Here is a 57,671-nt window from a genome sequence, read left to right on the forward strand (position 1 = left end):
CGGTTGACGGTGTCGTTGGAGGTGGTCGGGTCGATGCCGTCGTTGATCGCCGCCACGCTCTCCCACGGCGAGGTGTACGACGCCGACGGCGTGGCACTCCCGGCCACGTTCGTCGCGGTGCCGCCGCCGCCCACGCTGAGCTGGAAGGTCCTGGTCACCGGGGTGCTGAGCCGGTCATAGTCCCTGAGCTGGACGGTGAAGCCGTACGTGCCCGCCGCGGCCGGCGTGCCGGTGATCGCGCCGGTGAAGCGGTCGAGGCTCAGCCCGGCCGGCAGCGAGCCGCCGACGACCTGCCAGTCGTAGAAGGGCACGCCGCCCTTGGCCGCGAGCGTCTGCTGGTAGGGGGTGCCGGGCGTGGCCTGGGGGAGCGAGGTGGTGACGATGGACGGGGGCAGGAACGGGGTGAGGTTGCGGTTGAGCTTCCAGCCCGCGTTCTCGGCCACCAGCAGGGCCAGCTTGGTCAGCATCCACCTGCGGGTGGGGAACAGGTGGTTCCAGCCGCCGCTCTGGCCGCTGAGCCGGTCCCAGTACGGCTGATCGCCCGGGATGTGGTAGCTGCTGTCCAGCGGCACGGTGCGGCCCTGGTAGGCGACCACGTCCGGGTCGTTGCCGCCGCCCGCCACGTAGGAGCGCATCCCGGCCCAGTCGCTGTGGAAGGCGACGGCGTGACCGTACTCGTGCATGACCAGGCCGTGGACGTCGAGCACCGAGCCCGCGATCTCCGTCTTGTACCAGTCCTCGTCGGCCAGCGAGGTGAAGAGCCGCTTGCCGGCCTCGTCGTACTCGAAGATCATCGAGGTGGATCGGTGCAGCGGGCCGGCGACCTGCTGGCCGCCCCGCGTGCTGTAGCGGCCGTTGGCGGCGGGGTAGCCGGTCGAGTACGGGGTCTGGATGCCGCGGAAGAACACGTACATGCCGGTGTAGGCGGCGTTGTTGGTCACCGTGATGGTGTTCTGCCAGTCGTTGCCCGGCAGGTGGTTGCTCTCGGCGCCGGCGGCCACCGTGTCGAACGGCTGCGTCTCGAAGAACCTGAACCAGTCCTTGACCGCCTCCTCGGCCGCCGTCCTGAAGGCGGTGTCGGAGAAGTAGCCGGTGATGGTGTCGTAGCGGTAGTCGAAGGCGACCGGCAGGCTGGGCTGCACCGCGACCTTCTCGTCCTGCTGCACCCTGATCGGCATGGACTGCTGGTACGTCGCCCCGCCCGCGTCCCTGATCGACAGCCGCAGCGTGTAACTTTCATCGGCGCCGGGGCCGCGCTTGGAGTGGATCGCGAGGCGGAACGCCTTCTGCTCGGCGGCGCTCGCGAACGTGAGGGTCTTGGTCGCGCCCGTGGCCGTGAGCTGGCTCGGCAGGTCCATCATGAGCCTCGACGTGCCCTCGGCCTTGAGGTCGACGGTGACGGGATAGCGCACCTCGGGCGGCGGCTTGACGGTGAGCTCGACGTAGGGATTGGCCAGGTAGCCCTGCCAGTCCACCAGCTTGACCCCGTAGTCGTTGACGGTTCTGCCGAACAGGTCCACGACCTGTGCGACGGGGGCGGCGGCGTGCGCGGCCTGCGGCACGCCGGTGAGTAAGGAGATCAGTAAGAGGCCCGCGACCGCGAGTCGCCTGGCGCATCCTTGGTCCATCCGGACTCCTCGAAGGATGGGAATAGGTTTTCCCCGGCGCACGGTAAGGTGTTACACAGCACTGGTCAACCCTTCCTGGTGGACTCCCGCACCACCAGGCTCGCCGGCACGATCGTCACCCCGCCGCCGGCCGGAGCGCCCGCGATGGCGTCCAGCAGGTGCCGCGCCGCCAGCCGGCCGATCTCCCCGAGGTTCATGTCCACGGTGGTCAGCGGCGGCCGGCAGCCCAGCGCCATCGGCTCCCAGTTGTCGAACCCGACCAGCGCCACGTCCTCGGGCACCCGCCGGCCCCGCGCGCGCAGCGTCTCGGCGACCCCCCGGGCGATCTGGTCGCTCCCGCAGAAGACGGCGTCCACGTCGGGCGCCGCGTGCAGCAGCACGTCGGCCCCCTGGCGGCCCCACTCCTCGCTCCACTCCCCGAACAGCACCTCGCCCGCGACCTCCAGGCCGGCGCCGGCGAGGCCGGCGCGCAGCCCGGCCGCCCGCCGGCGCGCGGCCTCGAACCGCCGCGGCCCCGTGACGTGCCCGACCCGGGTGCGGCCGGTGGCCAGCAGGTGGCGGGCGGCCAGCGCGCCGCCGCCCTCGTCGTCGGGGATGATCGACACGTCGGACTCGTCGGTGGAGCGCGTCATCGCGTACACGACGGGAACGGGCAGGTCGCGGCCGATGCCGGGACGCGGCTCGGTGCGCCGCCCGGTCACGATGACGCCCTCCACGCGCCTGGCCAGCAGCCGTTCGACGTAGTGGCGCTCCCTGATCGGGTCGTCGCGGGTGTCGCACATGAACACCGAGATCTGCCCCGCGCCGAGCGCGTCCTCCGCGCCCAGCATCACCGGGATGCTGAAGCGCCCGAAGCTGTCGCCGGTGACCAGGCCCACGGTGTAGGTGCGGCCGGCCAGCAGGCCCTGGGCGAGCGGGTTGGGCCGGAAGCCCAGCCGCCCGGCGGCGGCCAGCACCCGGTCGCGGGTCTCGTCGCGCATCCGGCCGCGGCCGTTGAGCGCCTTGGACGCGGTGCCGATCGACACGTCGGCGGCCGCCGCGACATCCCTGATCGTGACGGTTCGCGGTGTCCCATCGGGCGGGCCGGCCAACCGATTCCCCTTTCGCGATCACACCCTGGCGCGCACCAGAACGCTCTTGACCAGTGGTGTATCACACCCTACATTCCCGGTGAGAAAACCTTTTCTCACCCCGGTGAGGAGCTTGATGGAACAGATCCTCGGCCCCGCGAGTCCGTCCGGCCGGGCGGTGCTGCGGCCGATCGGCATCCACGACGTCGTCATCTCCGGTGGGCCGCTCGCGCGGTGGCAGCGGACCAACCACGAGGCGAGCATCCCCCTGGGCCTGGAGCAGATGGAACGCTCGGGCGCGCTGCCCAACCTACGGCGCGCGGCGGGCGAGGGCGAAGGTCCCTTCCAGGGCTACCGGTTCCAGGATTCCGATCTCTACAAGCAGCTTGAGGCGATCGCGTGGGAGCACGCCCGCGCTCCTGAACCCGGGTACGCGCACTTCGTCGACCAGGCGGCCGGCGTGCTGGCCCAGGCGCAGCGGGCCGACGGCTACCTCAACTCCCACTACCAGGTGGTGAAACCGGACAAGATCTACACCGAGCTGGAGTACAGCCACGAGATGTACTGCGCGGGTCACCTGTTCCAGGCCGCCGTGGCCGCCGCCCGCGCCGGCATCGGGGACGGGCTGCTCGCCGTCGCCCGCCGCCTGGCCGGCCACCTCGTCGAGGTCTTCCTGACCGGCGGGAACGACGGCATCGACGGCCACGCCGAGGTCGAGACCGCGCTGGTCGAGCTCTACCGGCTGACCGGCGAGCGCGCCTACCTGGACCTGGCCGGCAAACTGATCGACAACCGCGGCAAGGGCCTGATCGCCGACAGCGGCATGGGCCCGCTGTACGCCCAGGACCATCTGCCGGTACGCGAGGCCGCCACCCCGGTCGGGCACGCCGTGCGCCAGCTCTACCTGGAGTCCGGTGTCGTGGACGTCTACCTGGAGACCGGCGACGACTCGCTGCTGGAGTGCTCGGTGCGCCGGTGGGAGGACATGGTCGCCGCCAAGACGTACATCACCGGCGGGCTCGGCTCCCGCCACGACGGCGAGGCGTTCGGCGAGCGGTACGAGCTGCCGCCCGACCGCGCCTACAGCGAGAGCTGCGCGGCCATCGCGAGCATCCACTGGAACTGGCGGCTGCTGCTGGCCACCGGGCACGGCCGGTACGCGGATCTGATCGAGCGCACGCTCTACAACGCCTTCGCCGCCGCCACCTCGCTCGACGGCCTGCGCTTCTTCTACGTCAATCCGCTCCAGCGCCGGGACGACCTGGTCGAGGACGCCTATCTCGGGCGGCGCAGGGAGTGGTTCGCGTGCGCCTGCTGCCCGCCCAACATCATGCGCCTGGTCGCCTCCCTCGGCGCCTACCTCGCCACCACGACCGAGGACGGGGTCCAGCTGCACCAGTACGCCCCCGGCACCATCGAGGCGGGCGGCGTCCGGCTGCGCGTCGCCACCGGGTACCCGTGGGACGGCCTGATCCGCGTAACCGTCGAGGAGGAATGGGAAGGGGAGCTCGCGCTCCGCATCCCCTCCTGGAGCCGGGCCACCTTCGTGGACGACCGCCCAGCCCGTGCCGCCGAAGACGGATATTTCCGCATCCGTCGCCGCTGGCGGGCCGGCGACACCGTCGACCTCCGCCTCGACCTGGCCCCCCGGCTCACCCGCCCCCACCGCCGGATCGACGCGGTCAGAGGCTGCGCGGCGGTCGAGCGCGGCCCCCTCGTGTACTGCTTCGAGCAGGCCGACCAGGCCGAAGGCGTCGCGGTGGACGACCTCGCCCTCATCCCGGGGGCCCCGCTGCGCGCGCTCCCCGGCGACGACCTCGGCGGCACCGTGCTGATCGAGACGGAGGCCGCCGTCGTGGACCAGTCGCGCGACGGCCTGCCGTACACCACCCACCCCTTGGCGACCAGCACCCGCGTGACCGCCACGGCCGTCCCGTACTTCCAGTGGGACAACCGTGACGGCGGCGCGATGCGGGTCTGGATCCCCCTCGCGTAAGGAACCCCGATGAGAAGACGCGATGTGTTGAGGCTGGGCGGGCTCGCCGCCCTCGGCGCCACGGCGGCGGCCTGCGGCGGCTCCGGCGACGCCGGGGGCGGCGCGGAGCTGCAGTTCATGTTCTGGGGCTCGACGTTCGAGAAGGCGGCCGTCGAGCGCATGCTGAAGCAGTACGAGCGCCGGCACGCGGGGGTGAAGGTCAAGCCGCTCTACACGCCCGACGAGTACGACGTGAAACTGAACACGCTCGTGGCCGGCGGCCGCCTCCCGGACCTGGGCTACGTGCCGATGTCGATGTCGTTCCGGCTGGGAGAGCAGGGCAAGCTGGTCAACCTGTTCCCGTACCTCAAGAAGTACCCCCAGCTGGCCGGCTACCTGCCGGACGCCTACCTGTGGACCGGCCAGGACAACCTGCACGGCATCGCGACGGCCAACGAGTCCATGTTGTTGTGGTTCAGCAAATCCATGGTCGCCGCGGCGGGGGTCGCGCCGCCCGCCGCCGCCGCGTCCGCCTGGACCTGGGACCAGCTCGTCGAGAACGCCTACAAGCTCACCGTCGACCAGAACGGCAAGCGGCCCGACGAGTCCGGCTTCGACCCCAAGCGGGTCAAGCAGTTCGGCGTCTCCATCAGCTTCACCTACGGCGCGGCCTGGTACGGGTTCCTGCGCGGCAACGGCGGCGACTTCGCCGACGAGTCGGGCACGACGTGCCGGCTGGACGCCCCCGAGGCGATCGAGGTGTTCCAGAACCTGCAGGACCTCGTCTACAAGCATCGGGTGGCGCCGGGCCCCGGCCAGCTCGCGGCCACCGGCGACGAGGTGCCCGGCACCAACATCCTGCTCAAGACCAAGCGGGTGGCGATGGTGGTGGACGGGCACTGGAGCCTGCTCGACATGAACGAGAGCAAGGCCGACTACGGCATGGGCGTGCTGCCCAGATACCAGGAGCCGCGCACCGCCAGCCAGGTGGCCGGCGCCTCGGCGGTGTTCGCGGGGACCAAGCACGAGCAGGAGGCGGTGGAACTGATCGCCTTCCACAACGACCCCCGCTACGTCGATCTGTTCACCAAGGGCCTGTGGATGCCGCAGGAGCGGAAGTACTACGAGGACCAGGCGGCCATCGACTCCTGGACCAAGAACGAGCTGCATCCGCCGGAGTTCAGGACGGCGGTCGTGGACTACGCCCGCGAGCACGGCGTTCCCGACCTGCGCAACCGCGTCAAGAACATGTCCGCCATCAGCAGCGACGTCCTCACCCCCGCCCTGCAGGAGCTCGAAAGCGGCAAACGCCCGGCCGCGGAGATCATGAAGGCCGCCGCACCGAAGATCACCGGCATGCTCCGGGGCTGGCAGCACACCCAGGAGCTCTGATGCGCCGTCTTGAGACGCGCTGGGGCGTGCTGATGGCGCTACCGGCCATCCTCGGGTTCCTGATCTTCACGATCGGCCCGATGGCGGCCTCGGCGTTCCTCAGCCTGACCGACTGGACGATCGGCGCGAGCCCGTCCTACGTGGGCCTCGGCAACTACACCACGATGGTCCAGGACGAGTTGTTCTGGAAGTCGCTGAGCACCACCACGTACTACACGCTCGGCGCGGTCCCGCTGGTGCTCATCGTCAGCTTCGCCGTGGCCATGCTGCTCAACCAGAAGGTCCGCGGCCTCGCGCTCTGGCGGACGATCTTCTACCTGCCGACGCTCGTCCCGGCCATCGCGAACGTCGTGCTCTGGATCTGGATCTTCAACCCCGACTTCGGCCTGCTCAACTCGCTGCTGCGGCAGGGCGGTCTGGACGGCTCGCAGTGGATCTACGCCGAGTCCAGCGCCGTGCCGTCCCTCATCATCATGAGCACCTGGGGATTCGGCAACACCATGGTGATCTTCCTGGCCGGGCTGCAGGGGGTGCCGCGGCATCTGTACGAGGCGGTCTCGATCGACGGCGGCGGCCCGTGGCGGCGCTTCTGGCACGTGACGCTGCCGATGATGACGCCGACCATCTTCTACAACCTGGTCGTCGGCGTGGTCGGCACCTTCCAGGTGTTCAACCAGGCGTACGTGATGACCGAGGGCGGCCCCAACCACGCCACGCTCTTCTACGTCTACTACCTGTTCCGCCAGGCGTTCACCGAGAGCCAGATGGGTTACGCCAGCGCGCTCGCCTGGACCCTCTTCATGATCATCATGGTGGTGACGTTCCTGCTGTTCAGGAACGCCCGCCGCTGGGTCTACTACGAGATGGCGGGTGCCCGTTGACCGCCGTGGCGCGCCGCCCCCGCCGGCGCGGCCGGGTGTTGTTGTACCTCGCGCTCGCGGCCGGCGCGATCCCGACCCTGCTGCCTTTCGTCTGGCTGGTGCGCAGCGCGCTCATGCAGGACGCCCAGATGTTCGTCGCGCCGCCGCAGTGGCTCCCCTCGCCCTTCCAGTGGTCGAACTTCAGCGAGGCGCTGACCACCCAGCCCTTCGGCCGCTACTTCGTCAACACGCTGGTCATCGCCGTCATCAGCGTCGTCGGCACCGTGCTGACCTGCTCGGTGGCGGCCTTCAGCTTCTCCAGGCTGCGCTGGCGCGGGCGCGACGTCGTCTTCGCCCTGCTGCTCAGCGGCGTGATGCTGCCGTACGCCGTGACGCTCATCCCGACGTTCGTGACGTGGCAGGGGCTGGGCGCGCTGGACACGATCGCGCCGCTCACCGTGCCGAGCTGGTTCGCCGGGGCCGGCGGGGGAGTGTTCAACATCTTCCTGCTCCGGCAGTTCTTCCTGACGATCCCGTTCGAGCTGGACGAGGCCGCCTACATCGACGGCGCCTCGCCGTGGCGGGTGTTCTGGACGATCGTGCTGCCCCTGTCGAAGCCGGCGATCATCGTGGTGACCATCTTCACCTTCATCGGCACCTGGAACGACTTCCTCGGGCCGCTGCTCTACCTGCAGAACGAGGAGAACTACACGCTGTCGCTCGGGCTGGCGTCGTTCCAGAGCATGTACCTGACGCAGTGGGGCTACCTCATGGCGGCGTCGGCGGCCGTGATCGCGCCCATCATCGCCCTCTTCTTCTTCCTGCAGCGCTACTTCATCGAAGGAGTGACGCTCACCGGGATCAAGAACTAGCGGCCCTTCCGCGATCTACGCCATCCTGTCGTCACGCCCAGCGACGGGAAGGTGCTCCCCTGGTGACCGACGAACACCGCGACGAGGTCTTCGACCGCCTCCTGACCCGCGCGCTCGCCGAGCCGGAACTGCTCGCCGGTCTGAAAGAGCCCGGCGCGCCCGCCGCCGGCGACCTGCGCGAAGCCGCGACCGCCCGGCGCCGGCTCATCGCCGCCCAGGTGCGCGGCGCCGAGGAGGCGTACGAGCGGGCGGCTCTGGAGCACCGTGGCGAGCAGCGCAAACGCCGGCGGCGCAGGAGGGTGGGCCTGGTGTCCGCCGCCGTGGCGGCGCTGCTGCTCCTGACGGCGTCCGCCGCCTGGGGCTGGGACAGGGAGCTGCAGGACGCCGCCGCCGGTCACCGCGCCGTCTCCGCCGGCGGGGTCGCGCTCAAGAGCCTGCTCTTCGTGCCGGGGCTCGTTCTCGCGGCCACGCTCGTGGGGCTCCTCCTGTGGTGGTCGTGCCATCTCCTGTGGCCCGCCACGCGAGTGAAGGAGACCCGTGCCCACAAGCGCCGGCTCGACGCGACCATCCTTTCGTCCGCGGCGACGGTGGTGCTGCTCGTGGCCACCAGCATCAGCGCCGGCGCCTGGAGACTCACCCGCGAGCGCCTCGGGCCCGAGGCGAGCCTCGGCTGGCAGACGCCGCTCGCCGTGGGGTCGGGCGTCGTCCTCGTGGCGGCAATCGTCCTGATCCTCAACTGGTTCGCCGACGTCCCCGTCAAGGGGCGCGCGGACCGGACGGACCAGGACCGGCTCCACCGGCTGGCGGACGACTGGCACACCGCCCTGTACGAGAGCCTGCTCGGCTTCCTGCGCACCACGCTCAGCGAGCGGATGAGCGAGCAGACGGCCCGCCGGTACGCCACCACGCTCAGCCTCGGCCCCGCCCCCGGCCTGCGCCGCGTCCGGGCGCTGGACTGGCACGTGCCCACCCCGGCCGAGGACCGGCTTTTCATGATCAGCGATGGCATGGACGGCGGCAGCATCGCCCTGGCCGGGCCGCGCGGGGTCGGCAAGACGGAGCTGCTCAAGTCGTTCTGCACGACCGGGGACGGAACCGCGCCGGTCAGGCTCTCCGTCGAGCTCACGGCGCCGGTCAGCTACGACCGCCGCGAGTTCATGCTGCACCTGTTCGCCCGGCTCTGCGAGCGCGTGGCCACGGCCGGGCTGAAGTCCTCCGCCGAGGCCGGCCGGCACCTGCAGCACATCCGTTTCCTGCGCACCACGTCGGGCGAGGTGAGCGCGGGCGGGGGATGGGCCGGCTGGAGCCTGTCGGTCAAGCGGGGGACGAGCCAGGCCCGTCAGCCGCTGTCCTACCCGGAGATCGTGCAGGCGCTCACCGACTTCCTGGCCGTGGTCGGCAAGGAGCTCGCGGCGGGGCGGACCGGCCGGCGGCTGGTGGTCGCCATCGACGAGCTCGACCGCATCATGCCGGTGACCAGCGCCCGCGACTTCCTCAACGAGCTCAAGGCGGTGTTCGACGTGCCGCACTGCCTGTTCGTGTTGTCGGTCTCCGACGAGGCGCTGAAGGAGGCGGATCTGGCCGCCACCGGACGCAGGGACGCCTTCGACTCCGCCATCGACGAGGTCATCCGGGTCGAGCCGCTCGACTACCGTACGGCGGTGAGACTGCTCGGCAGCCGCGTCATCGGCCTGCCGGAGCCCTTCGCGGCGCTGTTCTACTGCCTGTCGGGCGGCATGCCCCGGGAGCTGCTCCGCACCGCCAGGGCCGCCGTGGCCCTCGTCACCCCCGAGGGGTCGCGCCCGCCCGCCGAGACGACCGCCGAGGGGTCGCGTCCGCTCGCTGAGATCACCGCCGCGCTGGTGGAGCGGGAGCTGGCCAGGATCGCCAACAGCGCAGGGAACGGCGCCTCGGCCGCCTCGGAGCTGCTGCAGTTCTTCCGGGCGGACCTGGTCGCCGAGCAGGGCGGCCTGCGGCGGCTCGGCGACCGGATCGCCGGGCACGCCGCGCTGCTGCCCGACGGGGACCGGCTGGGGCTGACGCTGGCCAACCGCGCCTACCATCTGGACACGGTGTCGGAGATCTTCTCGGCCGCCCTGTCGAAGGAGCACATCGACAGGGCCGCGCGGCCGGGGACGCCAGGATCGTTCCCCGTGCTCGCGCGGGCCCAGCACGAGATCGGCAGTGCCGACACGCTCGCCCGGTCCACCCTTCAGGAGATCAGGCAAGCCTGGGGACTGAGCGCCCTGCCCGGCGTCTGACGGTCAGCGGGCGCGCCTGTTCTACCACTGGACGGGCGTGTGGGCGTTCTGCGGCGGCTCGCCGACGCCGCCGGGCGGCGGCGCGGCCCACAGGACCGCGTTGGCGAGCACGCGCCGGACGCCGGGATGGTGGTAGACGGGATAGTTCTGGTCGCCGGGGCTGAAGTAGAAGATCCGGCCGAGCCCCCTGCGGTAACAGCAGCCGCTGCGGAACACCTCGCCGCCGCTGAAGTTGCTGACGAAGACGAGCTCGTCGGGGTCGGGGACGCCGAACGGCTCGCCGTACGTCTCGTGGCGGTCGATCACCAGCGGGCGCGGCACGCCCAGCGCGATGGGGTGAGCGGGCGAGACCGTCCAGAGCAGCTCCCGCTCGCCCGCGTCGCGCCAGTTCAGGGTGCAGGTGGTGCCCATCAGGGCGCGGAAGATCTTGGAGTAGTGGCCCGAGTGCAGCACCACCAGGCCCATGCCGCCCAGCACCCGCCGCCGTACCCGCTCCACGATCTTGTCATCCACCTCCTCGTGCGCCATGTGACCCCACCACGTCAGCACGTCGGTCCCGGCCAGCGCCGCGTCCGTGAGGCCGTGCTCGGGGTCGTCCAGCACGGCGGTGCGCGTGGTCACGCGCTCGCCGAGCAGCTCGGTCAGCCCGGCCGCGATGGCGCCGTGGATGCCGTGGGGGTAGCGGCGGCGCGTCTCCTCCTCGCGCGGCTCGTGGTAGTGCTCGCTCCAGACAGTGACGTTGACCGCCATCCGCGTCCTCTCCGTCGTGACTCGACGCATCGGTTCCTGCCCAGAGAGCGGCGGGGTGGAACCGCCACGGCCGCCGATCAGGCGTGGACCGGCTCGTCCCAGTCGACGCGGTGCTCGTAGATCCACCGGCTCGGGTCGTGGCCGGTCCTGGCGGCGTACTTCAGCCCCAGGCTCATGACCAGGTCGCGCGGCACCCGCGCGACCGGGCCCAGCGCCTTCCAGCCGCCGGTGCGCTCGCCCTGCGCGACGACGCGCTCGACCCGGTCGCGCCGCGACCGTTCGTAGGCGGTGAACGCCTGGCCGGGGGCAGGGCTGTCGCGCAGGCACTTGGCCAGGACGACGGCGTCCTCCAGGGCCATGGCCGCGCCCTGCCCGATCGACGGGGCGGTGGCGTGCGCCGCGTCGCCGATGACGATCATCCGGTCGCGGTGCCAGAGCGGCACGGTGGGGACGTCGTAGGTGTTCCAGCCGGGGGAGATCTCGGCGGTGGCCGCGATGATGCCGAGCATGGGGCCCTCGTCGCGCCGGAACAGCTCGTTCAGCCGGGCCCGCCACTCCGCCTGCGTGATCGCGCCCGCCTCGGCGGGGGCCGGCTGGGCGGGGTTGGCCGCCCACCACACCTCGCCGTCCGGGCTCACGGTGTAGGCGAAGAAACAGCGCTTGCCGAAGACGGCGTGCATCGAGCCGGGCGCGGCGCCGGTCGAGACGCCGCGCGCGTATCCGCCGACGCTGACCAGACCGGCGTAGCGCGCGGCGGGCGCGGCCGGATCGATGATCTCGCGGACCCGTGAGCGCAGGCCGTCGGCGCCGATCAGCAGGTCCGCCTCCGCCGTGCCGCCGTCGGCGAACGTGGCCCGCACCGTGCCGCCGGTGCTCGTGGCGCCGGTGAGCCGCTTGCCGTAGGAGACGCGGACGTCCTGCTCACGCAGGAACCGGTAGAGGTCGGCGCGCTTGACGGTCCTGCTCACCACGCCGTTCAGGCCGTAGGAGAGCTCGCCGAGCCGTCTGCCCGAGCCGCTCGTGATCGTGATGCCGGGGGTTTCGAAACCGAGGCCGCCGACCTCCAGATCCAGCGCGCCCAAGGCGTCGAGCGCGTTCACCGCCAGGGTGAGGAAGGAGCCCGCCTCGTCGGCCGTCCGGTCGTACGCCTCGCAGACCACCGCGTCGATGCCCGCCTTCCGCAGGGCGACGGCGGTCGCCATGCCCGCGATTCCGCCGCCCGCGATCAGTGCTGTGTATGTCATACACCAAGTGTATGACATACACGAGGGTGAGTGTATGCCATACACTCAGCACGATGACCGAGAATCTTTGGGAGCGGCTGGGCCGGCCCGAGCCGGAGGCCAGGACGGGGCTGAGCCTCGGCCGCATCGCGCGGGCGGCGGTGGAGCTGGCCGACGCGGGCGGCCTGGAGGCGGTCTCCATGGCCCGGGTCGCCGAGCGGCTGGGCTTCACCACCATGTCGCTCTACCGCCATGTCAAGAACAAGAACGAGCTGCTGCTGCTCATGCTCGACTCGGTCGCCGCCGTGCCGGCCGGGCTCGACGAGCCCGCCGGCGACTGGCGGGCCGGCCTGCGGCGCTGGTGCCGGGCGCAGTGGGAGATGCTGCGCGCGCACGCCTGGATCGTGCACCTGCCCGTCACCGGGCCGCCCATCACGCCCAACCAGCTCGCCTGGTCCGACCGCGCCTTCGCCGCGCTGGGCGGCACCGGGCTCAGCGAGCGCGACAAAGCGGGCGTGGTCCTGCTGATCGCCACGTACCTGCAGAGCGTCGCCCGGCTGAGCTCCGACCTCGGCGCCGCCGCCTCGGGCGAGTCGATCGCCGCCTACAGCGCGCTGCTCGGCTCCGTCGTCGACGCCCGGCGCCTGCCCGCGCTGCGCGCGGCCGTCGACGCGGGCGCGTTCGACTACCCGCAGGACCTGCCGCAGGAGGAGCGGAGCTTCGACTACGAGTTCGGCCTGGCCCGGATCCTCGACGGGGTGGCCGCCCTGATCGCCTCTGGTGAGCGATCATGAGGGCTCACGTCAGGACGTCCAGCGCGCGGTCGACGTCCTCGGCCGTCGTATAGACGTGGAAGCTGGCGCGCACCCGGCCCGCGCGCACGGCCGCGCGGATCCCGGCCGCCGCCAGCCGCTCGCCCGGGGCGTCCACGGAGACGATCGCGCTGTCGGAGGGCTCCAGCCCCAGGCCGGTCCTGAAGCGGTTGGCCAGGGTGACGTCATGGTCGCGGACCCGCTCGATGCCGAGCTCGTTGAGCAGTTCGAGCGCGGGGGCCGCGCCGACGTAGGAGAACCAGGCCGGTGACAGGTCGAACGCGCGGGCATCGGCCGCCAGGCGCAACGGCGGGCCGTAGAAGGAGCCGCCCTCGTCGGCGCCGCCGTACCAGTTGGCGGCCAGCGGGCGCATCCGCTCGCGCAGCCGCGGCGACAGATAGCCGAACGCGGCTCCGCGCGGCGCCATCAGCCATTTGTACGCGGCGCAGGCCAGGGCGTCGATGCCCGCCACGTCCACCGGCAGCCACCCGCACGCCTGCGACGCGTCGGCGAAGACCAGCACGTCATGCGCCCTGGCGGCCGCCAGGATGTCGCGCAGCGGAGCGACCTCGCCCGTGGCCGACTGCACGAGGCTGAAGGCCACGGCGGCGGTGCCCGGGGTGATGGCGTCGGCCAGGCGGCCGGCCGGCACGGTGACGACGTCGGCGGCCACGGCCCAGGGGAACAGGTTGCTGGTGAACTCGATCTCCGGCACCACGACGCGCGCCTTCGGGGGCAGCGCCGTGGCGACGGTGGACATGATCTGGGAGACGGTGGAGCTCACGGTCACGTCGGCGACGTGGGCGCCGACCATCCGGGCGAACGCGGCCCGCGACCTGCCCACGGAGGAGTCCCAGGGCGCCCAGTCGCTGCTGCCGTGCCGCCACTGGGTCAGGACGGACTGCAGCTCTTCGAAGGCCCGGCGGGGCGGAAGGCCGTAGGAGGCGGTGTTGAGCCAGCCGGGGTCGGCGTCCCAGAGCTTGCCCGCCGTGACGATGTCCATGAGAGCAGCCTAGAACGCGCGTCGCGGGGTGTTCCTGGTGATTTCGTGCGGCCCGGCTCGTCGTGGTCGCCGGCGGATACACGCCGATATGGGCCAGGTCTTTGCATGGCCATGCATTGGCGTGTATATACTTCTACTGTGTCCAAGGTACTCACCTCCCTGCCTGTCGGTGAACGTGTCGGGATCGCCTTCTCCGGAGGCCTCGACACGTCGGTAGCGGTCGCGTGGATGCGCGAGAAAGGTGCAGTGCCCTGCACCTACACCGCCGACATCGGCCAGTACGACGAGCCCGACATCGCCTCGGTGCCCGGCCGCGCCACCGCGTACGGCGCGGAGGTCGCCCGGCTGGTCGACTGCCGTGCCGCCCTCGTCGAAGAGGGCCTCGCGGCGCTGGCCTGCGGCGCGTTCCACATCCGCTCCGGCGGGCGCGCCTACTTCAACACCACCCCGCTCGGGCGGGCCGTCACGGGCACCCTGCTGGTGCGCGCGATGATCGAGGACGACGTGCAGATCTGGGGCGACGGCTCCACCTTCAAGGGCAACGACATCGAGCGGTTCTACCGCTACGGCCTGCTCGCCAACCCCTTCCTGCGCATCTACAAGCCGTGGCTGGACGCCGACTTCGTCACCGAGCTCGGCGGCCGCACCGAGATGTCGGAGTGGCTGCTCGCCCGCGCCCTGCCCTACCGCGACAGCACGGCGAAGGCCTACTCCACCGACGCCAACATCTGGGGCGCGACCCACGAGGCCAAGTCGCTGGAGCACCTCGACACGGGCATCGAGACCGTCGACCCGATCATGGGCGTGCGGTTCTGGGATCCGCGCATCGAGATCCCCGCCGAGGACGTCACGATCGGCTTCGAGCAGGGGCGACCGGTCACGATCAACGGCAAGGAGTTCCCCTCCGCCGTCGACCTGGTGCTGGAGGCCAACGCCATCGGCGGCCGGCACGGCCTGGGCATGTCCGACCAGATCGAGAACCGCGTCATCGAGGCCAAGAGCCGGGGCATCTACGAGGCGCCGGGCATGGCGCTGCTGCACGCGGCGTACGAGCGGCTGGTCAACGCGATCCACAACGAGGACACCCTGGCCACCTACCACAGCCAGGGGCGGCGGCTCGGCCGGCTGATGTACGAAGGCCGCTGGCTGGACCCGCAGTCCCTGATGCTGCGCGAGTCGCTGCAGCGCTGGGTCGGGATGGCGGTCACCGGCGAGGTGACGCTGCGGCTGCGGCGCGGTGAGGACTACTCCATCCTGGACACCTCGGGACCCGCGTTCAGCTACCACCCGGACAAGCTCTCCATGGAGCGCACCGAGGACTCCGCCTTCGGGCCGGTCGACCGCATCGGCCAGCTCACCATGCGCAACCTCGACATCGCCGACTCGCGGGCCAAGCTGGAGCAGTACGCCGGGCTCGGCCTGGTCGGCAGCCAGCACTCCACCCTGGTCATCGCCGCCCAGACGCCCGCGACCGAGCTGATCGGCGCGATGCCCGAGGGCGGGGCCGAGGCGATCGCCTCGCGCGGCGAGGTCGCCGACGCGGAAGAGCTCCTCGACCACGCCGCGCTGGACTCCGGCACCGACTGACGTGCGCGCCGATCGGCCGCGCGGGCACCGACTGACGCGCCCGCCGATCGGCCGCGCGGGCATCGACGACTGACGTGCGCGCCGATCGGTGGGCGCCGGCTCCCGCTGCTTATGGGCGGTGCGGGGGAGCCGGCTGCTCCTCCGGCTCCGCGGCACCGCGCCTGACCTTCGAGCCAAGCCAGTGCGAGAACGACGCCATGTGCTCGGCCGTCTTGTCGAGCCGGTAGTAGAGCCGGGGCGGCAGGTGCGCGAGCACCGGCGAGTGCCGCAGGCCGAGCATCGCGACCATCTGCTGCGGCGGGAGGCCGATGTAGCGATTGATGTTCTCATACCACTGTGCGCTGTAGCGGGCCGCCTTCTGGGGTGCCCGGATCGCGGCTCGCCGCCCCCGGTCGTAGCCGGCGAGGGCGGCGTCGAGGGGAACGCCCTGGTGCAGCTCGTGCACCAAGTGGCCGGCGTCGCCCAGGGCGAGGGCGGTGCCCGCGCCGATGGAGTAGTGGGTGGTGTGCGCGGCGTCCCCGAGCAGGACGAGGTTGCCGCGGTACCACGTCCGGTTGGTCAGGGTGCGGAAGTTCAGCCATCGGGCGCTGCCGTCGGTGTGCGCCCGCCCGATCAGCGGGTGGCCGTCCAGGATGTCGGCGAAGAGCTTCTCCAGAATGATCAGGCTGTCGGCCTCGCCGGCCCGGTGGAGCTCCAGCCCCTGCCAGGTCTCGGGGGAGCACTCGACGACACAGGTGCTGTGGTCGTCGCTGTACCGGTAGCCGTAGCACCAGATCCAGCCGTGCGGGGTCTCCACGAAGGCGAAGGTGAAGGCGTCGAAGACCTTGGTGGTGCCGAGCCAGGTGTAGACGTTCTTCCCGACCTTGAACTCGGAGCCGAAGTGGTCGGCGTGGCGCTCGCGCAACACACTGTTGACGCCGTCGCCCGCGACGACGAGGTCCGCGTCGGCCAGCTCCTCCTCGCCGGCGATCTCGTGCTCGAACTCGATGCGCACGCCGAGGGCGCGGGCATGCTCGGTCAGAAGGGCGAGCAGCTCGTGCCGGCCGATGCCGAAGCCCTCGTCCCCGTTCTCCACCGTGACCGTCGTGCGGTCGTGGATGTAGGTGACCCAACTGTCCCAGCGGACCGAGCTCTCGCTGATGGCCCGCCCGGACTCGGGGTCGGCGCTGAGCAGGTTCTCCAGCAGTTCGTCCCAGTACGTCACCCCCCAGCCGTACGTCGACCCGGCCGGGTTGCGTTCGTAGACGGTGATGTCATGGGACGGGTCCACCCGCTTCATCAGGATCGAGAAGTACAGGCTGGCGGGTCCGCCGCCGACACAGGCGACCTTCACAAGAGCTCCCTTAGTCACTCAACGTCATTAAGTCGTAGCATAAAGTAGCTTGAGTGCTCTGCCCGGCATGGTCGAGGCGCTTGGCGTGCCGGTTCGCGCCCTTACCTGTCCGCGCCGCACCTGTCCGGCCGCGGTCGTGCTCCTGTCCGAGGTCGGCCAGGAAGCGGATCGATTCCGGACGAGTTCGTCCGCGCCCCTGTTGGACAGCTCGGCCGCCCGGCTTCGCTGGTTCGCGGCGGCATCCGGCCGCACCGAGCCAGCAGGGGAGACGTCGTGCACGCATCGAGCGGGAAGTGGGCCACGACCACCTTCGCGGCCAGCATCCTCAGCCTGACTCAGTCCGTCCGGGCGCTTGATGGCCGGGTGCGGGCGCAGGCCGCTGCCAGTGGTGCGGGTGGTGCGGGCGCCAGAGATCGAGCCCGCTGGGGAGCGGCCCGTCTGCGCGCCGCCCGCTTGCACGCAGTACGCCTGCGAGCAGTACGCCTGCGAGCAGTACGCCTGCGAGCAGTACGTCTGCGCGCAGCACGATTTCGGTCACCGCGACCACGGCGATCACGGCGACCGCCGCGGCGACGGCGACGGCGACCGACTACGGCGACCACAGCGACCGCCTGAGCCGTCCGGCGCGGAAAGGCGGGCACTGGCCTGCCATTTTCCGGACACGGAAAGTCATCGTTCATACACTGTCCGGCAGGAGCGCGTCGGGACAGGACCGAACGGGCCCGGTCAGGAAGGGCAGGGTCTGCGGCACGGTGAACGATGACCCCGAAGGCGGCGACCATCGCCGGGCAGTCAGCCAGTCGTCCGGCCCCGGGCCGGAGTCGGTGACCTGCCACGAGGATCTGGTGCGGCTGCTGGCTGAGCGGTTCGCGCGGGCCGACACGTCGCTGCGCCGGTTGCAGGCGTGGGCGGAGAAGTCGGGCGGCGCCCGGTTGCCGCGCGCCACCTGCGCGGACATGCTGGCCGGCCGGCGTTTCCCCAGGAAAGAGGTGATGATGGCGTTCCTGCGGGCGTGCCGGGTGCCCGACCAGCAGCTACCGGCATGGGAACGGGCGTGGGAGAGGGTGCGCCTCGCCCGGATGCCCGGCCTGGCGGGCCAGGGCCGCCGGCAACGGCCCGTCGGAGGCGACGAGCCTGGAGGTGCCGAGCCACCCGGTGGCGTCGGGCCTGCCGGTGGTGCGGAACCCGGTGCCCCCGGACCCAGCGGTGCTGGACCTGGTGATAACGGGTCTGTCGGCGTCGGACCTGATGGTGCCGGACCTGATGGTGCCGGGTCTGGTGGTGCCGGGTCTGGTGGTACCGGGTCTGGTGGTACCGGGTCTGGTGGTCATGGGCCTGGTGGTGCCGGGTCTGGTGGTGTCAGGTCTGGCGGTCGTTGGCCTGGCGGTCGTAGGTCTGGTGGTGTCGGGTCTGGCGGTCGCAGGTCTGGTGGTCGTGGGCTTGGTGGTCGCGGGTCCGGTGGTGTCGAGTCCGCTCGCGGCACCCGCCGTCACGGTCGCCCCGCTCGTTTCGGCCGTCGCGCCATCGTGCTGGTGGCCACCGCGGTCACCGTGGTCGCAGGAGCGGTCGTCGCCGCCGTGTGGGGCCTGTCACTCGCAGGCGCGTCCAAGGCCCCCGGCCGCATCGTCGTCGACGACGGCCGCGCGTTCGGCGCGGGCGGGTCGAGCCGGTTCACCGTGGCCGTGCATCCCGCCAACACCGGGGTCCGGCTGATCCGCCGCCTCGACGCCGGCATCGGCCTGCAACAGGCCGCGATCACCGTGAACGGCACTCCCGCCGGGACGTGGCAGCCGCTGCCCGGCGAGGGCGTCTACCGGTGGAAGGACCAGAGCGTCGACCTTCCGCCCGCCCTGACCGAGGGCTGGCGCTCGCTCACCGTCGTCAACACGTTCGTCTCCTCGACCAACGACTTCAACGAGTTCCGCTACGACGTCCAGCATCAGGTCGACGGCGTCTGGTCGACCGCCGACACGGTCGACGTCGGCCCCCTGCACACCGCGAGCGAGATCGCGCACGACTACCGCCTCAGCGGCCATCAGACCTTCGCGGGCACCCAGAGATTCGCGTACCCGCCGCCGGAGGGGCGCTGATCCGGCGCGAGGCCGGGGCCGCGCCCCCCGGCCTCCGGGGAGCGGCTCGTCCTACTGAACGGGGACCTGCAGGTCACGGAAGTTCGCGATCTTGACCTTCAGCGTGGTGGCCGTCTCGGGCAGGTCGAACAGGGTGTAGAACTCCCGCTCCTGACCCGGGCCGAACTTCTCGGTGGTCAGGCGCACGCCGGACACGTCCGTGCAGGCACAGTAGGTGTCGACACCGCCGTTGCCGTCCTCCGCCTGGAGGCGGGCGGGCAGGTAGCGGCGGCGCGCGGCCACGTCGGTCAGCGTGACGTTGGAAGCGGCCTGCTGCTCGAACGACATCCAGTCCTTCGCCAGGTGCAGCTCGTTGAACCAGGCTTCGCCGTCACCCTCGTTCGTGATCCGGTAGGTGAGCAGGCCCAGTCCGCCGGGAAGGCGCCGCAGGCCGGTCACCTCCATGCCGATCGGCTGGCCGTCCGCCTTCCCCGTGCCCGTCAGTCCGGTCGCGCCGGGGGCGTCGGTGGTGGCGGGCACGGCGGTCGGAGCCGGCTTGGCCTTCGCGAACGTCACCGTGACACGGCGGTTGCGCCGCTTGCCCTCGTCGGTGTCGTTGCTGTAGAGCGGGCGGTGCGAGCCGTACCCCTTGGCCTGGAATGCCACCCCAGAACGGCTGACCAGCGCCGACAGCGCCTTGTCCACGGCCTGGGCGCGGCGGGTGGACAGCGGGTCGTTGATGGCGTCGGTGCCGGAGGAGTCCGCGTGGCCCTCGACCTTGACCGCGTCGCCGGGCGAGGCGTCGATCAGCTTGGCGGTACGCGACAGGACCGTCTGGGCCTTGGGGGTGAGAGTGGCCTTGTCCACCGCGAACAGCACGTCGGAGGAGAGGTTGACCTGCAGGTCCTTGCCGTCGTCCGCGATCTCGTCCGATCGGTCCAGCGACTCCGAGGGGGCGACCAGGCGGCGCGTGACGGTGGTGACCGGCTCGGCGTCCGGATCGGGCACGTTCATGCCGGGCGGGACGACGGGCGGCTCGTCGCTGATCGGCACGCCGAGCATCGGCGGCCCCACCGGGGTGACCACCGTGGTGGTCGCCGGGTTGCCCGAGGGGGCGGGCAGGACCGCGTACAGGCTGATCGACTCTCCGGCTTCGATGAAGTAGCCGAGGTCGTCGCGGTCCTGGTCGCTGCACAGGCAGGGGAAGTCGGCCGGCTTGTACGGCAGGATCCAGGAACGCGCCTGCTCGTCGAGCACGCCGATGCCGGAGGCCCAGCGGATCTCGCCGAGCGGGCGGGTGCCGTCGCCCATTTCGCCGGTCCACGGCAGATGCTCGCCGGTTCCCGTGTGGGTGAGCCTGACCTGGACGATCAGATGCTTGCCTTTGACCCGGTTCAGCCCGACGACCTCCACCTTGAGGCTGCTGGTCATCGTGCTGCGCGTCTCCGCCAGCGCCGGTCGGGTGTCCTGGCCCGGCGGGCTCGCCGAACCTGACGCGGTGGCCGTGGACGGCGGAGCGCTCGGCGCGGGCTCGCTCGCTGACGGTGCGGCCGGCGCGGCCTGCTGCGGCAGGCCGCAGGCTGAGGTCAGGAGCAAAGCGGTCAAAGAGGCTGTGATCCGGTATTTCACCTGGAAGATACTGCCTTACTCCGGCAGCCCTCCGCACCCTCCGGCTGCGGCAGGGTGGCGCAGACCGGATGGCAGACCGGATGGCAGGGTGGGCGGTGGGGAAGGCCTTAGGTCGCGTAAACGGGCGCGAGGTCGATGAAGATGCGGTAGTCCGTGATCAGCCCGTCCTCGCGGCTGCGCCAGATCGAGACGGCGGCGACGCTGACGTCCTTGCCGTCCAGCCGCCGGTAGGTCACCTCGGTCTCGGCGATGGTGTCGGCGCCGGTCTCCCAGCTTCTGACGATCCGGTGCCGCAGACCGCCGATGGTGGCGAAGAAGGCCCCCAGCCCGGCCGCGATGGCCTCGCGTCCCACCATCGGCTCGGCGTTGCCGAACACCATCGTGGCGTCCTCGGCCAGCAGGCGCGCGATCGCGCCGGGCTCGAAGGAGTCGACCACCTGGAAAACGTGCCGTGCCCCATCGTCGGACATGCCGATCACTCCTCACGTGGCGGGGTCGCTGGTGGGGACGTTACGGGAGGCAGCGCCAGGCGCAACTAGCAGAAAGGTGGGCATCCCGTCGCGCGCGGCCGTCCCCGATCGCCTGCCTGGCGCCGACGCGCGCCGGTTCACTTGGCTCGACCTACCGCCTGACACAAAGTGGGTGATTGCGCGAGAATACGTAACGACCCTCGTGTGACGTACAGATCGAAGCCCGATCAGACATCCAAGGTGCCGCCTGCGGGCGGCTCCGTCCTGACGGCACAGGGAGGAACCGCGCATGGACGTGGTGTCAGTCGATGTGAGTCATGACGGAACGTTACGGGTGGTGCTGCGCGGCGAGATCGACTTCACCAACTCGGTCGGAGTGCACGAGACGATCCGGGCCGCCATGGCCGAGCATCGTCCCAAGGTGGTGCGCATGGACCTGGTCGGGGTCACGTTCATGGACTCGACCGGCATCGGCGTGCTGGTGAACGCGATGCGCCTGGCCGCGGCGGGAGAGGCGGACTTCCGCGTGGAGAACCCCACCGGCCGGGTACGGGACCAGTTGCGGACGACCGGGCTGCTGGCGGCCTTCGGGCTGGCCTGAATGGCGGCCCCGGCCGAGGCCGGCTGATGGACCCGCCACGGGACTATCTCGACCGGCTGGCCGACCTCGACGCCAGAATCGAGCAGGCCCGCTCCGCGCCGGACGTCGTGATCGGGCGGGCGAGCGGGCTGCTGGCCGGGCGGACGGGATGCCGGATCGGCGAGGCGCACGCCTACCTGCTGCGGTCGGCGGCCGAGCAGCGGCGCGCGGTGCACGAGCTGGCCGCGGACGTGGTGGCGACGCTGGAGGGCCAGGCGACCCGCGAGGCCGTGGCCGACCTGGTTCTGCGGCCCGCCTTCCCCCTGGCAGCGGAAGAGGCCCGCACCGGCTCCCCGCCGGCGGACGCCTGGGTGCGGACCGTGCAGCAGATCCTCGACGCGCTGCCGGACCGTCACATGCTCCTCATTCCGCAGTACGACGCGAGCGGCCGGATCGAGGACTACACGTTCGCCGCGGCCAGCCGGGGGGCCGTGGACCTGTCGGGGCGGCACGGCGCGCAGATCCTGGGACGGCGGGCCAGCGAGGTCTACCCCACCATCGTGGGCGGCCCGGTATGGGAGGCGTGGGGTCAGACGGCCGGCGACGGCCGGCCGCGCGAGGTGGGGCCCATGGCCTACGTCAGCCCGGCGGAGCGGGCGCCGGCGGAGGTGATGCTCACCGTCAGGGTTCGGCCGGTGGGCTCCGGGTTGCTCAACAGCTGGGTCCGCCACGACGAGGAGACCCGGCTGGCCGAGCGCATCGCCCACACCGAACGGCTGGGCAACCTCGGCTGGGGTGAGTGGGATCTGGTCACCGGGCAGATCCACTGGTCCGACGAGCTGTATCGCATCTACGAACGCGATCCGGCCGAGGGTCCGCTGCCCAGGGAGCAGAGCGAAGCGCTCACCCTGCCGGAGGACGTGCCGTTGCGCCGGCAGGCGGCCGAGGACTTCGGGCGGGGCCGGCCCGTGGACGTGACGTACCGCATCCGCGTGGCCGGCCGGGTCAAGCACATCCACACCGTCGCCGACGCGGTACGTGACGGCGGCGGCCAGCCGATCAAGGTCTACGGCATCATCCAGGACATCACCGCCAGCGAGACCAGCCGCATCAGGCTCATCGAGATCGAACGGCAGTTGCTCGAACACCAGCGGAGCCTGGCGGCCGAGCACGACCTGACCGTCCAGCTCCAGCAGATCGTGCTGCCCGTGCCGAGGGAGCCGATCGACCTGCCGGGGCTGCGCGTCGCGGTGCGCTACCTGCCCGCCGAACACGCCGGCCGGGTCGGCGGCGACTGGTTCCACGCCGCCCCCGCCGGTGACGGCAGCGTCATGCTGGCCGTGGGGGACGTGGCCGGACACGGTCTGCAGGCCGCCGCCGTCATGGCGCAACTCCGGCACGCCCTGGCCGCGATGTCCGTCACCACCACCAACGATCCCCGGCGGTTGCTCGGCCATCTCAACCGGCTGCTGTTCACCGGCGAGGCCGCCGGCGCCGGCGCCGTGAACCGGGTGCCGGTGACGGCGACCGCGGTGGTGGCCCGCTACGAGCCGGCCACCGGCACGCTCGTCTGGGCGCAGGCGGGGCATCCGGCGCCGCTCCTGGCCCACGGCGGCGACACCGTCGAGCTGGAACGCCCGGACGGCCCCCTCCTCGGGGCGTTCCCGGCCGCCGTCTACACCACCGCCACCACCACGTTGCGGCCCGGCGACCTGCTGCTGTTCTACACCGACGGGCTCGTCGAGCACCGCCGGCACAGCCTCGACGAAGGACTCGCGCCCGTGCTGGCCACCCTCAACCGCATCACCGCCGAGCACACGCCCCAGCCCCTGGCCGACCTGCTGGCCCAGCTCCGCCAGGCCAACCCCGACGACGACACCTGCATCCTGGCCGTCCGCCCGCTGGCCGCCACCGAGCCGGCGGGCCGCGGTGGCTGAGTCCCCGCGCCCCGGCGTCCCCGGGCCCGAGCGCGCCGGCCCGCCGCCGGACGAGCCCGCCGAAGTGCTCCTGCTGTGCGCTTTCGACCTGTCCACGCTGGTCGCGCTCAGACACGAGGTGCAGCACGTCTGCCAGCTGCAGGGCCTGACCGACCTGGCCCTCTACCGTTTCGTGGTCGCGGTCAACGAGGTCACCACCAACGCGGTGCGCCACGGCGGGGGCAGCGGCCGCCTCCAGCTCTGGCGGGCCGGCGGGCGGCTCTACTGCCGCGTCGCCGACCGTGGCTCCGGCATCTCGATGCAGGCCGGCCAGGAACTCGCGCCCCCCGACAAGCCCGACGGCCGCGGCCTGTGGCTGGCCCGGCACAACACCGGCCGCTTCACCCTGCACACCGGCGCCGGCGGCACCACCATCACCCTGATGGCGACCTGAGCCGGACGTGGCCCCGGCCGGTCGGGAGAAGGTCCGCGTGGCCGGGCGCCGGTCAGGAGCAGGCCGTGTGGCCGGGGGACGCCCAGGTCATCCCCGGCATGCTAGGTTCCGATCCGGACGATCTGCTTCCGGAATGCGGGGACTGTGGTGACCACTCAGGCGAGCCCGACCGCGCGGGCGCTGCTGGCCCTTGAGCTCGTTCAGGGCAGCCCGGGCATCACCGCGGACCGGCTGGCCGGCAAGCTGGGCGTCTCGGAGCGGGCCGCCCGGCGCTACGTCGGCATCCTGCGCGAGGCCGGCATCCCGATCGAGTCGGTACGCGGCCCCTACGGCGGCTACCGTGTCGGCCGCGGCCTGCGGCTCCCGCCGCTGGTGTTCAGCGCCGCCGAGGCGCTGGGCCTGGTCATGGCCGTGCTCGACGGGCACCACGACGCCGGCGATCCCACCGATCCGGTCGGCGGCGCGCTCGGCAAGATCATGCGCGCGCTGCCCGAGCCGGTGGCCGCCCAGGCCGAGGCCGTCCGCCGGGCCACGGCGCCGGTCCCCGACCGCGCCGCCGCCCGGCCCGACCCGCAGACCACGACCCTCCTCGTCGAGGCCTGCACGGCCGGCCGGCGGGTGCGGCTCGGCTACCGGTCCGAGGCCGGGGCCGGGGCCGAGCGGGTCATCGAGGTCGAACCGTGGGCGGTCGTCGTCCGGCACGGCCGGTGGTACCTGCTGTGCCGGTCCGTCAGCGCGGACGCCCGGCGGGCGTACCGGATCGACCGGATGCGCGGCGTGGAGGTGCTCGACGCCGTCTTCGTCCCGCCCGCCGACCTCGATCCGGTGGCCCTGCTGGAGGAGCATCTCGCCGTCGGATGGGAGTACGACGTCGAGGTCGTCATCGACGCTCCCGCCGACGCCGTGGCGCGCTGCCTGCCCCGGGCCATCGGACGGCTCGAACCGCTCGACGCCGCCACCTGCCGCCTGGTCGGCAGCACCAGCAACCCGGTGTGGTACGCCGAGCAGCTCGCGACCATTCCGGCGGCGTACCGGATCGTGGGCTGCCCGGCGGTCCGGCAGGCCGCGCGCGCCCTCGGGCGGCGCCTGCTGGCCGCGGGCGGGGGAGCGTGAAGCGCCCTCGGGCGACGTCTGCCGGCCGCGGGCGGGGGAACGTGAAGCGCCTCTCCGTGCGAGGACCGGGCTCCCGATGCCGGGTGGTGCCTAGATCGGTCGGTGCCCGCAGGCCCTTCCTCTGAGACCTCCGGCGGAGTATGAACAAGTTGACCAACCGCCTGAGCAGGTCGTGTCGGAGGTGACGGCAGATGCGCCGTCGGAGCCTGATCCTTTCCGCCCTGGCGCTGTCCGCGGCGCTGCTGACCGCCCCCGGCGCGGACGCGGCGGCAGGTGACCGCCCGCGCGACGACGAGCCGCTGCCCGGCTACACGATCGACAACCCGCCGCTGGAGCCGGTGGTCGTCGGCGGGCGGCCGAGCCGGGTCCTGCAGGGCGTGCACGGTCACGCGGCGTTCGACATCGAGGTGCCGCCCCGCTGGAACGGCTCCCTGGTGATGTGGGCCCACGGGTACCGCGGCGACACCCGGGTGCTCACCGTGGACCCGCCCGCCTACGGCCTGCGCGAGCGGCTGCTCGGCCAGGGTTACGCCTGGGCGGCGTCGTCGTACTCCGGCAATGACTATGACGTGCGGGCCGGCGTGCGCGGCACCCGCGACCTCGCCGATCACTTCAGGCGCGTGGTCGGCGTGCCGCGGCGCACCTTCCTGGCGGGCGTGTCCATGGGCGGTCACGTCACGGCCCGCTCGATCGAGGAGTACCCGGGTTACTACGACGCCGCGCTGCCGATGTGCGGGGTGGTCGGCGACCACGAGCTGTTCGACTTCTTCCTCGACTTCCACCTCGTCGCCCAGGATCTGGCGGATGTGCCCGCCTACCCGTTCCCGGCGGACTACGCCACCTCGGCCGTTCCGGAGATCCAGGCGCGGCTGGGACTGACCGGCTCCCCGAACGAGCTCGGGGAGCAGTTCCGCGCCATCGTCGTCAACCTCAGCGGCGGCGAGCGGCCCGGGGCGCAGGCCGCCTTCGCGTACTGGAAGGACTTCCTGTTCGGCCTGGCGGGACCGGCCGGGGACGGCACCCTGGCGCAGGAGCCGGGCCGGGTGGCGACGAACCTCGGCACCGACTACCGCCCGGACGTGCCCGTGAACGTCGACGCGAGCGTGCGGCGGGTCGCCCCCGAGGACCCGGCCGCGCGCAGGACCTCGCGGCTGACCGCCGTGCCCGCCGTCTCCGGCCGGATCGACGTGCCCGTGCTCTCGCTGCACGACCTGGGCGACGCCTTCGTGCCGTTCTCCATGGAGCAGTACTACCGGGCCGACGTGTCGCGTCACGGGCGCGGCGGGCTGCTGGTGCAGCGGGCGATCAGGGCGGTGGGGCACTGCGAGTTCAGCGCCGCCGAGGTCGGGGCCGCCTGGGACGACCTGGTCCGATGGGAGCGCGGCGGCCCGCGGCCCGCCGGGGACGACGTCATGGACGCCGCCACGGTGGCGGACCCGGACTACGGGTGCCGGTTCTCCGACCCGGCCGCCTGGCCGACCGGCACCCGCTCGTTGTTCGCGGCCTGTCCCGCCTCGTGACCGTCAGCGTTTCTCCGGCGCCACCCAGATCCCGCGCTCGTGCATCAGCTCGATCTGCCGGTCGATGATCTCGGCCCGGTACTCGGCGTGGTTGTACGGCTTGCGCTCCAGGTAGAGGTTCTTCGGATAGATGGGTTTGTCGTAGATGACGCGGTACTGCTCGGTCTTCAGGTCCTTGATCCAGTTGTCCCACTGGGCGGTGGACCGGAAGTGGCGCAGGGCGCCGACGTCGATGGTGCCCGCCACCCAGGAGGAGCCGCCGCTGTAGTCGTGCCGGCCGACGATCTGCCCCTTGTAGTCGACGATCATCGACTGGCCGCCGAAGGCGTCGATCGGATGCTCGGACTCCGCGTCCAGGTAGTAGGTGCCGAGGTTGCAGGCGATGAGGTAGGCGTTGTTGTCCAGGGCCCGGGCGCGATTCTGGATCTCGTACAGGCCGTTGCCGCTGTGCGGGTGCGGGTAGGGGCCCCGGTAGATGATCTCGGCGCCGTTCATCGCCAGGCCGCGGGCGTTCTCCGGATAGGAGGCCTCGTTGGCCATCAGGATGCCGATGCGGCCGATCGCGGTGTCGGCGACGGGGTAGAAGGAGTCGAGCGTCTCACCGTACAGCTCCACCCACCGGTCCCACACGTCGTGCGGCGTGACCGAGTGCTCGACGGGCAGCAGCGGCACCGTCTTGTAGTGCTTGAGCACGATCTCGCCGCCGGGGTCGATGACGAAGCCGATGTTGAAGAAGCGCCCGGGGAACTCGGGGTGGCGGGCCTTGGCCTGGCCGATGAGGAAGGCGTCCCACTGGACCGCCAGCTCCGCGAGCCTGGCCGTCTCGGGGCCGGGGACGTCGATGGCGCAGGTGGCCGCGAAGTCCTCGTGGTCGAGGTCGAGGACCTCGTCGTTGAAGCCCTGCAGCGCGCCCTCGGGCAGGGCGATCAGCCTGACCGGCAGGTCGAGGCTGGACAACCAGGACGCGGCCTTGATCAGATGCCCGATGTGGTCGATGTTGTGGTGGATGTCCGCGCGGGAGCGAATGCCGCGCATGGTCGGGACGAGCCCGATGGCCTGGTAGGGGTCGATCGTCATGAGGGTTCTCCGGGGAGGATCATGGAGGAGACGTCGATCTTCTCCTTGAGGTAGCCGAAGCTGAGCATGAGGTCGGCCACGCGCTGCACGCGCGCGGGGTCGGTCGATTCGGAGAAGCCGCCGAGCCGCATGAGGCCGGCCGTGGCTTTGTCGATCTTGGTGTACTTGAGCAGGGCGGCATCGACCTCGGCCGAGTCGGAGATGGCCAGTCGCGTGGCCTTGAGCAGGCCGCGCCGGAAGGCGGCGACCGTCTTGGGGTTGTCCTTGGCGAACTGCTCGGTGGTCAGGTAGCCGGAGATCGGGAAGTCGGCGGCGGGCCCGGTGAACACCTCCGACAACTCGCCGGCCCCGCTCTTGGCGGCGGCCTGGTGGAACGGCTCGGGCATGAAGGCGGCGTCCACGAGGCCGGAGTCGAGCGCGCCGGCCATCTGGGCGAACGGCTGCTCGATGAACTTGACGTCGGCGGGCGTCAGTCCGTGCGTCTTGAGCAGGACGCTCGTGGACAGGGTCGCGACGTTGTTGAGGGTGTTGACGCCGATCTTCTTGCCCCTGAGGCCGCCGATCGTGGTGATGGGCGAGCCCTTCTTGGTCATCAGCAGGAAGTTGCCGGGCTTGGCGACGTAGGCCTCAGCGAGGATCTTGAGCTTGGCCGCGCCGGTGGCGGCGAGCACCGCCGAGACGTAATTGCTGTGCAGGACGTCCAGGTTGCCGCTGAGCAGGTCGGGCATGGCGGCGGCGCCGCCCTGGATCAGCTCGATCTCGACCGTGAGGCCCTCGGCGCGGAAGAAGCCCTTGTCGATCCCGATCTGGATGGGGGCGACCTCGGGAAGGGGCAGCATGCCGATCGTGAGGGCGGGCTTCTCCAGGCCACCCGCCGGGGCGGCCGGTGGATCGCCACCGCCGCATCCTGTGGCGATCATCGCGGTGATCATCAGGAAGAGCAGGGAACCGTGCACCCGGCGTCGTGATCCGAACATGAACGCTCCAAATGACTAAATGTGAAAAATGGCGAAAAGGCGGTTAATGCTCCTTTCTTGGTTATTTAGGGGCTATGTCGTCTGCCGTGCCGCGCTGTGCCAGATCAGGGCCCTGCGTTCCAGCGTCAGGAATGCCTGGTTGAGCAGATAGCCCAGGACGCCCAGCACGATGACCGCCCCCCACACGCCCGGCAGGTCGAACGCGCGCTGCGCGGCACGTAACTGGAAACCGATGCCCTCGGTGCTGAAGAACTCCGCGATCACCATGAGGATCAGCGCGAGCGACAGGCTCAGGCGCAGCCCGGCGAAGATCTTCGGCGCGGCCGAGGGCAGGATGACGCCGAACACCCGCCGGCTCCGGGAGACCTTGAAGACGGTGGCCGTCTCCAGGTGCAGGGCGTCGACGTTGCGCGCCCCGTCGGCCGCGTTGAACAACACCGGCCAGACGATCCCGAACGCGATCGTCACCACCTGCATCCGCGTGCCGGTGGAGAACAGCGCCAGGAACATCGGCAGCAGCGCGGGCGGCGGCAGCGCCCGGCCGAACTGGATGACCGGGTCGAGAAACCTGAACAGCAGCGGTGACCGGCCGAGCGCGATCCCGGCCGTGATCCCCAGGACCCCGGCCAGCGCCCAGCCCGCCAGCAGCCGGCCCAGGCTCTGCGGGAAGTTGCCCAGGGCGGTGTCGTTGAGCCACAACACGGCGGGGGAGCCGTCGAACCAGAGCTCGCGCATCCGGGCCACGATCACCGAGGGCGGCGGGAAGTACGCGTGCTCCATCGACCGGGTGACGAGCTCCCAGCCGAGCAGCACGACGGGCACCACCCAGAGCCGCAGCAGCCCGGCGGCGAGCCTGCCGATCACCCGGCCTCCGCCCTAGCCACGTGCCAGCGGAAGATCCGGCGCTCACCCCACGCGAACAGGCCGTTGATGAGCAGCCCCAGCGCGCCGGCCCAGACGGTGGCGGCGATGGTCAGGGTGAGGCCGTCCGGGCTGCTCTCGGCGAGGATGATGAAGCGCCCGATCCCGCTCATGCCGCCCGCCAGCAGCTCGGTGCTGATCGCCAGGATGAGCCCGATCGTCGCGGCCACCCGGACGCCGGTGGCGATGAACGGGGCCGCGCTGGGCAGGCTGACCCGCCACAGCACCGCCGGCGGGCCGAACCCGAAGCTTCGCAGCGTCTCCTTGGCCAGCGGATCGACGTCCCGCAGACCGTAGATGGTGTTGATCAGGATCGGCCACGCCGAGGCGTAGACGATCATCGCGACCTTCATCTCCAGCCGGTCGCTGAAGACGAAGGCGGCCAGCGGGATGAGCGCCACCGACGGGATGGGCCGCAGGAACTCGATCACCGGCCGCAGCGCCCGCTCGATCGGGGGCACGCCGCCGAGCAGCAGCCCCGCCGGTACGGCGACGGCCACCGTGACCAGCAGGCCGAGCGCCCAGCCGCCGAACGTGGCCGCGACGTCGGTCAGGAAGGCGGTGTCGGTGGCGAGCCCGGCGGCGTGCACCACGATCGTGGAGGCGAGCGGGAACTGGGCGGTGGACACGAGGCCGAGCCGGCCGGCCGCCTCGGCCAGGCAGAGCAGGCCGGCGACGCCGAGCGTGCCGCAGAGGATCGGGCTGTCGAGAGGCCGGTGGGGGATCAGGCGCACGGGGACGTCCCGATGCTCGACGGAGAAGGCGACATTGAGCTCTCCACGTCATGCATACGACAAAAGGCCCTATAAGGTCGGACGGCGGGATAATAGGCGAACTTGTGTCACGCGAACCACGCGAAAACAGTCCAACAATCTCGTTGATGAAGTGTCAACTCATTATTGGGCGGGCTGCCGTGAACACGGCGATCGTTCGCGGGCGGCCATAAATCACCTGACTTTTTGTCCTGAAAAGCCATAATGGGATTCTTATGAAGCCTTTTGCTCTTTCGCCAGACGGCCTCGTCCGCGAGGTGGAGCCGCTGTCTTTCGGCGAGCGCTGCCGCCGCCTGGCCGGGCACGCGCGGCGACTCGCGGGACGGCCCGAGCTGCCCGCCCTCCTCGACGGGCTGGCCGCACGCGGGCAGTACGAACGCCTGCTCGGCGTGCGACTGGCCGTGCTGGCGAGGGAGATCGCGCACCTCACGCGGGCGATGACCGACCCGGACCCGGACGTTTGCCGGTATGCCATCAGCCATGCCGTCGAGCTCGGCGTCGCTGACGACGCCGTCCTGGAGATCGTCAGGACCGCTCCCGTCGTCCAGCGGATGGCCGTCTACGGGGCCGTCAGGCGTGGCCGCCGGCGTGACCTGGCCGAGCGGCTGATCGACGAGGTCCGACGGCTGTGGGGCGACCGCGAGGCCGCCGGCCTGCTCGCGTCCTGCTCGGCGGGGGTGGTGGCGGACCGGCTGGCCGACCTCGCGCACGCGGTGCCGAACTGGGGCGCCCTGGCCAGGCGGCATCCGCTCACCGTGCTCGACCACGCCGAGCCGGCGCTCGCCGAGCTGCCCCGCCACCTGCGGGAGACCTGGTGGCTCACCGTCGGCCCCGGCGTCGAGGCCGCCGCCGAGCACGCTCCCGAGCGGGTGATCGCCCTGCTGGAGCGCTACTGGAGCCCCCGCGGCCGGCGGTGCGTGGGCCGGCTCCTGGACGCCGACCGGGAGCGCACGCTGGCTCTCTACCTGGTCCCCGGACGGCAGGTGCACCTCGCGAGGCTGCTCGAGCCGCGCTCCGTGCGGCGGCGGCTGGCCACGCTGACCGACGCCCGGCTGGCCGAGCTGGTCCGGGCGGTGTGCGACGACGACAGCACGGTGATCGGCCTCCTGCGCGCGCTGGCGCCCGGCCGCAGGGACGCGGTGTTCACCGCCGCGATGGCGGACCGCGACCTCTCCCAGGCGATCCACCCGGAGGAACTGCTGGAGGTCCTGCCGCTGCGCCGCCGGGTGGCCGAGGCTCGCCGCATGCTCGGGCTGCGCGCCGTCGCCGAGGACCCGCTCCGCACCCTGGAGATCACCGCCTTCCTCCCGTACGCCGAGGCCGAGCCCGCACTGCGCGCCGCCACCCGCCGCTCCGACGCCCTCGACCGCGTCAACGGCTACCGCAACCTGATCGCCTGCGCCGGACGCGGCCGTGACCCCGAGATCCTCACCGCTCTCATGGCCGCGCTGGGGCGGCTCCGCAACGAGCAGGACCCGGTGCGCCAGGCCGCCGTCGTGGCGCTGTCCGACCTCCCGCCCCGGCTCTTCCAGGCCGCGCACGCGCCCTTCCTCGACCAGCTCGCCGAGAACGCGCTCGCCGCCCGCGACTGCTCCCACGGCACGCGCTACGCCCTGGCCCACCTGGCCGGCCGGGTCTTCGAACAGGGCGCGCGGCAGGACGACGCGGCCCTCCTGGACCAGAGCATGCGGACCTTCGAGCGACTGGTGGGCCACGTGGGGACGGTCTCGCTGGGCCGGCTGCCGCAGGTGCTCCGGCGCGGCCAGGAGGTCGTCCTGGCGCGCAGGCTGGCCCCGTACCTGGAGGCGGGCGCCGACCGCGACCGGCACGAGCTGGCCTTCCAGCTCGCCACGGCCCTGGGCGAGCGCGGGCACGACCTGCCGGAGCTCCAGCGGGCGCTGGAGCGGGCGCTGACCGCCACCGCCGAGCCGGCCGCGATCCGGGCGATCGGGTTGTGGCTGGAGCCGCCGCGCACCAGGGGCGAGCGGGTGGCGGCGCTGCTGGCGGCGGACCCGTCCATGGTGGTGCTCGACAGCGTGTTCCACGTGCTGGCGTGGCAGCGCACCGATCTGCTGGAGGCCGCGCTGGGCAGCCGGAACCCGGCGGGCCGCTTCGCCAGGAGCGGCGTGCGGCAGGTGCGTCACGCCCCCCGCCAGGCCGTGCGGCGCTGGACGGCCCGGCAGCGCGCGGCCTACCTGGGGCTGCTGGAGCGGGTCGCGGCGGACACCGGGCTGCCCGCCCAGCAGCGCGCGCAGGCCGTGCGGACGATGGGCGAGGTGCCCGCGATCGAGGCCGCGCGACTGGAGCGCCACCTTGCCTCCGGGGACGCCCTGCTGCGGCGGGCGGCGCTGACCGCGCTGCCGTGGACGGCCCGCCCGCAGGAGGTGCTGGCCGAGCTGCTGGCGCGGGCGGGCGGCGACGACGCGCACGTGGCGGTGTACGCGGCGGCGCGGGCGGCGCGGTTCGTCCGGCCCGCCGAGCTGGCGGCGGCGCTGGCACCGGTGCTGGCCGGCGGCAAGGTCACCGCGCGCAAGGAGGCGGCCCGGCTGCTCGTCCTGCACCGCGCGCCCGGCGCGATGCGGCTGCTGCGCGGCCTGTGGGACGTCGAGGGCCAGCACAAGGACGTACGGGCGGCGGTCGTGTCCGCGACGCTGGACCTGCTCGCCGAGCCCGAGGCGTGGCGGCTGCTCGAAGAGGCGGTCGCGGCGGCGGGAGATCTGGCGGCGCCGGTGCTGCGGTCGCGTCCGCTGGACGTGCCGCAGCGGTGGCGGGGCGCCTACGGCGGGCTGATCGTCACCGCCACGCGCGTGCCGGACCGGCAGACCCGCGTGATCGCCGTTCAGGTGCTGCCCCGCTGGGCCGCCTACACGCCGGGGGCCACGGCACGGCTGGTCGAGATCGCCTGTGAGCTGGGCGAGACCACCGGTTGGACGGCCGCCGTCCGCGGGCTGGTGGGCGGGGCCTGCTCCGGCTTCGCGCGGGCGGAGCTGCGGCAGGCGGTGCGCACGCTCGCCGCCGCGCCCGCCGGACCCGACGCCGGCGCCGACCGCGACCGCCCGGCCGCCCAGCGGCTCGCGGCCGTCGTGGTGAACCTGCGCCGGTGGCATCAGAGCGACCCGGAGCCGGTGCGCCAGATCCTCGCGGAGCTGGCGGGCGAGCTTCCCGCGGACCTGGCGGCCGAGCTCCTGGCCGCCACCGTCGACTGGGCCGCGCCCCGCGACGCCCTGACGCGGCTCATGGGGACGCTTCCGGGCGTGCTGGCCGCCGCCGAGGCGGGTGAGCTCCTCGGGGAGTCGGCCGCGGACGTTCCGGTGGAGCGGGTGTTGCCGCACGCGGCGTGGCTGGCCGCCGCGGGCGAGGTGGGCGCGCTGCTGGCCACCGGGCTGGCCACGTCCTGCGGTCCCCGCTCGGGGTGGGCGGCGCCGTGGCGGGAGCTGCTGCGTCAGGTGCGCGCGAGCGATTTCCGCGAGGCCGCGTACCAGGCGCTGCGGGTCAGAACGGCCGGGGAATGAGCACCGCCGCCTTGATCGCTTTCGCGGGATCCGCGCGCGATCTTCTTGCGATCAAGGCGGCGGAGGCGCCGGCCCCGAGCCGTTCACCTCCGTGACGTCGCCGCTTTCGTCGAGCAGCGCCTTCGGAGCCGCGGCAGGATGTCCGGAGTTGCGCAAGAGTTCCGGACATGTAGGATCCAGAATATGCGGATGAGCGAGGGCGTGGAGTGGGCGCTGCACAGCTGCCTCAACCTCACCTGGGCCGAGCCCGGTGCGGCGGTGACGGCGGCGAAGCTGGCGGCACTCTACGACCTGCCGGTCGCGTATCTGAACAAGCAACTCCAGGCGCTGGCCCGGGCGGGGATCCTGACCTCCACGTCAGGGCCGCGCGGCGGCTTCCGCCTGGGCCGCGAGCCGGAGAAGATCACCCTGCTGGACGTGGTGACCGCCATCGAGGGACCGGCGGACGCCTTCCGGTGCGAGCAGATCCTCGCCAAGGGGCCGGGTGGCCGGCCGGAGGTGGACTACCGCGCCCAGTGCGTGATCTCCCAGCAGATGCGCGCGGCCGAGCTGGCCTGGCGCAAACAGCTCGCCGGCCGCACGCTGGCCGACGCCAAGGCGACGGTCGAGCGGCGCCATCCGCGGACGCCCGAGAGCACCAGATCAGGGTTCGCCAACGCGCGTCCCTGAAAGCCGCCCTCCTCGCGGAGGGCGTCGTTGTGACCGTATTCTCGCTATTAAATATCCAGAAAGATAGGAAATATCAGCATGCAGTCCCGGATGAACGACCTGTACGCCATCGCCGCCGACGGTTACCAGGCGATGCTCGCCCTGGAAACCTCCATCGCGCGCAGCGGGCTGCCCAAGCGCACCCTTGAGCTGGTGCGGCTGCGGGTCAGCCAGATCAACGGCTGTGGTTTCTGCGTCGACATGCACAGCCGTGAGGCCAAGCAGGCGGGCGAGAGCGACGAGCGCCTCTGGGCGGTGGCCGCCTGGCGCGAGACCCCGTACTTCACTGACGAGGAGCGCGCCGCGCTCGCGCTGGCCGAGGCGGCCACCCGCCTGGCCGACAACCCGGAGGGCGTGCCTGACGAGGTGTGGGACGACGCCGCCGACAACTACGACAAGGAGTCCCTGGCCGCGCTGCTGATGGGGATCGCCGCCATCAACGCCTGGAACCGCCTCAACGTCACCACCCGCCGCCTGGCGGGCGCCTGACCACGCGCCGTGACCACGCGCCGTGATCACAGGCCCTGATCACAGGGCCTGTGATCACGGCCTGACCACGGCGCCTGGGTGTCATGTCCGTGACCGTCCCCCTCGTCCCTGTTGAGCCGCTCGGAGCCGGGCTAATCTCGCTGTACCGTGGCGCGTCTCCGCCGGCTCGGCCTGGATCTCACCAACACGAAGGTCGCACATGACACCAACCCCGATCACCCCCCTCACCCTGGCCGAGAAGGCCGCGCTCACCTCGGGAAGTGACACCTGGACCACCACGGCCATCGAGGGCGTGGTGCCCGCCCTCATCCTGTCCGACGGCCCGCACGGGCTGCGCCGCCAGGGCGAGGGCGATGACGACGCGTTCGGCATCCACCACAGCCTGCCCGCCACCTGCTTCCCGCCGGCGGTCGCGCTCGGCTCGTCCTGGGACCCCGGGCTCGCCCGGCTGGTGGGCGAGACGGTGGCGCGCGAGGCGTCCGCCCTCGGCGTCGACGTGGTGCTCGGCCCCGGCATCAACATCAAGCGCTCTCCGCTGTGCGGCCGCAACTTCGAGTACTTCTCCGAAGACCCCCACCTCACCGGCGTGATGGGCGAGGCCATGGTCGAGGGCATCCAGTCGCTGGGCGTGGGCGCGTGCGTCAAGCACTTCGCGGTCAACAACCAGGAGACCGACCGGATGCGGGTCAGCGCCGACGTGGACGAGCAGACCCTGCGCGAGATCTATTTGGCGGCCTTCGAGCGGATCGTCCGCCGGGCGAAGCCGTACACGGTCATGTGCTCCTACAACCGGATCAACGGCGTGTACGCCGCGCAGGACCGGTGGTTGCTGACCGACCTGCTGCGCGGCGAGTGGGGCTTCGACGGCCTGGTGATGTCCGACTGGGGAGCCGTCAACGACCGGGTCGCCGCCCTGGAGGCCGGTCTGGACCTGGAGATGCCGCCGTCCGGCACGGACGAGGAGATCGTCGCGGCGGTGCGCTCGGGACGGCTGGCGGAGCCGGTCGTCGAGCTGGCCGGGCAGCGCCTGCTCGACCTGGCGCGACGGGTCTCGGCGCGGGAGCCGGCCGGCGACTGGGACGTGCCCGCCCACCACGAGATCGCCCGCGCGGCGGCCCGCGCCTCGGCCGTGCTGCTGAAGAACGACGGCGACGTGCTGCCGCTGTCCGCCGGGCAGCGGGTGGCCGTGCTGGGCGAGCTGGCCCGCACGCCTCGCTACCAGGGCAGCGGCAGCTCCCACGTGGTGCCCACCCGGCTCGACGGCGCGTGGGAGTCGCTGGAGGCCGCGCTGGAGCAGGTGACCTTCGCCCCCGGCTACCGGCTGGACGGGCAGCGGGACGCCGAGCTGGAGCAGGAGGCGGTGACGGCGGCGGCCGGGGCCGAGGTGGCCCTGCTGTTCCTGGGCCTGCCCGACGCGGCCGAGTCGGAGGGCTTCGACCGCACCTCGATCGACCTGCCCGCGCCCCAGGTCGCGCTGCTGCGCCGGGTGGCCGAGGTCTGCGAGCAGGTCGTCGTCGTCCTGTCCAACGGCGGCGTCGTGTCGGTCGCGGAGTGGCGCGACTCGGCCGCGGCGATCCTGGAGGGCTGGCTGCTCGGCCAGGCCGGCGGCGCGGCGCTGGCCGACCTCCTGCTCGGCGCCTGCAGCCCCTCGGGCAGGCTCACCGAGACGATCCCGCTCCGCCTCGCCGACGTGCCCTCCCACCTGTTCTTCCCCGGCGCCGACGGGCACGTTGTCTACGGCGAGGGCCGCTACGTGGGCTACCGTCACTACGACACGCTGGACGCCGAGGTCGCCTACCCGTTCGGGCACGGCCTGACCTACTCCCGCTTCGACTACTCCGGCCTGACCGCCGAGGAGACCGGGACGAACGAGTGGCGGGTCGAGGTCACCGTGACGAACGCCGGCGACCGCTTCGCCCACGAGGTCGTCCAGCTCTACGTGGCCTTCGACCAGGAGCCGCCCACCCGCCCGAAGCACGAGCTGCGCGGCTTCGCCAAGGTCGGGCTGGGTCCCGGGGAGAGCGAGCGGGTCGTTTTCACGCTCACCGGGCGGGACCTCGCGCAGTGGTCGGTCTCCCGCAAGGACTGGCGGATCGACGCCGGCGCCTTCACCGTCGAGATCGGCGCCTCCTCGCGCGACATCCGGTTGCGGACCGGGCTGACCAGCCCCGGCGACGGTCACACGGCCCCGCTGACCAGGATGTCCACGCTGGGCGAGTGGCTGGCGCACCCGGTGGGCGGGAAGGTGCTCGGCGAGCTGCTGGAGAACGCCTCCGGGCTGCCCGACGTCCAGGAGGCCGACCCGGCGCTGCTGAAGCTGGCGCTGGACATCCCGCTGATCAAGTTCCGCACCTTCGGGCTGGGGGTGTCGGCCGAGCTCGTGGACGAGCTGGTCGAGACCGTACGGCGGCACGAGCTCTGAGGTCCCGGGGCCGGGGGCGCGCGACCCTCGGTCAGCGGGGCCGGGGCGCACCGCGACGGAGTCGTTGCCGGTGCTTTGACCACCCGTGAAACCGTTCTTGAGATCATGTGGGCTGAGGACCGGAGACCGGTGGGAGGCGGTGGTGTCCCTGCGGCTCAGCCGGCTTTCGGTCCAGGCACGCCTCATCCTGGCGACAGGAGTGTTGTCGCTGATCGGGTCCGCGGTGCTGGGCGTCGCCGTCGACCTGCTGCTCCGCGACCGGATCGAGCGGGACGTCTTCCGCGGCACGCAGCGGGCGGTCACCGAGTGGATCGGCTCGATGGGCACGCTCGTCCCGCCGCCGGTGACGACGTCGGACGTCGACCTGCTCCAACTGGTCGACTCCTCGGGCCGGGTGGTCTCGGCCAGCAGGGCCGCGGCGGGGCGGCCGCCGCTGAGCAGGCTGTGGCCGGCCTCCGACGATCGCATCCAGAGCGGCGTCGACTGCTCCTCGGGGGAGTGCGTGATGTTCACCGCCTCCAGGCCCTCGCCGCAGGAGGAGGAGTTCCTGTGGGGCGGTGAGCCCCACGTCGTCTACGCGGGCCGGGTCCGGCCGCCGGAGCTCGCCACGCATCGCCTGGAGATGTACGTCGCCGCCGGGGTCCTGGCCGTCACCGCCCTGATGACCTGGATCGCCGCGTTCCTGATCGGGCGGACGCTGCGTCCGGTGCAGGCCATGCGGGCGAGGATCGCCGAGATCACCGTGACCGACCTGGGCAAGCGAGTGCCCACCCCGCCGGGCCGGGACGCGATCGCGCGGCTCGCCCACACCGCGAACCAGACCCTGTCACGCCTTCAGGAGGCCGTCGAGCAGCAGCGCATGTTCGCCTCGATGGTCTCGCACGAGCTGCGCACCCCGCTGACCGGCCTGCGCGCCCGGCTGGAAGAGGCGCAGCTGTATCCCGAGGTGGACGCCCGCGAGGCCATCCGGGACACGCTGTCCACCACGGAGCGCCTGCAGAAGATCATCGATGAGATGCTGGCGCTCGCCCGGGTCCGCACGTCCTCTCCGCAGGGCTACGAGCGGATCGAGCTGGGCGCGCTGGTCCGGGAGGAGGCGGCGGGCCGGCGGGCGGGCTTGCGGGCGAGCGTGCGCGCCGACGACGATCTGCGGATCTGCGGAAACCGCGTGCAGCTGGCAGAGGTGCTGACGAACCTTCTGGTCAACGCCGAGCGGCATGCCCGGTCGGCCATCGAGGTCAGCGTGGCGCGCTCCGGCGGCCACGCCGTCGTCACCGTACGGGACGACGGGAAAGGCGTGGCGCCGGAGGACCGGGAGCGGGTGTTCGAGCCCTTCGTCCGCCTCGCCGACGGGCGCGAGCGCGATCCGGGCGGCAGCGGGCTCGGCCTGGCCATCTCGCGCGCGATCGCGCGGGCCCATCAGGGCAGCCTCAGCATCGAGGACACGCCGCGCGGCGCGGCGTTCGTGCTGCGCCTGCCGCTGACGGACGCCGGCGCTCAGGACCCGCGCGCGACATAGCGCAGGGCGCGGTCACAGGGGGCCGCGCTGCCAGGGGCCGCGGATCGCGTACGTGCGGCCGGGCGGGTCCAGCGAGGCGGTGCTCCCGAGCTGGTTGACGAACAGGGTGGACCCGTCGGGGCTGAAGCAGGCCCCGGCGAACTCGCTGTCGTCGGCGACGTTCACCGCGAACTCGAACGGCTGCCCCCGTCCGGGGTCCAGCCCGATCAGCCGGTTGACGTTGACCAGCCCCGGCGCCAGCGGATGCGGGTCGGCGTCGGCCGAGGACGCGTCGTCCTCGCACAACACGATCCCGCCGCGCGGGGTGAACGTCAGGTTGTCCGGCGAGTCGAGCACCTTGCGGCCGGGCGACTCGTACACCAGCACCAGCGTGCCGCCGTCACGGCGGCCCGGGACGTACTGCCAGACCTGCCCGTAGCCCTCCACGTAGCCGTCGGCGCCGGGCGCGTCGCCGTTCTTGACGTCGCCGCCGCTGGTGGAGTTGAAGAAGACGCTTCCGTCGCCGTACCAGCAGCCCTCCAGGCGGTTGAACTTCGCGCCGCCCTTCGCCAGGCCCTGCTGGGTGCAGGTCGGCGCGCCGTTCTCCAGGTCGGGGTCGGGGTCGTCGATGGTCACCCACTCGACCGGCAGGCGGGCCCCCATCGTCTGGCCCTCGCGGCAGTCGTAGCCGGTCGTCCCCCGGACCTTGAGCATCTCCAAGGTTCCGCCGGCGGCCAGGTCGGCCGGGTCCTTGGGCCGGAACCGGTAGAACCCGTCGGGCTTGCCGGAGTCGTCCTCGGTCTCGTAGACGAAGCCGGTGCGCGGATCGACCGCGACGGCCTCGTGCGAGAACCGGCCCATCGCCTTGAGCGGTTGCGAACCCGCGGGCGTGCCCGGCTCGGGGCCGCTGAGCGGCACCGCGAAGATGTAGCCGTGCTTGCGCTGCCAGCCCTGCGCCGGTCCCGCCGTGGTCTCCTCGCAGGTCAGCCAGCCGCGCTGGTGGAGCATCCGGCCGCCGGCACAGTTGACGATCGTGCCGCTGAGGCTGACGAAGTGCTTGAGCACCTCGCCGGTGCGGAGGTCGACCTCGAGGGTGGTGGTGCCGCCGACGCCCAGCTCGTCGTAGCGCTGGGCGCCTTCGACGTGCACGCGCCCGACGGGGGAGCCGGGTGTGGTGCGGACCTCGTGGTTGCGGATGAGGCGGGCGGTGTGGCGGCGGGTGCCGGGGAAGGCGGCCATGCCGTCGTGGGCGATCGGGGTCGGCACGCCGTCGGTCATGGGGGTGCCGGTCCTGCCCAGCACGACATAGGAGAATCCGGCGGGCAGGGCGAGCAGCTCCTCGCCGGTGTTCCCGGTGGACACGCGGCGCAGCGGCCCGTACCCGGCCTTGTGCTGGTCGACATCGGGGCGGCCCGCTCGCGCCCAGGCTGCGTGGGTGGTGAGGGTCTCGACGGCCACACCGCTCGCCAGCAGGCCGCCGGCGGTGGCCAGACCGCGGCCGAGAAAGGATCGTCGATCGAGCTGGGGCATGGCACTTTCCCTTCAGGGGCGCTACCCACGGACCCGCGTCCATGGGGTGCTTGCCGGCGCGTTGATGAACGAACGCTTTCGGCAGCCTAAACGCCCGATTGCTCCCTGAGAGGACCCATTCATCATCGGCGGGCCACCGGCACGGCGCGCGGCCGGCGCCGTCACTGCCGGTGCGCCACCAGAGCCGCGTCCGGCCGCTCCACCGGGCGGGTCTCCGGCGCGGGGCACCACCCCAGGCAGTAGCCATGCGTCACGATGAGCCGCGCGCGCTCGACCGTGTACGAACTGGCCCGCATGGAGACGATCACGCCTTGGCACGTCGGGCATTGGATCGGCTGGCCGGCTGTCATGAGACCTCTTTCGGGGCTACGGGAGGACACGCTTTCAGAAAAGGGGCTTCTGTCCTGGAAACGAGCGTTCACACCCGCGCGGGCCGACCGGCGGCGCCGCCCCGCCTGCGGATGATCAATTCGGCCACCGCGACGTTGATCACCCACCCGAGCCCCAGAAGCAGCGTCCTGGGGAGCTCGGTGGGTGCGCCGAAGGCCAGCACCCACGGCACCTGGGTCAGCGCCTGCGTGCCCGCGCCCATGCCGATCGCATAGCCGCGGAGCATCCAGGCGCGATGCCGGAGGACGTCCCGCCGCCGGATCGCCGCGACCCCGAGCACGATCGAGACCGCCATCGCCGTGCCGAACAGCAGCCTGAACCCCCACAGGAGATCGCCGTGCCCCTCGGGCAGGTCGGAGAAGAGCGTCAGCCAGACGCCCGTGAGCGCCGCGACGAGCCCGCAGGGCACCAGCAGCCGCCCGGACCTCCGGTGCCAGGCGCGCCGGCGCAGCCCCGGCACGAACTGGAAGGCCCCCAGGACGCTGTACACGCTGACGCAGACGATGTGCAGCACCACGGGCAGGGGCATCGCGAAGAACCGGGCGTTGCCCGGCGTGATCGCGGCGCCGCCGCCCAGCTCGGTCAGCCGGACGGCCCCGGCGGCGACGGGCACGAAGGCCAGCAGGATCAGCCCGGCGGCCACGGGCCATCCCGTCCGGCGGCGACTCCGGGGTGCCCGCGCACGCGGCGATCGGGCCGTCACACTCTCTTCGGTCATGTTCCGATCGTGACGGCCGGCGCCGACCGGCTCATCGGCGGAACGGCCGGACTCCCATCGGCCGATCATCCACCCGCGAGGCGTACTTTCGGCCGATGGGCCCACCCCCCTGTCCGGGCGCGACCGCCTCGGCAGGCCGGACACGCCCACACCACCACCGGCCACGCGGCGTGGCGTCGCCTGCCGGGGCGGCCGGGTGTCACATGATCCGAAGGGTGGAGCCCGACCCGCTCCGCGGACGCATCGGGACGTGGGAGGCCGGCCATGCCATCGGAGAAGTGGTCGCACGGCATGGCCGACATCGAGCCTGGCCTGCGCCTGCACTATGTCACCGCCGGCACGGGAGGGCGCGCCATCGTGCTCCTGCACGGGTTCCCGCAGACGTGGTGGGGGTGGAACCGGGTGATCGCACCGCTCGCCGAGCACGGATTCCGCGTGATCGTCCCCGACTACCGGGGCGCGGGGGACTCCTGGCGCCCGGCGGGCGGATACGACAAGCGCACCCTCGCCGCCGACGTCCACGTCCTGCTGCGGCAGCACCTGGCGATCGAGGAGCCGGTGGTGGCCGTCGGCCACGACATCGGGCTGATGGTCGCCTACTCCTACGCGCAGCGGTACTTCGGCGAGGTGTCCCACCTGGTGGTCATGGACGCCCTGCTGCCGGGGACGGACGTCTTCGACCGGCTGCGCGGCGATCCGCGGGTGTGGCACTTCGCCTTCCACGGCGTGCGCGACGTGCCGGAGATGCTGCTCGCCGGGCGCGAGCGGCGCTACCTGCAGGCGTTCTTCAACGCGCGCACCTGCGATCCCTCGGCGATCAGCGAGGCGGATCTCGACGTCTACGCCGGTGCCTACTCCGCGCCCGGCGCGATGCGCGCGGGGCTGGAGCTCTTTCGCGCCTTCGACCAGGACGCCGAGGACAACCGCGAGACGCTGGCCAGCCGGGGCAAGCTGCCGATGCCGGTGCTCGCCGTGGGCGGCTCGGCCAGCACGGCGGGCCCGCTGATGGAGGAGATGATGAACGAGGTGGCCGAGAACGTGACCGGCCGCGTCATCCCCGGCACGGCGCACTGGATCGCCGAGGAGAACCCGGACGCCTTCCTCGCCTGCCTGCTGGGCTTCCTCCCCGGCCGATGACGGCGGAGCGCACGGCTCCGTTCCGGAACAGGCGGGTCCTGCGCGGATCCTCAACGGATGCTCAACGTCGCCCTGCCTACCTTGCTCCTACCGAACGGCGGCCGGCCGGGCCGCCGGGAAGATCAGAAGGAGCGGACATGCGTATCACTCACGCGGCGAAGACCGGTCTCATCGGGCTGGCGGCAGGGGCGGCGCTCACCATGGGCGCCACCGTCCCCGCCGCGCAGGCCGCCCCCGCACCGGCGACGGCCGTCATGCCGGTCACGGCCCAGCCGGCGTCGGCGGCGTCGGCGCCCCGCTGGTTCAACCTCGGCCACTACAGCGGCAAGCCCCGGGGCATCTGGTACCTCCCCAGCAAGTTCGGCGGCGTCAGGTCGAAGGCCAAGGTCTTCCAGGTCGCCGCCCGGTGCTGGGGCGGGAGTGACGGCACCCGGATGTCCGGCACCATCTGGGAGCGCAAGTCGGGCGGCTTCTACAAGTCCGTGAAGTCCTTCCGGAAGGTGCCCTGCAACGGAAAGATGCAGTATTCCCGCATCTCCAACGCGAAGATCGGCAACCAGTACCGTGTCTCGATCCAGCTCTCGGGCAAGCGGCACACGATCGAGGCCTGGTTGCAGAACTACGGCTGACCCGGGACGCCGCAGCCGTCATCGCCCCGGTCCGCCGGGGCGGCCCTAGCGCGGGCAGACCTCCCGATAGGGCAGCTCGGGAAGATACCGATCCCAGTCGGCTCCCGTCAGTTCGCCGCCGGCCCGCGCGCACAGCAGGGCCACCGCCCGTTCCGGGTCGGTGACGTCGGAGAACACGGCGCCCGTGCTGGTCAGCGAGTAGAGGGTGCCGCCGTCGGGTGAGAAGGCGAGCGTTAGGACGGCGTCCACGGGGCCGGGGAAGGCCAGGTCGGCGACCGTTTCCGTGGGCATGTCGCGGATGCGGACCCGATTCAGGTAATCGACCGTCGCCAGCGTCCGGCCGTCGGAGGAGGCGGCGGTCGGGCCTTCGGCGCCATCGTCCGCCAGCGGCGGCTCGATCAGCTTGCCCGCCACCAGATCGGTGAGATACAAGGGCCGGCCCGAGACCAAGGCGTAACGGGGGTCGGGCGCCAGGCCTTTGAAACCGATGCCGACCTTGCTGATGTCGATGCGCCGGTCGATCCTGCCGGTCGCGACGTCGATGCGGGCGATCCCGTCGGCGTCGAGCGCGATGAGCTGCCTCCCGTCCGGTGTGAACGCGAACCGGCCCCGGACGTCACGCGTCACGTGGGCCTGCCGCCAGCTCGGGTCCGCGGTCCAGAGCCGGACGGCCTCCTCGTCGCCGCACGAGGGCGCCTTGCTGTAGACGGTGTCGACGGCGAGCGTGTTGCCGTCGGGGCTGAAGGCGAGGCCCATGACCCGCCAGAAGTCGTCCCGCACATGGGCCGGCCGGCCGGACAGCCGGGCGATCTCACGGCCGGTGGCGACCTCGCCGATGGTGATCGATCCGTCCGGCACGACCGCGGCCAGCCGGGTGCCGTCCGCGCTGAGGGCCACCGTCTGATACGCGTCAAGGCTCAACTCGGCGCACGGCGAGGTCTCCTCCCCACCGCCGCTGAACACCAGGGTCGGCCCCACCTGGCGACGCGAGCGCAGATCCCAGACGCGTACGCCGTCCGGCGCGTACGTGGCCGCCCGGTACGCCCGCCCCGCGATGGCCACGCTCGTGGCCGCCTCGCCCATCCCGGACAACCTCAAGGGCGTGGTGTAGGCGGAGATGTCGGCGACCCGGATCTCGCCGCGCATAAGGAAGGACAGGCTGCGCCCGTCAGCGGCGAACCCGAGCTCATCGACCGGCCATGGCAGGCTGGGCAGGATGGTCACCGAGGCGCCGGTGCGCAGATCCCAGAGCTGGAGGCCCTGGTTGTCCGGCGTCGCCATCCAGCGCCCGCTCGCATCGAAGGCGACCTGGTCGACGACGCGTCCGTGCCCGGCGTGCTCGGGGCGTTCGGCGCCGGTGTCCACGGCCCAGAATCTGAGCTCGGGGTCGTCCGTGACGAGGGTCTTCCCGTCCGGGCTGAAGCGGACCGTGCGGACCTCCTTGTCGTGGGACTGCTCATCGGCGGGCAGCGGGACGGCGAACGAGCGCGTCGTGCGGCCCGACGCGACGTCCACCAGCTCCACCCGGCGGTCGGCGACGGCGAGCGCCAGCGTGGCGCCGTCGGGGCTCAGGGCGACCGCCGTGACCTCCTTCCTGGTCAGCGAGGTCACGAGCTCACCGCCGGCCATGTCGAAGACGGAGACGGGCCTGCTGGAGTCGAAGGTGAAGGTCGCCGCCCGGTCACCGCGCAGGTTGAAGGCCGCGCTGTTGCCTCCGGCGGCGACCTCGCTCCGGCGCCGCCCGCTGCGCACGTCGAAGACGCGGGTGGTGCTCTGGTAGGAGTCGATCGCCAGGAGCGCCGACCCGTCCGGGCTGAGGAAGCTGTTCGCGCAGCATTGCTTGGACCGGATCGCGCCTGAGACGGAGCGCGCGCCGGGGGTCCAGACCTTCGCGAAGTCGGAGTCGTAGGACAGGATGTGGCCCTGAGCCGAGACCGACAGGTACGTGCTGGAGATCGGCACGCGCACGTCGGCCTGGGCCAGCGACGACAGCAGCGTCGTCCGCGCCTCCGGCACCGGGGAGACGCGCCAGGCCGCGACGCTGAGCAGCAGCGCGGTGTTCGGGGCGTGGGAGCGCATCTCCGGCACCCGCGCCGCCAGCCGGCGGGCGATGGCCTCGTCACGCTGCGTGGTGACGGTGCGGCGCTGCGTCTCGGCCAGCGTGCCGAGGATAGCCGTCACCGAGAGCAGCGCGGTGAGCGCGGCCAGCAGCAGCCGCCGGCGCCGCCGGCGCCGTGCCGCCAGGGCGGTGGAGGCGGCCAGGAAGCGCCGCTCGACGGCGTTGAGCCGCAGGTTCCGCCGCGCCTCGCCCGCCCACCGGTTGTCGCGTTCGAGGGCCGAGCCCTGGTGCAGGTCGGCGTCCTTGTGCCCGTGGGCGGACCACACCCGCGCCGCGTCGCGCAGGCGATCGTGATCGGCCAGGCCCGGTCGTTCCTCCGCCAGCCAGCCGTTCAGCCGGGGCCAGGCCACGGGCAGCGCGGGGGCGGCGATGCGGACCTCGGCGTCGCCGCGCAGCAGGAGCCCGTCCCGGCACAGGCCCTCGACGACGGCGGGCACGGCCGGGTCGTCGCCGAGCTCGTCCATGGCGGCGGCCCTGAGCTGGTCGCCCGGGCCGATGAGGCGGAGCAGCACCCCGGGCACGGCCGCCTGCGCCGGCGTGGGCAGCGCCGCGAACGCCCGCTCCGCGCGCTCGCCCAGCGGCGGCTCCACACCGGCGTCGCGCGCGCCGACGGTCCCCGCCGCGCGGCTGCCCGCCTCCATCAGGCCCGCCGGCTCCACCCGGTGTTCGAGCAGGCGCAGCAGCAGGTCGCGCGCGGGCGGGCGATCCTCGGGCCGTTCGGCCAGGCCGGCCAGGACGAGCGAGCGCAGCGGCTCGGCCAGCTCGACGGCGGGCGCCTGCGCCCGGTAGGGCGGGCGGCCCGACGCGGCGTGCAGCATGACGGCCGCCCAGCCGTACACGTCGGCCGCCTGCCCGGCCAGGGCACCGCGCCACACCTCGGGCGCCATGTACATCGGCGTGCCGACCGCGCCGTGCGCGCCGGTGGAGACCGAGCTCGTGAGCAGCCTGGCGATGCCGAAATCGATCACGCGCGGCCCGTCCGGGCTCAGCAGCACGTTGTCCGGCTTGAGATCGCGATGCACGACGCCCGCGCGGTGGATGGCCACCAGCGCGGTGGCGATCCCGACCCCGAGCCGGTGCAGCTCGTCGCCGTGCAGGGGCCCGTGCCGCTGCACGGCCGCGCGCAGGGTCGTTCCCGGCACGAACTCGCTGACGATGTACGGCCGTTCGGCGTCGAGGTCGAAGTCGACGATGCGGGCCGTGCAGAACGGCGCCACCCGCGACAGCGCGGCCACTTCGGCGTCCGGCGGGCGTAACAAGGACGCGGCCGCGTGCAGCACTTTGATCGCCACGCGCTCGCCGCCCGGCCCGTAGCCCTCGAACACCACCCCCTGACCGCCCGCCCCCAGGCGTCCGGCGAGGGCGTAATGGCCGATGCGCTGGGGGTCGCCCTCGACGAGTGGGCTGCAGGTCATGATCCATTCTGTCGCGGAACGTCCCGTGAGAGAAGCGTGCGCGCCTTTCGGGTATGGCGAACCGAGGTCCCTTTCCAGCGCGCCGCACCAGCCGTGGCTCCGGGCTCACACGGTGATGACGACCTTCGCCCGCGCGTGCTCCTCGCTGAAGTACCGCATCGCCTCGGGCACCTCGCTCAGCGGGAACGTCCGGTCGATCGCGGGTGTGATCCGCCCGGACTCGATCATCTCCTTGAGATCGGCGAGGTTGCCGCGGCTCGGCTCGGCCATGTAGGTGCGCAGGCTCTGCCGGACGAACGGCGCCAGCACCAGGGCCCCCAGCAGCCGGCCCATCGGCCCGATCCACCGGCCGCCGTTGGAGCTGGACAACACGAGGGTGCCCGCGGGGGTCAGCACGCGCCTGCACGCGGAGAGCGAGTGATTGCCCGCCAGATCGAAGATCAGGTCGTAACGCCGCGCACCCTCGGTGAAATCCTCCCGGGAGTAGTCGACGACGTGGTCGGCGCCGAGCGAGCGGACCAGGTCCACGTTCCTGGTGCCGCACACCCCGGTGACCTCCGCCCCGAGCGACTTGGCGATCTGCACGGCGAAGGTGCCCACGCCTCCCGACGCCCCGTTGATCAGGACCCGCTGCCCCGGCGCCAGCCCGCCACGGTCGCGCAGGCCCTGCAGCGCGGTGTTCGCCGCCCAGGGCACGGCCGCGGCCTGCTCGAAGGTCAGGTTGGCGGGCTTCGGGCACAGCAGGTCCTCGGGTACGCGGGCGTATTCGGCGAAGCCGCCGGCGGGAACCTCGGCGTACACCTCGTCGCCCGGCGCGAATCGTGTCACGGCCTTCCCGGCGGCCTCGACCTCTCCGGCGATGTCCCGGCCCGGGACCTTCCGCTTCGGCTCGCGCAGCCCGAAGGCCAGGCGGCCCAGATAGGGCAGGCCCGTCATGGTCACCAGGTCGCCGTGGGTGACCGAGGTCGCACGCACCCGGACCAGGACCTCGTGGTCGCCGGGCACCGGCTTGCCGACGTCGCCGAGCCGCAGAACGTCGGCCGGGCCGTACTTCGCTTGGACGATCGCCTTCATCGTGCTCTCCTCATGCGCCGCCGCGCGTCCGGGGGTGTTCTTCGTGAGGGTGTCACGGCATTCAGTCACCTGAAAGAAAATTCTTACACCTCAAACATAAGGCATACGTGATGAAACGGCCAGAGCCGTCTGAGTGGAGGAGAGGGCACGGCTCACCAGGGACGTGGCACGGCCGGCCGCGCGGTGACCGCTAGCGGCCGAGTCGCACCAGGCGGGGCGCCGTCTCCAGCAGCTCCCTGGCGAGTCGTCCGCCCGTCCGCGCCTCGACCGTGCGCGGGTCGCGGCGGTCGGCGAACAGGAAACAGAACTCGACGGCGTCCATGTCGATCGTCGAGCGCCGCTTCGCGGGGTCGTCCCCGAGCCGGACCAGCCAGGTCCCGCCGCCGGGTCCGGTGAGGCGCATCTCCACCGTCCCCGTGCCCGTCCCGCCCCCCACCTGATGCGCGAACGGCAGCGAACGGCAGCCCATGTCCGTCATCGTGTGCACGTGGGAGGCCACCGGATCCGGCATGACGATCCCGGCGGCCAGCGCGATGTCGGTGGTGTGCACCCAGGTCTCGAAGGCCCGGTTGGTGAGATGGTCGCCGACGCGCAGCCGCATGCCGCACGCGGTGATCTTGGTCTCCGGCAGCCCGGGATCCGCGGCGGCGACGAACGCGCAGAGCGCGGCGCTCTGGGCGCGCCAGGCGGCGACCAGCTCGTCGCGGCTCCCAGCGACCAGCTCGTCGCGGCTCCCGGCCGCCGCGAGCACCTCGTCGGTGTACGCCTCCGGATCGTCGCTCGACGGCCGGCCCCCGGGGAGCGGCGCCCCCAGCGCCGCGGCGAGCAGCCGGTCGGAGGCCAGAAGATGACCCACCACCTGGTGCGGTGTCCACCCGTGAATCACCGGCGCGGCACAGGCGGCGGCGGACAGCTCCGGCAGCAACACCTCAAGAGCCGCCACCCGGGCGGCGTACGCCGCGCCCCAGGCAGGCACCGTGTGGGCGGGCCTGCGCCGGACCACCGCTGCCTGCAACACCTCGTCCCGAGTCACACTCGCCATTCGCGCGAGACACCTCCCTTGGACCAGGCATTCGCCCTGTCTCCGCGCGGAAATCCAGGACGCGCGCTCCGTCGAGCCGAGGAGACCGACGGGCCGCACGCCTCGCGTCGGAGGGCGGCGAGAGCTCTCTCCGATCGCCACGGTATCAGAAGGCTTCGGATTCACGGCTTCACCAGGTGATCCACCGGATCGGGGGCACGGTGTCCCGAGGCGATGTGTGCCCTACATATAATGTGTATGATGCATCTTCGCTGCGGCGCTCTGTCTGCCCGGGAGAGGAGCGAAACCGGCCATGGCCAAGTCCACACACGCGATCGAGTACGAGACCATGCTGCTCGGCCGGCACCGCTACCTGGCCCCGCCCCGTCTCGGTCCCGACGGCGATCACCTGGACCGCAGCGCGTACATCCTGCTCAGCCGCCTGGCGATGGACGGCCCGATGTCGATCGGGCAGCTCAGCGACGCCTTCCGCCTGGACCCCTCCACCCTCAACCGGCAGACCTCCGCCATGACGCGCGCCGGGCTGCTGGAGCGCATCCCGGACCCCGAGGGCGGCATCGCCCGCAAGTTCCGCGTCACCGCGGAGGGTGAGCAGCGCCTGCGGCGCGAGCGCGAGCAGAACATCCGGGGCCTGGAGAAGGTGCTGGCCGGCTGGTCGCCCGAAGACGCCGCGGCCTTCGCCGGCTACCTCAACCGGTTCAACTCCGACATCGAGCGACTCGAAGGACGTCCCTGGCCACGTCCGTGAGTCGTGTCCGTCAGTGGCAGCCGTGAGCCACGGCCGTGATCGACCACCTCGGTCCATCACGGCCGAGGCCGTGCGGTGCCGTGCGGCCGGGGTGCGGTCAGGGGCGCGGCCAGCGCTGACCTGAGAGGTCCTCGATGCTGACGTTGAAGCGTTTGAGGTAGCCGGCGAAAGCGGCGGTGTCGTCATCGCTCCAGTCGGCCAGGGTCCGCTCCAGCCCGAAGATGTTCTGCTCCCGCTCGCCGCGCAGACGCCGCTCGCCCTCCGCGGTGACGCGGAACTTGCGGGCGAGGCCGCCCTCGGGGTCGGCGAAGCGCTCGACCAGTCCGGCGCAGAGCATGGCGGTGGTCTGCCGGTGAATCGTGGACGGGGCGACCTTGAACGCCTCGCTGAGCTGCCCGATCGACATCGCGCCGCCGGTGCGCAACCGGCTGAGCAGGACGTAGGCGCTGCGATCGAGGGGGCGGTCGCCGCCGCGCCTGGCGCTCGGCGCGGTCATGTCACGGTGGCGCCACAGCAGCATGGTCTCGTACTCGATCAGGCCAATGGAGTCGTTCATGACGGTCTCTCTCGTCCCCAGACGTCGCGCGATGTGCATCGTGCACAAGTTGTGCATGGAACATATCATGTGTATGGTGCATTCGGACTTAAAGGGCGAAGGGGGATAAATGGTGCACTCTGCGCCCCATGCACGCTCGGGTAGCGGGATCGTGAGTGTGCTCGCGGTGGCCGGCATCGTCGGCTCGCTGATGCAGACCCTGGTGGTGCCGCTGGTCGGCGAGCTGCCACGGCTGCTCGACACCACGGCGGCCAACGCCTCCTGGGTGATCACCGCGACGCTCCTGGTGGGAGCGGTCGCCACCCCGGTGGTCGGCAAGCTCGGCGACCTGTACGGCAAGCGCCGCATGATGCTCGCCTGCTCGGTGCCGCTCATCGCGGGCTCGGTGGTGTGCGCGCTGGGCGACTCGCTGATCCCGATGATCGTCGGGCGGGGCATGCAGGGGCTGGGCGTGGGCATGATCCCCCTCGGCGTGAGCGCGCTGCGCGACCTGCTGCCGCCCCAGCGCGTCGGTCCGGCGATCGCGCTGATGAGCTCCTCGATGGGCATCGGCGGCGCGCTCGGGCTGCCGATCTCCGCGGCGGTCGCCGAGTACGCGGACTGGCGGATGTTGTTCTGGGGCTCGGCCGGGCTGAGCGTGCTGGTCGCCCTGCTGATCTGGCTGCTGGTCCCGGCGACGCCCGCGCGGCCCGGCGGACGACTCGACGTCGCCGGGGCGATCGGCCTGGGCGTGGCACTCGTCTGCCTGCTGCTCGGCGTGTCCAAGGGCGCCGACTGGGGCTGGGGGAGCGGCACCACGCTGGGACTGCTCGGCGGCGCGGTGGTGGTCCTGCTGCTGTGGGGCCTGTGGGAGCTGCGCGTCCGTGACCCGCTGGTGGACCTGCGGGTCACCGTCCGGCCGCAGGTGCTCTTCACCAACCTGGCCTCGGTCCTCATCGGCTTCGCCATGTACGCCCAGTCGCTGGTCGTCATGCAGATCCTGCAACTGCCCGAGGCGACCGGATTCGGCCTGGGCCAGTCGATGCTGGCCGCCGGGTTGTGGCTGGCCCCGTCCGGGTTGATGATGATGGCCGTCTCCTCCTTCGGCGCCCGGTTGTCGGCCGCCCGCGGACCTAAGACCAGCCTGTTCATCGGCGCGCTGATCATCGCGATCGGCTACGGCGCCGCGTTCGGCCTGATGGGCTGGACCTGGGGCCTGATGATCGCCAGTTGCGTCGGCAACATCGGTGTCGGCCTGGCCTACGGCGCGATGCCCGCGTTGATCATGGGCGCGGTTCCGCAGACCGACACCGCCTCCGCCAACAGCTTCAACACGCTGATGCGCTCCATCGGCACCTCCGTGTCCGCCGCCGTGGTCGGCGTCGTGCTCTCCCAGATGACCATGACGCTCGGCGGGCGTACCCTGCCCGCCGAGTCCGGGTTCCGCACCGCCCTGCTGATGGGCTGCGGCGTCGCTCTGGTGGCCGCGCTGGTGACCCTGACGCTTCCCAAGCGCCAGAGCGGCACGGAGGCCACCCTCGCCACGGCGACCGGGCCGGCCGCTGCGCCGCCTCAGGTCGTCCAGGTCGGGCACGATGAGCTGGACCCCTGGGAGGACGCGTTCCGCTCCCACAACCACGCCCCGGCAGCCGAAGCCGCTCCCCGGCACCAGCCGCAGCCGGCTTCCCTCCACCAGCCGACACCGGCGGTTCCCCTTCACCCGCAGACGGCCCACCCCCACCCGCAGACGGGCGCGGCTCCCCTCAACCCGCAACCGCAGGCCGTCCCCCTCAACCCGCAGGTGGAGGCGGCACTCCTCCACCTGCAGACGGGGGCGACTCCCCTCCACCAGCCGACACGGCCGGCCCCCTTCCACCCTCAGACGGGAGGCCCGTCGCCTGACGATCGCGACGAGCTGCTCTGGTTGCGCCAGGAGAACACGCAACTGCGTCAGGAGAACGCCCGACTGCACCAGGAGACCGCCCAGTTGCGCAGGGAGAACGGGGAGCTCCGCAGGGAGCTCGACATGTTCCTGCAGAGCGCGGCCGTCTGGCTCAAGAACCTGGCGGACCGATGAGCCGAGGCCATCGGGCCTGACCCGGGCACTCAAGGAGGGTCAGGGGGCGAGACGGGCGGGCAGGGTGCGGTGCCCGTTGGAGATGAAGGACGGTATCGCGGGCAACTCGTCCGCCGGGGCGGCCAGGGTCAGGCCGGGATGGCGGTCGAAGAGGGCGGGGAGCGCGATCGACGCCTCCAGCCTGGCCAGCGGCGCGCCGAGGCAGTGGTGCACGCCGTACCCGAAGGCCAGGTGCTCCTTCGCCGCGCGGGTCACGTCGAACCGGCCGGCGTCGGCGCCGTGCACCAGCGGGTCGCGGCCGGCGGCGGCGTAGCAGGCCAGGATGGCGTCACCGGCGCGCAGCGTGACCCCGTCACCGAGGTCGATGTCCTCGACGGCGAAGCGCAGCGGCAGGCTCGCCACGGGCGCCTGGGTGCGGAGCGTCTCCTCGATGACGTCGTTCCAGGAGACCTGACCGTCGCGGACGAGGGCGAGCTGACCGGGATGGGTGAGCATCGCGAAGATCGCGTTGTCGAGCAGGTTCACCGTGGTCTCCTGGCCGGCGCTCAGGAACAGCACCAACGTGTCGATCAGCTCCTCCTCCGACAACCGCGAGCCGTCGTCGCGGACGGCGATCAGAGCCGAGGAGAGGTCGTCGCCCGGCCGCTCGCGCTTGCCGGCGACGAGCCCGCGCATGATCTCCCGCAGGCGCGGGAACGCGGCGGCGGCCTCCTCCGCCGTCACCGTCCCGGTGTGGAAGAAGGCGTCCACGCAGCGGCGCATCTCCCGGCGGGTGGTCTCGTCCTCGACGCCGAACAGGTCGCAGATCACCCTGATCGGCAGCGGGTACGCGTAGCGCTCGCGCAGGTCTACGGGCGTTCCCTCCGGCACGTCCGCGAACCCGTCGAGCAGGTCGGCGGCGATCGCCTCGATGCGCGGCCGCAGCGCGGCGGTGCGACGGACGGTGAAGGCGCTGGAGACCAGCCCGCGCAGCCGCCGATGGTCAGGGCCGTAGGCGGTGAGCATGTTACGCACGGCCACCCAGGCGAACAGCGGCCACTCAGGAGAGATCTCGCCCTTCATCCACGCCGGCCAGTGCAGGTAGGCGTCTTTGGACACGCGAGGGTCGGTCAGCAGGCTCCTGAGCAGGGCCTGCCCGCCCACCGCCCAGGCGCGGACGCCGCCGGGCAGCTCGACGCGGGCGGCCGGCCCGAGCGCGCGGATGCGCTCGGCCTCGCCGTGGATGTCGCGGCCGGTGGCATCGATGACGTAGGGAGGTGCGCCGGGGGAGCCGTCCATGATCTTCTCCTGGGTCGCGCGGTCTGCGGGCCTGGTGCTCGCCCTCGTTCCGCCAGCAGCTTTCCGTGCCGGACGGGGCCGCGCCCACTACCCCGGCAGACCGATCTCCGTACGCGGGCTCATCGTGTCTCTGCTTCGACTGCGCCGACCGACCCTTGATGTCAACTGCCGCGCTCGCACCATTGGTCACCGCCGCCGGCTCGGTGAACTACACCGCTGTCACGTCGGTCCTTGCCGAGGTGGATCCGGCTGACCGCCGGCTCATTCCCAGTCGGCGCCGAAGCCCGCGAAGAAATAGGAGGCTTCGAAAGAACCCGAATCCGAGTTCATGAACATCGTGATGCCCAGTCCGAAGAAAATCGTGTGATTCAATGCGATGGTGTTTTCCGTCCTGATCGCCAGCTTGTCTCCACAGATCGTGACCGCACGGTCCTCCAGTCGGTTGGTGTTGTCGAAGATGTGGACCCTGGTGATGCAACTGCTGACGTCCGAATTTCCCAGGATGAAGACGCGCTTGAGTTTCGGACGTACGCCCCCGATGATCACCGGCGTAGGCATCGCTACATGGAACCATTGTTTGGTGTTCCTGTGCAGCTTCACCTGTGTGCCGAACCCGAAGCGGGTGCACTGATGGAGGAGCTGAGGAGTCTCCGGGATGACCGCATTGCCGTGGATCCACATCGCCGTGAGCGCCACGATCACTATGGCAGGTATGGCCAGCTTATACGCGTGAGACATCCCCCTTGCCTATCGCATCTAACATCCTGGACTCCAACTTTCCACCGCTGTCTCGAATCTTGAACGCCGGCCGCAGCCAGGCGCATTATCGCAATCCTGTCCGGTTTATCCACTATTGTGAAATGGCTCGTTCGGTGTTCAGACGGTTCGCACGCTCTCTCGCTTTCACCGCCGCTAGCATTCTCGGAAAACGTCGAACCGCGTGTGGAACACTGGCTCAAGTTATGGTGAGCCAGCGCCAGTGGAATCATACGGTCTTTGAACGTCGGGGCATCGATTCCGGTCAACGCCGCGACACCCACCGGAGCAACCGGAACGCACGGGCACTGTGCGTCGGGCTACCGTACAGCGCGGTGATCACTACCAGGGCGCCGAGGCTGAATTGGGCCGCGACCATAGCGGAGCCGATCCATGGATCAGCGATCCAAACGCCGACGTTCGCGCCGGCCAAAGCACTGAACACGCCGAACCGTTGAACGCGGTCCAATGGGGTTGCCATACGGAAAGAATCCCCGGCTGATGCTTCCGGGGATGGCTTGAGTATCCCCGCACCGGCCCAGAGGCAAACGATGCCCCAGAGATTCATCGGCGGCACCAGGTCCCGGTGCTGTCCACGCTCGAGCATGAGTGGATGAAAAATGTTCACATCGGAAGTCGGCTTCCGCGACGCTAATTTTCTTCATGCGCTCTCGTACGCCTTACTGCTGAAATCAAGGCGGCCGCTCCTTGCAAGATGCCTAGAAATGAAGATCCAGCCGACTGTGCGGATCCTGGTGGGGGAGAGCTGATGCGCAGGGTCGACCACATGCGACTGCACGAGATGCCGAGCGCCGTGTTTGATCAGGATGTTCACGGGGTTGCGGGGAGGCCGGCACCTTCCCTGGCCGGCCCATGGGTGTGTGTCCCTCCGGTGATCCGCGCAAGCCTGGCTGTACTCGCTGAGTAGTCGTACGCTCACGATAAGCTGATGGCAGTGGGAAGGGAGCCCATGGGCAAGGGCAAGCATGAGGGTGAACCGCACACGTACGTCGACTTCGAAGTGCCGGACGACGCGAAGTCCAAGGAAACGGGTGACGGAGACGGTAGCCGCGACAAGCCCAGCGACACGAAGTGACCCTGGACCCCACCGGCCGCATGCTCGCCGCGGTCGTCGAACGGAGGGGGCCCGTCCCACCCCGGATCGAGCAGGCGTTCCGCGCGGTCGAGCGCCACCGGTTCATTCCCGCCGTGGGGCTGGTGCTCAACGACGGCGAGCGGGCCCTGATCGACCGGGACGCCGATCCTGACACCTGGTGGGATGCCGTCGCCTCCAACTGTTTCATCGTCACGCAGGTGGCGGACGGCGCCGCCTCCCTTCAGGACAGGAAGGGCATCTTCAGCTCGTCCAGCAGTGCGCCGAGCACGGTCACCGCCCTGCTGAACCTGCTCGATCCGCGCCCGGGGAACCGCGTGCTGGAGGTCGGAACGGGCACCGGCTGGACGGCCGCGCTGCTGGCTCACCTCGTCGGGGCGGACGGCGGCGTCACGTCGATCGAGGTGGACCGGCAGGTCGCTGAGCAGGCGGCCAAGAATCTCGCCGCCTTCGGCGTCCAGGCGCACCTGGTCGTCGGGGACGGTGCGGAGGGCTGCCCTGAGCGCGCTCTCTACGATCGGGTTCACGTCACCTGCGCGGTGCGCTCCATCCCTTATGCCTGGATCCAGCAGGCGCGGCCCGGCGCGGTCATCGTGGCACCGTACTCGGTCGGGGACGGCGACGATCAGGTGGTGCGGCTGATCGTCATGCCGGACGGCAGCGCGGTCGGCACGTTCGTGACGGGCAGTTCCTACATGGTGATGCGCGGCCACCGGGCGGTCCATGGGTCAAAGCCGGACGACGCCGCCATGCATGACCTCGGCACGCGGGTGGACCCGCGCATGATCGCCGAAGCCCCGCAGGGCGCACTCCTGGCGATGGCCGCCATGACCGGCCTGCACTTCGCCACCCAGCCCCAGCCGGACCACACGGTGGTGTGGGCGCTCAACCCGCACGATCCGGGCCAGCGGGCCAGGGTCGTCTGGACACCCGGCGTCCAGGAGTACGCCGGCGTCCAGGTGGGTGACCGGCCGGTGTGGCAGGAAGCCGTCAACGCCTACTTCCGGTGGGCGGCCTGGGGGGAGCCCGACTTCGACCGGTTCGGAATGACGGTGACCAGCGAAGGCCAGCAGATCTGGCTGGACTCACCCGAGCGGGTGATCAGCCCCAGCTGCACCTCTTAGGTGTCGTCAGTCGTATGCCGGACAGCCACCGGGCCGCGATCCTGTCGCGCGTCCTCCTCTTGAAGGTCTGCGCCCACCTCATGCCGGCATCCGAGCAGCGGACGCGCCGGGCCGACGCGGCGCCGCCGCGACGGCCCGGGTCCATGGCCGACGGCCCGCAGACGGCCCAGGAGATCATCGGCAGCGATCAGCGTACATAGATGTCCGGCCTGGCCGGGGTGGCCATGCGGTCGCCGATGAAGTAGCTCGTGTGCGGCGGCTGGTTGTAGGCGGTGTTCTGCCAGGCCACCGACACCCGGTACAGCGGGTCGTGCATCAGCGTGTACAGGCGCCGGTCCGTCGGCGTGGTGGTGCTGTAGATGCGCAGCGCCCGGTTGTCGCTGGTGGGCCAGACGACCTCCTCGCGCCAGTCGCCGAACAGGTCGGCCGACAGTGAGGGCGTCGCCTTGGTGCCGTTGTTGGAGTGCACCCCCGAGGCGGTCAGCAGGCGGGTGTCGGAGCTGGTGCCGTACTTGTCGATTCTGGTCTGGTCGAGCAGTTCCCTGACCGGGTCGGCGTCCCACCAGACGAGGAAGTTGACCGAGGACGGCTTGCGGCCGGCCGTGTTGCCGGTGACGCTGCGCACGTTGGCGTCGGCGGCCGACCAGAACTCGCCGGCGATCCGGACGGTGGAGATGTCGCCGGCCACGCCGCGCCCGTTGTCGGAGCCGGAGGCGGTGGACCACAGGATCTGGCCGGTGCGCGGGTCGATGTAGAGGGAGCCGGGCTGGGAGGTGGACTCGCTGACCTTGAAGTACTCCAGGCCGGCCTTCGCCGGGTCGAAGTCGCCCAGGTGCTGGGCGTCGCCGTGGCCGGTGCGCGTGGTCCACATGCCGGTGCCGTTGTCGTTCACGGCCATCGCGCCGTAGACGATCTCGTCCCGGCCGTCGGCGTCCACGTCGCCGACGGACAGGCTGTGACTGCCCTGCCCGGCCCACTGCGAGCCCGCCGAGTTGCTGTCGAACGTCCACCGCTTGGTGAGCGTGCCGTTGCGGAAGTCCCAGGCGGCGATCACCGAACGCGTGTAGTAGCCGCGCGCCATGATGAGCGAG

The 57,671-nt window shown here is 71.6% G+C and carries 48 protein-coding genes (1 of these 48 running past the window's edge); 25 read left to right on the top strand and 23 right to left on the bottom strand.

Translation table 11 applies throughout. From position 1 onward, the window contains the following. The coding region (locus ACWD0F_RS32680; RefSeq protein WP_449882369.1) for an Ig domain-containing protein at positions 1 to 1,628 on the bottom strand (1,628 nt) is incomplete at its 3' end. Between the two features lie 65 nt (positions 1,629 to 1,693). Beyond that, positions 1,694 to 2,719, bottom strand: coding sequence for a LacI family DNA-binding transcriptional regulator (locus ACWD0F_RS32685; RefSeq protein WP_449882371.1), 1,026 nt, complete (start codon positions 2,717 to 2,719; stop codon positions 1,694 to 1,696). Positions 2,720 to 2,834: 115 nt separating this feature from the next. Here ACWD0F_RS32685 and ACWD0F_RS32690 point away from each other — a divergent pair, with 115 nt between their 5' ends. The 5 genes from ACWD0F_RS32690 to ACWD0F_RS32710 all read left to right on the top strand — a co-directional run bounded on the left by ACWD0F_RS32690 (position 2,835) and on the right by ACWD0F_RS32710 (position 10,058). Then, positions 2,835 to 4,694, top strand: coding sequence for a glycoside hydrolase family 127 protein (locus ACWD0F_RS32690; protein WP_449882374.1), 1,860 nt, complete (start codon positions 2,835 to 2,837; stop codon positions 4,692 to 4,694). Between the two features lie 9 nt (positions 4,695 to 4,703). Beyond that, the gene (locus tag ACWD0F_RS32695; protein WP_449882377.1) at positions 4,704 to 6,065 is read left to right on the top strand and encodes an extracellular solute-binding protein; all 1,362 of its coding nucleotides are present in this window, start codon (positions 4,704 to 4,706) and stop codon (positions 6,063 to 6,065) included. After that, entirely contained in the window at positions 6,065 to 6,946 is an 882-nt protein-coding gene (locus ACWD0F_RS32700; RefSeq protein ID WP_449882380.1) for a carbohydrate ABC transporter permease, read from the top strand. Before ACWD0F_RS32695 ends, ACWD0F_RS32700 begins: the two co-directional genes overlap by 1 nt. A 5-nt stretch (positions 6,947 to 6,951) precedes the next feature. Beyond that, entirely contained in the window at positions 6,952 to 7,797 is an 846-nt protein-coding gene (locus tag ACWD0F_RS32705; protein ID WP_449882715.1) for a carbohydrate ABC transporter permease, read from the top strand. Positions 7,798 to 7,859: 62 nt separating this feature from the next. Beyond that, entirely contained in the window at positions 7,860 to 10,058 is a 2,199-nt protein-coding gene (locus tag ACWD0F_RS32710; RefSeq protein WP_449882381.1) for a P-loop NTPase fold protein, read from the top strand. Between the two features lie 21 nt (positions 10,059 to 10,079). Here ACWD0F_RS32710 and ACWD0F_RS32715 read toward each other — a convergent pair whose 3' ends face one another. Together ACWD0F_RS32715 and ACWD0F_RS32720 are read right to left on the bottom strand one after the other, a co-directional pair. Beyond that, positions 10,080 to 10,808, bottom strand: a complete 729-nt coding sequence (locus ACWD0F_RS32715; protein ID WP_449882384.1) for a ThuA domain-containing protein — start codon at positions 10,806 to 10,808, stop codon at positions 10,080 to 10,082. Between the two features lie 77 nt (positions 10,809 to 10,885). Beyond that, the gene (locus ACWD0F_RS32720; RefSeq protein WP_449882387.1) at positions 10,886 to 12,052 is read right to left on the bottom strand and encodes an FAD-dependent monooxygenase; all 1,167 of its coding nucleotides are present in this window, start codon (positions 12,050 to 12,052) and stop codon (positions 10,886 to 10,888) included. A 53-nt stretch (positions 12,053 to 12,105) separates the two neighbouring features. Here ACWD0F_RS32720 and ACWD0F_RS32725 point away from each other — a divergent pair, with 53 nt between their 5' ends. After that, complete coding sequence (locus ACWD0F_RS32725) at positions 12,106 to 12,825, top strand: TetR/AcrR family transcriptional regulator (RefSeq protein ID WP_449882389.1); 720 nt, start codon at positions 12,106 to 12,108, stop codon at positions 12,823 to 12,825. Positions 12,826 to 12,829: 4 nt separating this feature from the next. Here ACWD0F_RS32725 and ACWD0F_RS32730 read toward each other — a convergent pair whose 3' ends face one another. Beyond that, positions 12,830 to 13,846, bottom strand: a complete 1,017-nt coding sequence (locus tag ACWD0F_RS32730) for an aminotransferase class V-fold PLP-dependent enzyme (RefSeq protein WP_449882392.1) — start codon at positions 13,844 to 13,846, stop codon at positions 12,830 to 12,832. Between the two features lie 138 nt (positions 13,847 to 13,984). Here ACWD0F_RS32730 and argG point away from each other — a divergent pair, with 138 nt between their 5' ends. Continuing rightward, positions 13,985 to 15,433, top strand: a complete 1,449-nt coding sequence (gene argG, locus ACWD0F_RS32735; protein ID WP_449882395.1) for an argininosuccinate synthase — start codon at positions 13,985 to 13,987, stop codon at positions 15,431 to 15,433. Between the two features lie 109 nt (positions 15,434 to 15,542). Here the strand turns inward: argG and ACWD0F_RS32740 are convergent, their stop codons facing one another. Then, a complete protein-coding gene (locus ACWD0F_RS32740) occupies positions 15,543 to 16,766 on the bottom strand; it encodes an FAD-dependent monooxygenase (RefSeq protein WP_449882397.1) in 1,224 nt (407 codons plus the stop codon). Positions 16,767 to 18,298: 1,532 nt separating this feature from the next. Between ACWD0F_RS32740 and ACWD0F_RS32745 the strand changes: the two genes are divergently transcribed. Next, a complete protein-coding gene (locus ACWD0F_RS32745) occupies positions 18,299 to 18,856 on the top strand; it encodes a hypothetical protein (protein WP_449882399.1) in 558 nt (185 codons plus the stop codon). Between the two features lie 51 nt (positions 18,857 to 18,907). Here the strand turns inward: ACWD0F_RS32745 and ACWD0F_RS32750 are convergent, their stop codons facing one another. Both ACWD0F_RS32750 and ACWD0F_RS32755 read right to left on the bottom strand, forming a co-directional pair. Continuing rightward, complete coding sequence (locus tag ACWD0F_RS32750) at positions 18,908 to 20,440, bottom strand: OmpA family protein (RefSeq protein WP_449882402.1); 1,533 nt, start codon at positions 20,438 to 20,440, stop codon at positions 18,908 to 18,910. Between the two features lie 131 nt (positions 20,441 to 20,571). Next, positions 20,572 to 20,934, bottom strand: coding sequence for a nuclear transport factor 2 family protein (locus ACWD0F_RS32755; protein ID WP_449882405.1), 363 nt, complete (start codon positions 20,932 to 20,934; stop codon positions 20,572 to 20,574). 289 nt (positions 20,935 to 21,223) lie between these two features. Between ACWD0F_RS32755 and ACWD0F_RS32760 the strand changes: the two genes are divergently transcribed. The 5 genes from ACWD0F_RS32760 (at position 21,224) to ACWD0F_RS32780 (ending at position 26,517) form a co-directional block, all read left to right on the top strand. After that, positions 21,224 to 21,535 (top strand): STAS domain-containing protein, encoded by a 312-nt coding sequence (locus ACWD0F_RS32760; protein WP_449882407.1) that lies wholly within the window; start codon positions 21,224 to 21,226, stop codon positions 21,533 to 21,535. Positions 21,536 to 21,561: 26 nt separating this feature from the next. Continuing rightward, the gene (locus tag ACWD0F_RS32765; protein WP_449882410.1) at positions 21,562 to 23,451 is read left to right on the top strand and encodes a SpoIIE family protein phosphatase; all 1,890 of its coding nucleotides are present in this window, start codon (positions 21,562 to 21,564) and stop codon (positions 23,449 to 23,451) included. Then, entirely contained in the window at positions 23,444 to 23,884 is a 441-nt protein-coding gene (locus tag ACWD0F_RS32770; protein ID WP_449882413.1) for an ATP-binding protein, read from the top strand. The genes ACWD0F_RS32765 and ACWD0F_RS32770 overlap by 8 nt, the downstream gene beginning before the upstream one ends. A 147-nt stretch (positions 23,885 to 24,031) precedes the next feature. Next, positions 24,032 to 24,997, top strand: coding sequence for a helix-turn-helix transcriptional regulator (locus tag ACWD0F_RS32775; protein WP_449882415.1), 966 nt, complete (start codon positions 24,032 to 24,034; stop codon positions 24,995 to 24,997). 191 nt (positions 24,998 to 25,188) lie between these two features. Further along, positions 25,189 to 26,517 (top strand): hypothetical protein, encoded by a 1,329-nt coding sequence (locus ACWD0F_RS32780; RefSeq protein WP_449882417.1) that lies wholly within the window; start codon positions 25,189 to 25,191, stop codon positions 26,515 to 26,517. 3 nt (positions 26,518 to 26,520) lie between these two features. On the opposite strand, the gene ACWD0F_RS32785 is transcribed toward ACWD0F_RS32780, so the two are convergent. The 4 genes from ACWD0F_RS32785 to ACWD0F_RS32800 all read right to left on the bottom strand — a co-directional run bounded on the left by ACWD0F_RS32785 (position 26,521) and on the right by ACWD0F_RS32800 (position 30,226). Next, entirely contained in the window at positions 26,521 to 27,594 is a 1,074-nt protein-coding gene (locus tag ACWD0F_RS32785; protein WP_449882420.1) for a nitrilase-related carbon-nitrogen hydrolase, read from the bottom strand. After that, the gene (locus tag ACWD0F_RS32790; protein WP_449882423.1) at positions 27,591 to 28,571 is read right to left on the bottom strand and encodes an ABC transporter substrate-binding protein; all 981 of its coding nucleotides are present in this window, start codon (positions 28,569 to 28,571) and stop codon (positions 27,591 to 27,593) included. Before ACWD0F_RS32790 ends, ACWD0F_RS32785 begins: the two co-directional genes overlap by 4 nt. Positions 28,572 to 28,643: 72 nt before the next feature. Next, entirely contained in the window at positions 28,644 to 29,435 is a 792-nt protein-coding gene (locus tag ACWD0F_RS32795; RefSeq protein WP_449882425.1) for an ABC transporter permease, read from the bottom strand. Continuing rightward, entirely contained in the window at positions 29,432 to 30,226 is a 795-nt protein-coding gene (locus ACWD0F_RS32800; RefSeq protein WP_449882428.1) for an ABC transporter permease, read from the bottom strand. The genes ACWD0F_RS32795 and ACWD0F_RS32800 overlap by 4 nt, the downstream gene beginning before the upstream one ends. A gap of 296 nt (positions 30,227 to 30,522) precedes the next feature. Between ACWD0F_RS32800 and ACWD0F_RS32805 the strand changes: the two genes are divergently transcribed. The 5 genes from ACWD0F_RS32805 to ACWD0F_RS32825 all read left to right on the top strand — a co-directional run bounded on the left by ACWD0F_RS32805 (position 30,523) and on the right by ACWD0F_RS32825 (position 38,915). Then, on the top strand, positions 30,523 to 33,777 hold the full coding sequence (locus ACWD0F_RS32805) for a hypothetical protein (RefSeq protein WP_449882431.1): 3,255 nt from the start codon (positions 30,523 to 30,525) through the stop codon (positions 33,775 to 33,777). Between the two features lie 189 nt (positions 33,778 to 33,966). After that, positions 33,967 to 34,446, top strand: coding sequence for an RrF2 family transcriptional regulator (locus tag ACWD0F_RS32810; protein ID WP_449882434.1), 480 nt, complete (start codon positions 33,967 to 33,969; stop codon positions 34,444 to 34,446). Between the two features lie 78 nt (positions 34,447 to 34,524). After that, a complete protein-coding gene (locus ACWD0F_RS32815) occupies positions 34,525 to 34,974 on the top strand; it encodes a carboxymuconolactone decarboxylase family protein (protein WP_449882437.1) in 450 nt (149 codons plus the stop codon). Between the two features lie 199 nt (positions 34,975 to 35,173). Beyond that, positions 35,174 to 37,396: a glycoside hydrolase family 3 C-terminal domain-containing protein gene (locus tag ACWD0F_RS32820; RefSeq protein WP_449882439.1), complete on the top strand. Its 2,223-nt coding sequence runs from the start codon at positions 35,174 to 35,176 to the stop codon at positions 37,394 to 37,396. A gap of 142 nt (positions 37,397 to 37,538) precedes the next feature. After that, a complete protein-coding gene (locus tag ACWD0F_RS32825; protein WP_449882441.1) occupies positions 37,539 to 38,915 on the top strand; it encodes a sensor histidine kinase in 1,377 nt (458 codons plus the stop codon). A gap of 12 nt (positions 38,916 to 38,927) precedes the next feature. Here the strand turns inward: ACWD0F_RS32825 and ACWD0F_RS32830 are convergent, their stop codons facing one another. The 3 genes from ACWD0F_RS32830 to ACWD0F_RS32840 form a co-directional block, all read right to left on the bottom strand. Beyond that, complete coding sequence (locus ACWD0F_RS32830; protein ID WP_449882444.1) at positions 38,928 to 40,424, bottom strand: alkaline phosphatase PhoX; 1,497 nt, start codon at positions 40,422 to 40,424, stop codon at positions 38,928 to 38,930. A gap of 161 nt (positions 40,425 to 40,585) precedes the next feature. After that, on the bottom strand, positions 40,586 to 40,774 hold the full coding sequence (locus ACWD0F_RS32835; RefSeq protein WP_449882447.1) for a hypothetical protein: 189 nt from the start codon (positions 40,772 to 40,774) through the stop codon (positions 40,586 to 40,588). A 68-nt stretch (positions 40,775 to 40,842) separates the two neighbouring features. Next, positions 40,843 to 41,532, bottom strand: a complete 690-nt coding sequence (locus ACWD0F_RS32840) for a DUF2306 domain-containing protein (protein WP_449882449.1) — start codon at positions 41,530 to 41,532, stop codon at positions 40,843 to 40,845. Positions 41,533 to 41,796: 264 nt separating this feature from the next. Between ACWD0F_RS32840 and ACWD0F_RS32845 the strand changes: the two genes are divergently transcribed. Next, positions 41,797 to 42,669: an alpha/beta fold hydrolase gene (locus ACWD0F_RS32845; protein WP_449882452.1), complete on the top strand. Its 873-nt coding sequence runs from the start codon at positions 41,797 to 41,799 to the stop codon at positions 42,667 to 42,669. 137 nt (positions 42,670 to 42,806) lie between these two features. After that, entirely contained in the window at positions 42,807 to 43,298 is a 492-nt protein-coding gene (locus ACWD0F_RS32850; protein ID WP_449882455.1) for a hypothetical protein, read from the top strand. Positions 43,299 to 43,343: 45 nt separating this feature from the next. On the opposite strand, the gene ACWD0F_RS32855 is transcribed toward ACWD0F_RS32850, so the two are convergent. From ACWD0F_RS32855 to ACWD0F_RS32865, 3 genes are all read right to left on the bottom strand, one after another. Next, a complete protein-coding gene (locus tag ACWD0F_RS32855) occupies positions 43,344 to 46,832 on the bottom strand; it encodes a WD40 repeat domain-containing serine/threonine protein kinase (RefSeq protein WP_449882458.1) in 3,489 nt (1,162 codons plus the stop codon). 105 nt (positions 46,833 to 46,937) lie between these two features. Continuing rightward, a complete protein-coding gene (locus ACWD0F_RS32860) occupies positions 46,938 to 47,906 on the bottom strand; it encodes an NAD(P)-dependent alcohol dehydrogenase (RefSeq protein WP_449882460.1) in 969 nt (322 codons plus the stop codon). 190 nt (positions 47,907 to 48,096) lie between these two features. Next, positions 48,097 to 48,948 (bottom strand): maleylpyruvate isomerase family mycothiol-dependent enzyme, encoded by an 852-nt coding sequence (locus ACWD0F_RS32865; protein ID WP_449882463.1) that lies wholly within the window; start codon positions 48,946 to 48,948, stop codon positions 48,097 to 48,099. A gap of 292 nt (positions 48,949 to 49,240) precedes the next feature. Between ACWD0F_RS32865 and ACWD0F_RS32870 the strand changes: the two genes are divergently transcribed. Next, positions 49,241 to 49,696 (top strand): MarR family winged helix-turn-helix transcriptional regulator, encoded by a 456-nt coding sequence (locus ACWD0F_RS32870; RefSeq protein WP_449882465.1) that lies wholly within the window; start codon positions 49,241 to 49,243, stop codon positions 49,694 to 49,696. A 97-nt stretch (positions 49,697 to 49,793) separates the two neighbouring features. Here ACWD0F_RS32870 and ACWD0F_RS32875 read toward each other — a convergent pair whose 3' ends face one another. Next, the gene (locus tag ACWD0F_RS32875; RefSeq protein ID WP_449882468.1) at positions 49,794 to 50,252 is read right to left on the bottom strand and encodes a MarR family winged helix-turn-helix transcriptional regulator; all 459 of its coding nucleotides are present in this window, start codon (positions 50,250 to 50,252) and stop codon (positions 49,794 to 49,796) included. A gap of 151 nt (positions 50,253 to 50,403) precedes the next feature. On the opposite strand from ACWD0F_RS32875, the gene ACWD0F_RS32880 reads away from it, so the two are divergent. Continuing rightward, positions 50,404 to 52,308 (top strand): MFS transporter, encoded by a 1,905-nt coding sequence (locus ACWD0F_RS32880; RefSeq protein ID WP_449882471.1) that lies wholly within the window; start codon positions 50,404 to 50,406, stop codon positions 52,306 to 52,308. A 39-nt stretch (positions 52,309 to 52,347) separates the two neighbouring features. Here the strand turns inward: ACWD0F_RS32880 and ACWD0F_RS32885 are convergent, their stop codons facing one another. From ACWD0F_RS32885 to ACWD0F_RS32895, 3 genes are all read right to left on the bottom strand, one after another. Further along, positions 52,348 to 53,586 (bottom strand): cytochrome P450 family protein, encoded by a 1,239-nt coding sequence (locus ACWD0F_RS32885; protein WP_449882473.1) that lies wholly within the window; start codon positions 53,584 to 53,586, stop codon positions 52,348 to 52,350. A 261-nt stretch (positions 53,587 to 53,847) separates the two neighbouring features. Beyond that, positions 53,848 to 54,288, bottom strand: a complete 441-nt coding sequence (locus tag ACWD0F_RS32890) for a DUF6623 family protein (RefSeq protein WP_449882476.1) — start codon at positions 54,286 to 54,288, stop codon at positions 53,848 to 53,850. A gap of 319 nt (positions 54,289 to 54,607) precedes the next feature. Continuing rightward, entirely contained in the window at positions 54,608 to 54,949 is a 342-nt protein-coding gene (locus tag ACWD0F_RS32895) for a hypothetical protein (RefSeq protein WP_449882477.1), read from the bottom strand. 342 nt (positions 54,950 to 55,291) lie between these two features. On the opposite strand from ACWD0F_RS32895, the gene ACWD0F_RS32900 reads away from it, so the two are divergent. From ACWD0F_RS32900 to ACWD0F_RS32910, 3 genes are read left to right on the top strand one after another with little or no spacing between them, the layout of a single operon-like run. After that, entirely contained in the window at positions 55,292 to 55,438 is a 147-nt protein-coding gene (locus ACWD0F_RS32900) for a hypothetical protein (protein WP_449882479.1), read from the top strand. Beyond that, a complete protein-coding gene (locus ACWD0F_RS32905) occupies positions 55,435 to 56,580 on the top strand; it encodes a methyltransferase domain-containing protein (protein ID WP_449882481.1) in 1,146 nt (381 codons plus the stop codon). Before ACWD0F_RS32900 ends, ACWD0F_RS32905 begins: the two co-directional genes overlap by 4 nt. 14 nt (positions 56,581 to 56,594) lie before the next feature. Beyond that, complete coding sequence (locus ACWD0F_RS32910; protein WP_449882483.1) at positions 56,595 to 56,780, top strand: hypothetical protein; 186 nt, start codon at positions 56,595 to 56,597, stop codon at positions 56,778 to 56,780. Here the strand turns inward: ACWD0F_RS32910 and ACWD0F_RS32915 are convergent. Beyond that, positions 56,768 to 57,671 carry the 3' portion of a rhamnogalacturonan lyase gene (locus ACWD0F_RS32915; RefSeq protein ID WP_449882485.1) on the bottom strand. It continues 929 nt past the right edge of the window, so only the last 904 of its 1,833 coding nucleotides appear in the window; the start codon falls outside the window, past its right edge; its stop codon occupies positions 56,768 to 56,770. The two genes, ACWD0F_RS32910 and ACWD0F_RS32915, sit on opposite strands and share 13 nt — an antisense overlap.

It is taken from the genome of Nonomuraea sp. NPDC002799, from assembly GCF_053592075.1.

Excerpts from the sequence above, each read along its gene's own strand:
- ACWD0F_RS32760 (WP_449882407.1), top strand. The coding sequence starts at position 21,224 with ATGGACGTGGTGTCAGTCGATGTGAGTCATGACGGAACGTTACGGGTG.
- ACWD0F_RS32870 (WP_449882465.1), top strand. The coding sequence starts at position 49,241 with ATGGCCAAGTCCACACACGCGATCGAGTACGAGACCATGCTGCTCGGC.
- ACWD0F_RS32790 (WP_449882423.1), bottom strand. The coding sequence starts at position 28,571 with ATGTTCGGATCACGACGCCGGGTGCACGGTTCCCTGCTCTTCCTGATG.
- ACWD0F_RS32755 (WP_449882405.1), bottom strand. The coding sequence starts at position 20,934 with ATGTCCGACGATGGGGCACGGCACGTTTTCCAGGTGGTCGACTCCTTC.
- ACWD0F_RS32850 (WP_449882455.1), top strand. The coding sequence starts at position 42,807 with ATGCGTATCACTCACGCGGCGAAGACCGGTCTCATCGGGCTGGCGGCA.
- ACWD0F_RS32895 (WP_449882477.1), bottom strand. The coding sequence starts at position 54,949 with ATGCTCGAGCGTGGACAGCACCGGGACCTGGTGCCGCCGATGAATCTC.
- ACWD0F_RS32835 (WP_449882447.1), bottom strand. The coding sequence starts at position 40,774 with ATGACAGCCGGCCAGCCGATCCAATGCCCGACGTGCCAAGGCGTGATC.
- ACWD0F_RS32700 (WP_449882380.1), top strand. The coding sequence starts at position 6,065 with ATGCGCCGTCTTGAGACGCGCTGGGGCGTGCTGATGGCGCTACCGGCC.
- ACWD0F_RS32725 (WP_449882389.1), top strand. The coding sequence starts at position 12,106 with ATGACCGAGAATCTTTGGGAGCGGCTGGGCCGGCCCGAGCCGGAGGCC.
- ACWD0F_RS32765 (WP_449882410.1), top strand. The coding sequence starts at position 21,562 with ATGGACCCGCCACGGGACTATCTCGACCGGCTGGCCGACCTCGACGCC.
- ACWD0F_RS32815 (WP_449882437.1), top strand. The coding sequence starts at position 34,525 with ATGCAGTCCCGGATGAACGACCTGTACGCCATCGCCGCCGACGGTTAC.
- ACWD0F_RS32910 (WP_449882483.1), top strand. The coding sequence starts at position 56,595 with ATGCCGGACAGCCACCGGGCCGCGATCCTGTCGCGCGTCCTCCTCTTG.
- ACWD0F_RS32860 (WP_449882460.1), bottom strand. The coding sequence starts at position 47,906 with ATGAAGGCGATCGTCCAAGCGAAGTACGGCCCGGCCGACGTTCTGCGG.
- ACWD0F_RS32810 (WP_449882434.1), top strand. The coding sequence starts at position 33,967 with ATGAGCGAGGGCGTGGAGTGGGCGCTGCACAGCTGCCTCAACCTCACC.
- ACWD0F_RS32855 (WP_449882458.1), bottom strand. The coding sequence starts at position 46,832 with ATGACCTGCAGCCCACTCGTCGAGGGCGACCCCCAGCGCATCGGCCAT.
- ACWD0F_RS32715 (WP_449882384.1), bottom strand. The coding sequence starts at position 10,808 with ATGGCGGTCAACGTCACTGTCTGGAGCGAGCACTACCACGAGCCGCGC.
- ACWD0F_RS32695 (WP_449882377.1), top strand. The coding sequence starts at position 4,704 with ATGAGAAGACGCGATGTGTTGAGGCTGGGCGGGCTCGCCGCCCTCGGC.
- ACWD0F_RS32730 (WP_449882392.1), bottom strand. The coding sequence starts at position 13,846 with ATGGACATCGTCACGGCGGGCAAGCTCTGGGACGCCGACCCCGGCTGG.
- ACWD0F_RS32900 (WP_449882479.1), top strand. The coding sequence starts at position 55,292 with ATGGCAGTGGGAAGGGAGCCCATGGGCAAGGGCAAGCATGAGGGTGAA.
- ACWD0F_RS32840 (WP_449882449.1), bottom strand. The coding sequence starts at position 41,532 with ATGACCGAAGAGAGTGTGACGGCCCGATCGCCGCGTGCGCGGGCACCC.
- ACWD0F_RS32875 (WP_449882468.1), bottom strand. The coding sequence starts at position 50,252 with ATGAACGACTCCATTGGCCTGATCGAGTACGAGACCATGCTGCTGTGG.
- ACWD0F_RS32865 (WP_449882463.1), bottom strand. The coding sequence starts at position 48,948 with ATGGCGAGTGTGACTCGGGACGAGGTGTTGCAGGCAGCGGTGGTCCGG.
- ACWD0F_RS32885 (WP_449882473.1), bottom strand. The coding sequence starts at position 53,586 with ATGGACGGCTCCCCCGGCGCACCTCCCTACGTCATCGATGCCACCGGC.
- ACWD0F_RS32690 (WP_449882374.1), top strand. The coding sequence starts at position 2,835 with ATGGAACAGATCCTCGGCCCCGCGAGTCCGTCCGGCCGGGCGGTGCTG.
- ACWD0F_RS32780 (WP_449882417.1), top strand. The coding sequence starts at position 25,189 with ATGCGCCGTCGGAGCCTGATCCTTTCCGCCCTGGCGCTGTCCGCGGCG.
- ACWD0F_RS32785 (WP_449882420.1), bottom strand. The coding sequence starts at position 27,594 with ATGACGATCGACCCCTACCAGGCCATCGGGCTCGTCCCGACCATGCGC.
- ACWD0F_RS32820 (WP_449882439.1), top strand. The coding sequence starts at position 35,174 with ATGACACCAACCCCGATCACCCCCCTCACCCTGGCCGAGAAGGCCGCG.
- ACWD0F_RS32845 (WP_449882452.1), top strand. The coding sequence starts at position 41,797 with ATGCCATCGGAGAAGTGGTCGCACGGCATGGCCGACATCGAGCCTGGC.
- ACWD0F_RS32720 (WP_449882387.1), bottom strand. The coding sequence starts at position 12,052 with ATGACATACACAGCACTGATCGCGGGCGGCGGAATCGCGGGCATGGCG.
- ACWD0F_RS32830 (WP_449882444.1), bottom strand. The coding sequence starts at position 40,424 with ATGCCCCAGCTCGATCGACGATCCTTTCTCGGCCGCGGTCTGGCCACC.